This is a genomic window from Xanthomonas vasicola (assembly GCF_000772705.2).
GTDB classification, from domain to species: Bacteria; Pseudomonadota; Gammaproteobacteria; order Xanthomonadales; family Xanthomonadaceae; genus Xanthomonas; species Xanthomonas vasicola.
Window position 1 is genome coordinate 168,786 of sequence record NZ_JSBW02000002.1, and the last position, 57,671, is coordinate 226,456.

Here is a 57,671-nt window from a genome sequence, read left to right on the forward strand (position 1 = left end):
CACACCATTGCCGATGGTCTCACTGCCATCGTGGGTGAGCTGCAGCGCGTTGCCACTGGCCAACTCGATTACCCACACGTTGCGTTCGCGCACGAAGCTGACGAACCCGCCCTTGGGCGAGAGTTTGGCGTCGGTGGCAAATCCTTCGCCGTGCGTGAGCCTGCGCACCGCTGCCGCGCCGGTCTTGCGCAGGTCGTACAAATACAACTCCCCGCCGAGCGGGAACAGCAGCGCGTGCGCATCCGGTGCCCACTGATAATCGACGATGCCGGTGAGCGCGGCGATGCGTTGGCGTTCGCGACGGGCTTTTTCGACATCGCTCAGGACTTCGGTGCCGGGCAGCACGATTTTTGAATCGACCAGCAGGCGGGTCTGGCCGCTGGCGATATCGTATTCCCACAGGTCCAGCTGATTGCGATCGCTGTCCTTGCCGCGTAGGAAGGTCACGCGCGAGCCGTCCGGGGCCACCTTGGGCTTCATCAGCGTGGGGCCGGCAAGCGGCAACGGGCCGGTGATGGCCTCCAGGGTGAGTTTTTCGGCGTGGGCCATGGGAGCGGTGCTGAGCATGAGGGCAAGGGCGGCGAATAGTGCGCGCATCGATGATCCTGTTTGACGACTGCGCACAGGATGCGGCGGTGGTGTGGATTTGAGAAGCGCAGCGATGCCGATGTTGGACGCTTGGGCGCGCGTGCGTGGGGATGCATGGCGCTGGAGTTGCGCGTGCATCGGGATATGTCGGTGCGTGGTCGATAACAACCGCGCGTCGCGTGCGTGAGCAGCTATGTGTTCGCTGTCAGTGTCCGCCACACCGTACCGTCACCCCCGTTTCGCGCCCCAGCCCGCGTTTGCGACGCGGGCGCGCCAGGGCACGCGCGCCAGTGGCGCGCAAAGACGTGCCTTCTTGCCCAGCGGGAGAGGGGCTTTAGGCGCCATGTTGAGCTGTTCTCCCCGGTGTAAAGGGACTTCAGCGCCCGTGTTGAGCGGCCATGCCCGCTCTGCTGTTGCGACTACGCTTCAGCGCTTGCCGAACAGGTGTTTGCGCTCCTCCTCGCTGAGCGGCTTGCCGGCATTGGGATTGACCTTGTCCTTGAGTGCGTAGGCGCGCTGGGTGGCCGGGCGGGCGGCGATGGCGTCGTGCCAGCGCTTCAGATGGGGGAATTCGGCGTAGTCCGGCTTGAGATCGCCATACACTTCGATCCACGGATAGCTGGCCATATCGGCGATGCCGTAATCGTTGCCGGCCAGGAAGGCGCGGTCGGCCAGGCGCTTGTCGAGCACGCCATGCAGGCGGCGCACCTCGTTGTTGTAGCGCTCGATCGCGTAGGGAATCTTTTCCGGTGCATAGACGTTGAAGTGGCCCATCTGGCCGCTCATCGGGCCCAGCCCGCCCATCTGCCAGAACAACCATTCCAGCGCAGCGATGCGGCCGCGCGCATCGCGCGGCAGGAAGCGGCCGGTCTTTTCGGCCAGATACAGCAGAATTGCGCCGGATTCGAACACGCTCTGCGCGCCACCGCCGTCCACCGGTGCATGGTCAACGATGGCCGGCATCTTGTTGTTGGGCGAAATCTGCAGGAACGCCGGTGCGAATTGTTCGCCCTTGCCGATGTCGACTGGTTTGACCGTGTATGTCAGCCCGACCTCTTCCAGGAACAGGGTGACTTTGTGGCCATTGGGCGTGGGCCAGTAGTACAAATCGATCATCGGGCGCTCCAGTTCAAAGGTAGGGTCGTACCAACAGACACACCACAGCGAGCAGTCTTCACGATGCCAGCATCCGGGCAGGCAATGCACCTCGCCGCTGCCGAATCCGCTTGCCATTGCGCATTCAACCGCCCGCGTTTGCTGTGTCCGTGGCATCGCATGGATATACGTTGCTATCGAAGCTTGATGGTACGGCCAAGCGATTACACGCGGATATGCTGAAAAACCGAACGCAGTGGAACGCGATGTGACGCGATCAGGTCGCGGTCGATGCTGCAGTGCAAGTTGACTTTGTTAAGCCTGCAGTAACAAATGCGCGATTGTTCGTTTGACCTTTGCCTGTCCCGCTCGGGGGCCGGCCTTATCTTTTGTTTGGGGAAGAAATTACCGTGAGAGAGACTCGCACCCTGCCGCGTACGCGGCGCTTGACTTCTGCCCTGCTGTTCGCATTGTCGACTCCGCTGGCCGCGCAGACCGCGCCGGCGCCGCAGTCCGCATCCACCGTTCCGGGTTCCAGTCAGGCCGACCCCGCCACCCTCGATACCGTCCAGGTCAGCGGTATCCGCGGCAGCCTTACTTCGTCGATGAACGTCAAACGCGATGCCCAAGGCATCGTTGACGGCATCGTGGCCGAAGACATTGGCAAGTTCCCCGATACCAATCTGGCCGAGTCGTTGCAGCGCATCAGCGGCGTGTCGATCGACCGCTCGCTGGGCGAGGGTTCGCGCGTCACCGTGCGCGGCGTCGGCCCGGACTTCAATCTGGTGCTGTTGAACGGCCGGCAGATGCCGGGCGCCAGCATCGAGGAATCCAACGCCTCCAACTCGCGTGCGTTCGACTTCGCCAACCTGGCGTCCGAGTCGATCTCCGGCATCGAGGTGTTCAAGACCAGCCGTGCCAGCACGCCCACCGGCGGTATCGGCGCGACCATCAACATCAAGACTGCCCGGCCGCTGGATAACCCAGGCATGCATGCCAATGTCGGCCTGAAGGGTGTGCACGATGCGTCCAACGAGAACCTGCCGGGCCGCTTGCAAGGCGATTCGCTGACGCCGGAAATCTCAGGTATTTTCAGCAACACCTCGGCCGATGGACGCTTTGGCGTGTCGCTGAGCGGCAGCTACCAGGAACGCGACTTCGGCTACAGCCAAGTTGGCGTGCCCAATGGTTGGCGCGCGTTCCGTGGCGACTCCACTGCCTACGGCACCATTCCGCAGCCGGGTGCGCCGGGTTCGGAAAACATCGTCAACCGCCCCGGTCCGAACGATATCTATTCGGTGCCGCAGAACCTCAACTACCGCGTGGTCGGCGTCGAACGCCAGCGCACCAACGGCCAGCTGGTGCTGCAGTACAAGCCGCTGGACAACATCACCACCACGCTGGATTACACCTATTCGGAAAACAAGATTCAGCAACAGCGCAACGAAATGTCGGTGTGGTTCAACTATGGCCCCTCTGCCAGCTCCTGGACCAAGGGACCGGTCTCCGGTCCGATGACCTATTCGGAAATCGTCAATCCGCCCACCAGCGATCTGGCCACCGCCGGCTCCAACGCGGCCACGCGTAACCAGAACAAGTCGCTCGGTTTCAATGTGGATTGGGCGGTGAACGATCAGTTCAAGCTCAACTTCGACATCCATCGTTCCACCGCCGAAGCCGGCGCGGACAGCCCGTACGGGTCGAGCAACTCGCTGGGTGTGTCCGGCTTCTACCGCGGCACCTCGGTGGTGGATTTCAGCAAGGATTTCCCGGTGTTGCAGCAGCAGCTGGGCTTCGGACTGAACGGTCTGGACCCGTCGCGCACGCTGGTCACCGGCTCGGCATTCCGCAACAGCTACATGAAGTCGGAAATCGATCAAGCGCAGGTCAATGGCGACTTCACCTTCGAAAACTATTCGCAGTTGAAGTTCGGCATTGGCAGCACCGAGGTCAAGAACCGCTCGGCGTTCTCCAACGTGCAGCGCGACACCTGGGGCGGCAACGGCACCGCGGCCGATTATCCGGACGACTTGTGGATTCCCAGCTCGTTTGCGCAGTACTTCGATGCGATCGACGGCAGCGGCAATCCGCAGCAGTTCAACCAGCTGTACCTGTTCGACTTCGAGCGCGTGCGCCAGGCTGCTGCGCAAGCGGCTGGCGATGAGTCGCTGTACCGCATCTCGCCGGTGTTCACCACCGACCGCCGCGTGACCGAAAAGTCCAAGAACGCCTACCTGCAGTGGAACAACAGCTGGGACGATCTGCGCGTGCCGATCAGCCTGGCGGCAGGCGTGCGTTACGAAGAAACCAAGGTGGACGCACAGGCGCTGGTGCCGGTGGCAGTGGGCATCGACTGGGTTGCCAACAACGAATTGCCGATCCGTCTGGCCAACTCGGCGTTTGCCGGCGGCAGCGGCAAGTACGAATACTGGTTGCCCAGCCTGGATCTGAGCTTCAAGCTCACCGAAGATCTGGTGCTGCGCGGCAGCTACGGCGAAACCATCGGCCGCCCGGGCTGGGGCGATATCCAGGGCGGGCAGACGCTCAACCAGATCGGCCGCATCGAAGGCGGCACCGGCCAGGAAGGCAACCCGGGCCTGAAGCCGCTGCTCTCGCACAACATCGACTTCTCGCTGGAGTGGTACTACAGCGAGGCCAGCTACGCCTCGGTGGGTTTCTTCCGCAAGAACATCGACAACTACATCGGCGTCACCACGCGTAACGATACGTCGCTGGGCTTGAACACCCCGATCGGTGGCACGTACTGGAATGAAGCGTTGGGCAACGGCTGCGCCTCGGCCGACCTGACCTGTATCCGCAACTACATCTTCCGCAACCGCGGCGGTGCGCCGGGCGTGGTGCGCGGCGCTGACGATGCCAACGGCAACGCCACCGGTGTGATCAGTGGTCAGCCGGGCGACCCGGTGGCCAACTTCGCCATCACCGCGCCGGCCAACCAGCGCTCGGCATCGTTGGACGGCTGGGAATTCAACGTGCAGCACATGTTCGGCGCCAGCGGCTTCGGCGTATCGGCCAACTACACCAAGGTCGACTCCGGGTTGACCTACAACAACTACGTGATCGGCGAGCAGTTCGCGCTGGAAGGCTTGAGCGATTCGGCCAACTTCGTCGGCTTCTACGACAAGGACCAGTGGCAGGTGCGTGCGGCCTACAACTGGCGCGACCAATTCCTGGCTGCGCGTTTCGATGGCAGCGGCCAGCCCAATCCGGTCTACACCGAAGCCTATGGTCAGCTGGACTTGAGCATCGGTTACCAGTGGACCGAGAACCTGTCGCTGAGCCTGGAGGCGATCAACCTCACCAACGAAATCCAGCGTCAGCATGGTCGGCAGAAGAACGAGATTATCTATGCCACCCAGACCGGTCCACGCTACATGCTGGGCCTGCGTTACAAGTTCTGGTGATCCACGCTTAGGCGATGCAGGAATCGGGAATGACGGCATCGCTGCAGTCACCAATACGTCCCCGGCAGCCTGGCTGCCGGGGACGTACACGGCCGTTGCACCCGGCCCGACGATGTGAATGCGTCCAGGGCTTGCCGTGCAGTGGCGATTCGTTGAAGCATAGGCCACGCGCCCCGCGTGCAGTGCCAATCCCCCATGACCAATGCTGTGTTGTTGAACAATCTCGATCACCGCGATTTACGCGTGATCACCGCGCACGGCGCCGCCTACGGCGATGACGTGATGTCGGCTGCGACCTTTCCACAAGAATTTCGCCAGTTGCAGGCGCAATACCCCATCGTGTTCCATCGCAGCGGCGAGCGCAGTTTTCGGCCGCTGGTGTTACTGGGATTACGCCTGGGCGAAAACCTGTTTCTGCATGGCGCGCGTTGGGATGCGCCCTATATTCCGCTGTCGATTCAGCGACAGCCGTTCCTGATCGGCGAACAACCCGACGGGCCGATGGTGCACGTGGACCTGGACAGCCCACGCGTCAGCAGCACCGAGGGCGAATTGCTGTTTCGCGAACACGGCGGCACCACCGAATTTCTCGACCACATCAGCCAGGTGCTGCGCACGCTGCACGATGGCCTGGTGGCCAGCACGGCATTCGTCGAACGTGCGCTGCGTTACGACCTGCTCGAACCATTTGTGTTCGAAGCCGCCTTGAACAACGGCCTGGAATGCCGCCTGGCCGGGCTCTATGTCGTGCACGAAGAACGCCTGCGCGCACTCGATGACGCGGCGCTGCTCGATCTGCACCGGCATGGCGATCTGGAACCGCTGTACATGGCGATGGCCTCGATCGCGCAATTTCGCCATCTGCTTGAACGCATGAATCGCCGCCATGCTGGCTGAGCCGCGCGCCATCGAAGAGCGCCATGGCCTGGACCCGCAACAGCTGGACCCGGCCATCCTTCGCTCCACCACGCCGCTGGTGCTGCGCGGGCTGGTGCGCGACTGGCCGCTGGCGCAGGCCGGTGCGACTTCTGCGCAGGCTGCTGCAAACTATCTGCGTGGTTTCGACCGTGGCGAGGCGGTGGTCGCGCAGGTTGGGCCACCGGAGATTGGCGGGCGTTTCTTCTACAACGCGGACATGAGCGGCTTCAACTTCCGCCCTGAGCGCGTGCCCTTGGGTGTGGTGTTGGACACCTTGTTGCGCGACCTCGATAACGCGCAGCCACCGGCCATCTATGTCGGCTCCACCACGCTGGACACCTACCTACCCGACCTGCGCGCGCACAACCCGATCGCGCTGCCGCAGAGCGAGCCGCTGGCCAGCATCTGGATCGGCAACCGCACCCGCATCGCCGCGCATCAGGATCTGCCCGACAACCTGGCCTGCGTGGTCGCCGGACGGCGCCGCTTTACGTTGTTTCCACCCGAGCAGTTGGCCAATCTCTATATCGGCCCGCTGGATCTGACCCCGGCCGGGCAACCGGTCAGCCTGGTGGATGTCACGGCGCCGGATCTGCAGCGCTTTCCGCGCTATGCGCAGGCGCTGGAACATGCGCTGGTCGCCGAACTGCAACCGGGCGATGCGTTGTTCATTCCCAGCATGTGGTGGCATCACATCGAAGCACTGGAAAGCTTCAACGTGCTGGTCAATTTCTGGTGGCGGCAGAGCCCGGCCTACATGGATTCGCCGATGAACGCGCTGATGCTGGCGCTGCTGACCATCCGCGACTTGCCGGCAGAACAACGCGCCACCTGGCAAGAAGTGTTTCGTCACTATGTCTTCGAGGCCGACGACAGCACCGCCGCGCATCTGCCCGATGCCGCACGCGGCGTGTTGGCCACGATGGACGACGCCAACGCGCGCAGCCTGCGCGCGCGGCTGCTGCAACGCTTGAATCGCTGAGGACCTCGCCATGCCCCACACCATGCCTTCCGATCCGCAACAGCGCCCGGTGCGCCGCATCGTCATCGCCGGTGGCGGCACGGCCGGCTGGATGGCCGCTGCGGCCATGTCGAAGTTGCTGGGCCGGCACCTGCAGATCACCTTGGTGGAGTCGGACGAGATCGGCACGGTGGGCGTGGGCGAAGCCACCATTCCCAGCCTGGTCACCTTCCACCGTTTGCTGGAGATCGACGAGGCCGCCTTCATGGCCGCCACCCAGGCCACCATCAAGCTCGGTATCGCCTTCGAACACTGGCGCGATGTGGACCGGCATTACATTCACTCCTTCGGTCATGCCGGCACCGATCACTGGAGCGCCGGGTTTCAGCATTTCTGGTTGAAGGGGCAGCAGCGCGGTGTGGCGCGCGACTTCGGCGACTATTGCCTGGAACTGCGTGCGGCGCAGGAAGGCCGCTTTGCGCACCTGCCCAATGGCGGCATGAATTACGCCTATCACCTGGACGCCGGGCTGTACGCGCGCTTCCTGCGCCGCTTCAGCGAAGGCTTCGGCGTCACGCGCATCGAAGGCCGCATCGGCCAGGTGGAAACCAATGCGGAAAGCGGCTTCCTGACCGCGCTAACGCTACAGGACGGCACGCGGGTGGAAGGCGACCTGTTCCTGGATTGCACCGGCTTTGCCGGCCTGCTGATCGGCAAGACGCTGGGCGTGGGCAGCGACGATTGGTCGCGCTGGTTGTTCGCCGACAGCGCGCTGGCAGTGCAGACCGAATCGGTGGGCCCGCCCGTGACCTACACCCGCTCGCGCGCCGATCAGGCCGGCTGGATGTGGCGCATTCCGCTGCAGCACCGGGTGGGCAACGGCATCGTGTATTCCAGCCGCCACATGGACCAGGACAGCGCCCGCGTAGTGCTGGAACGCAACCTCACCGGGCGCGCGCTCACCGCGCCGCGGCCGCTGCGCTTCACGCCCAACCAGCGCCACCGCGTGTGGGAGAAGAACTGCGTGGCGCTGGGCCTGGCCAGCGGCTTTCTGGAGCCGCTGGAATCGACCAACATCCATCTGATCCAGCGCGGCATCATCCGCCTGCTGCAGACCTTTCCACAGGTCATCAATGCTGTCGACATCGCCGAGTACAACCGTCAGGCGGCCGACGAAATCACCCACATCCGCGATTTCGTGATCCTGCATTACCACGCCACCGATCGCCGCGACACGCCCTTCTGGCGCGACTGCGCGGCAATGGATATCCCCGATTCGCTGCGCCATAGGGTGGAGTTGTTCCGCCAGAGCGGTCGTGTATTCCATCAGGCCAATGAACTGTTTGCCGAGAATTCGTGGGTGCAGGTGTTGCTGGGCCAGGGCATCGTCCCGCAACAGCATCACCCGGTGGCCGACCTGATGGGCGATGCGGAGCTGAGCCGTTTCCTGGAAACCATCCGCACCCGGGTGGAGGGAGCGCTGGTGCGGTTGCCCGCGCACGCGGACTTCCTGCAACGCTACTGCCCTGCCCCGCCGCCGCCCGAACCGGCCGCACGCGTGCCGGCCCCGACGGTCATGGCGACCCCTGCGGGATAAATTTCGACGATCTGCTGCGCAAGCTTGGCTTAGACCGGCCCGGCAATGCTAGATTGCGGCATTGCCGTCCATTGCGGGAACAATGGCCGGCGCTCGCCGCAGCAACGTTATCTTTCGCATTCGGGGTAAGGGAGACGCATGTTGGATCTGACACAGGGCCGTATGGCACGCCGGATCGCGCCGGTCATTTTGTTGGTTGGCCTGGCCGCCTGCTCCAAGCAGGAAGACAAGGCCGCCACCACCGCGCCAGCCACTGGCAGCACGCCGGCAGCACCGGCGGCCGCACCGACACCTGCCACAGCGGTCTCGCCGCAAGTGCAGTCGATGGGCGCCGACCAGCTGCGCGCATCGGCCACCAAGGCACTGCAGGACAACCGCATGTACGCCCCGGCCGGCGACAACGCGCTGGAGTACTACCTGGCCTTGCGTGAGAAGCAGCCGCAGGACGCCACCGTCAACAGCGCGCTGACCGACCTGCTGCCCTATACGCTGATCGCCGCCGAACAGAGTATCAGCCGCGAAGAATTCCCCGAAGCGCAGCGTTTGATTGCGTTGATCGAAAAGGTCGACCCCAAGGCACCGGCATTGCCGCGCCTGAAGAGCGGCCTGGAAACCGGCATGAAGACCGCCGCCAACCGCTCCGAGCAGGATGCCGAGCAGGCCAAGAAGCAGGTCGAGGACAAGGCCAAGCAAGCCGCCGACCAGAAGCGTCTGGCCGAGCAGCAGACCCGCGAAGCCGCTGCTGCCCAGCAGATTGCCGCGCAACAGGAAGCGGCCCGCCAGCAGACCGCCGAGGCCGAACGCCAGGCCGCTGCACGCCGTCAGGCCGAAACGCCCGCGCCGGCACCAACGCGTCCGGCTCCGGCGCCTGCGGCCGCCGCGGCACCGGCCGCGCAGTCGCTGCGCCCGATCAGCACCCCGGCACCGCGCTACCCAGCCGAAGCATTGCGTGCCGGCACCTCCGGCGAAGTGCTGGTGGAACTCACGGTCGGCACCGACGGCTCGATCACTGCCTCGCGCGTGCTGCGCGCCAACCCACCGCGCGTGTTCGATCGCGAAGCGCTCAACGCAGTCAAGCGCTGGCGTTTTGAGCCGGTCGCCGCACCGGTGACCACGCGGCGCACGCTGTCGTTCAATCCGGGCGGTTGAGTGAGTGGCTGGGTGGCTGGGTGGTTTGCTGACGGCTGACTGAGTGAGTGTGTTAGTCGCTGGTCGTTGATTGACGATCGTTATTGATGCACTGCACTCCCGGCAAATGCCGGGCGCCAAATAAAAAGCCCGCAGCGATGCGGGCTTTTTGTTGGTTAGTCATCCGTACCCTCATCTGCCCTTGGGGCACCTTCTCCCCCATGAAGGAGGACAATGTCCCCAGGGGAGAAGGGATGCTAAATGCCAGGAAAGGCACTGCAAGCCCCTCTCCCTTGGAGAGGGGTTGCGGTGCGGGTACGGTTTCGCCGGGCACTTACAGCGAACAGCCAATTGCTAAAGAACATCAGCCCGAAATCGCCAGACGCTCCTGATGATAACGGCGCACTGCCGCATACCACAGCAATGCCGCCACACCGAAACCGGCCAGCAGATACACCGCCCAGGTCTGCACGTTGATGGTCTCGTGGCGGATCACCTTCAACAGCATCTGGTTCTGTGCCAGAAACGGCACCGCAAAATGCCATAGCTGCGTCTTCAGCGGATACGCCATCAACGCATAGCCCGGCAGCATCGGCAGCAGCAGCAACCAGGTCATATGCGCCTGCGCTTCCTTCATGCTTTTGGCGGCGGCGGCCAGATAGGTCAGCAGCGAGGTGCCGACGAACAGCATCGGCACCAGGATGAAGAGCATCTGCAGCATCGGCAAGAAACCGACATTGAGCTGGCGCCCAAGGTTGGACGTGGACAGCTGCGCACTCAGCTTGAACGCCAGCAAGGTGAGCAACAACGACACCATGCCGATCACGCAGGCCGCAGCAATCTTGCCGCTGACAATGGCGCTGCGTGGTGCGGGCGTGGCCAGCAACGGCTCCAGCGATTGGCGTTCGCGCTCGCCGGCGGTGGCATCCAGAATCAACGACGCGCCACCCAGAAACGAGGTGATCACCAGCAACACCGGAAGCAGCATCGCCATCATCTGGCCGCGTTTGGCTTCGGCAGTGGCCAGGTCTTGCGCGGCAACTTCCAGGGGCCTGGAAACCTGCGCATCGATGCCGCGTGCCAGCAAACGCAAGGCGCCGACCTGCTGGCTGTAGCCGGTGAGCGCGGCCTGCAAGCGCATGCCTGGCACATCGGCCTCGCGGCGCGTGCTGTCCTTGATGATCTCCACCAGCGCCGGCCGACCTTCGCGCCAGTCATCGGCGTAGGTGTCGCTGATGCGCAGTGCCACATCCACATCCTGGTTGCGAATCGCCGCCGTCAGATCGGCTGGCGCATCTACTGCATTGAGCCCTTGCGCGGCGAGAAAACGCACCAGATTCGGCGCGTTGCTGCGACCGAGGGTGGGAATGTCGAGCGGCTTGTCGATCTGCGTACGCACGCGGCTTTCGCTTAAGGCACCCATGCCCAGAATCAGAATCGGGTAGAGCAACGGCGATAACAGCAATGCCAATGCCAGGGTGCGGCGGTCGCGCGAGATGTCACGCAATTCCTTGCGCAGCACGGTCCATAGCGTGGAGAACAACGATGTGCTCATGCGTGCAATCCCTCGTCCGAGCCGATCGCCTTGACGAAGGCGTCTTCCAGATTGTTTTCACCAGTGGCAGCGCGCAGTTCGTCAGCGCTCCCGGATGCCACCACCGTGCCCTTTGCGATGATGACGATGCGATCGCACAGCGCTGCCACCTCCTGCATGATGTGGCTGGAGAAAATCACGCAGCGCCCTTCCGCACGCAGCTGCTGCAAGAAGCCACGCATGGCACGGGTGGTCATTACATCCAAGCCGTTGGTGGGCTCGTCCAGAATCACATTGCGTGGGTCGTGTACCAATGCGCGCGCAATCGCGGTCTTGGTGCGCTGACCCTGGCTGAAACCTTCGGTCTGGCGGTCCAGAATGTCGTCCATGTCCAAGGCCTTCGACAGCAGCGTTGTGCGCTGCGCGATCTGTGCGCGCGACATGCCATGCAACTCACCGAAGTAGGCGATGTTCTCGCGTGCGGTCAAACGCTTGTAGACGCCGCGTGCGTCCGGCAACACGCCGAGTGCGCGGCGCACAGTCACCGGGGCGCGGGCGACATCCACACCATCGATGGTGACCCTGCCCTGGTCGGGTGACATCAGCGTGTAGAGCATGCGCAAGGTGGTGGTTTTGCCGGCACCGTTGGGGCCGAGCAGGCCGGTGATCTGGCCATCGGCAGCGCTGAAACTGACCCCGTCGACGGCTTTCACCAGCCCGGCCTTGGTCTTGAACGACTTATGCAAAGTATCGACGACGATCATGCGAGCGCCTCCGTGGCGTGGTCGATGCGGCTCATGGTTCCCATCCGTTGAACGAGGTGAACGCGGGCACGGTGTTGAGGTTGGCAACGCAGGTGGTATCCAGCGCCTTGGCATCGGCGGTCTGCATGAACTGGCTCAGCACCTTGGGCATGCAGCCCAGCCGGAACACCCCATGCCCCTGCCCGGGCGCAATCACGTGCCGGCCGTTGGGCAGTCCCTGCAGTACCCGCTCGGCGTAGCGTGGCGGCGTGACCGGATCGAGCTGGCCGGAGAGCAGCAACACCGGCAGCGTCGATCGGAACGGCGCGCTCGCAGCGGCCGGTGCCGGTTTGGAGGGCCACACCTTGCACGGTGCAAAGAACATCTCGGCCACCTCGTTGCCCAGCAGCGTGGCGTCCTTCTGGTCGGGTGCGTGATAACGCCCGGCGTCTTCGCTGCACAACACCGACCATTGCATCAAACGATTCATCTGATCGGACATGCCAGAAGCGCTCATCTGCGCCAAGGCCATCAACGAGGCATACCGACCTGCGGCCGCTTCATCGAGCACCAGAGGCAACAGCGATGCGGTTTCTGGCGCATACGAGAAACCGAACGCCAGGCCCGCCACGGTGTCGGCAGTGACCTGCTCGTGGCGCAAGGCACCCGTGCGCGGATCGCGGTATTCCACCGCCACCGGTGCCTGCCGCAGCCGCTCGACCACCTGGCGCAACTGCGTGGCGGTATCGACCGGAAAGCGCTTGGCGCAGGCAGGCTGCTGGCGGCATTGCGCAGACTGCAGCGCAATCGCATCTTCGAAGGTATGCGCGAACTCGCCGCCGATCACCAGATCGTTCGGCGCCACGCCATCGATCACCACGGTGCGCGTGTGCTGCGGATAACGTGCGGCATAGTGCTGCGCCACACGCGTGCCGTACGAGGCACCGATCAGATTCAGCGACTGCACGCCCAGTGCCGCGCGTACCGCATCCAGATCGCCAATGGCTTCGCTGGTGGTGTAGTAACGCGGGTCGGCGTCGTTGCGCAAACCGTCGGCGCATCGGGCTGCATACGCAGTCAATTGCTCGGCGGTGGCTTCGCTGCTGTTGTCCAGCGCCAGCGGCTTGCCGGCCGCGTCACGACACTCCAGCGGATGCGAGCCACCGGTGCCGCGCTGATCGACCAGAAAGATGTCGCGCTGCTTGCGGACTTCATGCAGGCCCATGTCCACGATCGCCGCGACTTCGGTGGCCGATTGCCCCGGCCCACCAGCAATGAAGAACACCGGGTCGGGCGCGCTGCCGCCACCGGCTTCGCTTTCCAGCCAGGCAATCTTCAACGCGATGCTGCGCCCGCTCGGCGCGGCCGGATTTTCCGGCACGCGCAGCGTTGCGCATTGCGCTTCGATGTTGCCTGCAGCACCACCAGCACTCAGCGTGCACGGCGTGAACAGCAGCGTGCCGTAACGATTGCCTGCTGCGCTGCCGGGTGGGTTGCTTGCAGCAGGCTGCTGCGCAGTCGTACCCGGCGCTGTCGCGGTGGATTTTCCTGCAACGTCGTTTGCTGCGGCGGGCGCTGCGGCGCGCTGGCATCCTGCAGCCAACATCGCGATCAGCACGGCCGCCACTACTGTGGATTGCTTGACCATCGTCATCCTATCTCCTGGTATCCCTGTCCCCTGACGTTGCAAACGGCCACACGTGACCGCGGCAACGAGAGCGTGTTATGTACTTTGAGGTGAGTGCGAAGCGTCCTGTGGCGCGTCGAGACAAGGCGTGCGCTTTGCCGAGGCTGGCCGCCTGGGCAAAGCGCGCAACGCAGTATCGGCGCGCCACAGGGCACTTCCCGAAGGGTTGGCCGCCAGCGGCACGGAGCGCCGCGCAGCACCCGCTCCGCGCCGCTGGCGATCAACGCATCTCATCTCAAAATACATAACACGCTCTAATGCCCGTCTTCGTAAAGAAAAACGTGCTCGATCGATTCCCCAAACAAACGTGCGATACGAAACGCCAATGGCAGGCTGGGATCGTATTTGCCGGTTTCCAGCGCATTGATCGTCTGCCGCGACACGCCCAGCCGTTCGCCTAACTCGCCTTGCGACCAGCCACTGGCCTCGCGCAATTCGCGCACGCGGCTATTCATTCAAAACGACGCGCGTGGATGCTTTTGGTAATGCCGTAGATGGCGCACAACAACGGAAATACCCATAGCATCGCCGCGCTCGCCGGAACATCGATCAGCTCGGCTGCCTGCAAGAATCTGGCGGTCATATACGCACCGCTGACCAGGCCGGCGGCAATGGCGATGGCTTCCAGTTCGATACGTCGGTCCATCTCGTCCGAATCGCGCACGTAACGCGCCACCGCACGAATCACCAGCACGACCAGCACCGCCGGCAGCAAGGCGATCAGCACACGCGCCCAGTTCGGGCCGACATGCCCAAGCAGATAGCGCCAGAACAGCATCACCACCACGTACAACGGCATCGGTACGCCGAATTCGCGGTGATACCGCTGCGCCAACGCTGGGCGGGTGCTGTCGCGCAGATTGCCGCGCGCCAGCCACATCGGCACCGAAAACAGCATGCACGACCCACCAATGCCGGCGCTGAGCCAGGCGATGTAATCGTCCATCGGCAGCACCTGCCGCAGACCCAGCAGCCCGATACCGAGGAAGAACACTCCCACGCAGAACACCCAACAGCGTCTTGCGCTTGCAATTCGTCATTTGCACGGCCTCGGAGAAGCGACTGCCTGCGCTGCACGAGCCCTGCGCATACACCTGGCGGCTGTTCGCACAGTGCGTTGCGGTGTGCGGGCATGCCTGCATTCCATTTGCCTATGCTGCTGCCGCATCACATTCGCCTGTCAAGTACGCTTGACAGGCAAGATGCGCTTACTCGAACCTTCTGTCAAGCACCCTTTACACATTCGAGCCGGCGCATGGGCGTCGTCTGCGTTGCTGGCGGATGTTGTGCGATGCATGCAGTCAGACACGCGCGGTTTTTGCGTCGTCGGCGCGCCACTACATGCATGCGGTCCAAGGCGGCGTTCCCAACGGTATCGCGCAACTTCTGCAGTGGTGACGCATGCGAAGTGGCTTGTGATGCACATTGCCGCACGCCGTTGCCTGCGTGAGATGGCATCTGCATGCCGCACCAGCGCAGACCACGCCCGCTTTGCGATACGCGCAGTCGCTTCGTTGACCGCTCTATTTCAGATAAGTCTTGAGGATGGCGGTGATGTCGTCCACTGCCAGCTCGCGCTCGCCCAGTGCGTCCGGCGCGGCAACGTGGTGCTTCAGATGCTCGCTGAGCAGCTCGACCATCAAGCCCTGCGCCGCGCCGCGAAAGGCGGCTACCTGGGTCAGTAACGCGGTGCATTCCACGTCCTGCGCCAGGGCTTTTTCCAGCCCTTCCACCTGCCCGCGCATCCTGCGCACGCGCGCAAGCAACTTGGATTTGTCCTGATTGAGATGCGCCACCTATACCCCCCTGGGGTATTTAAGATACCCTGTGGGGGTACCTTAGCCAGAGCCACACCCGATGTCGACAACGCACGCCGCGCCGCATTGCGCGCAGTCGCACACCTTCGCCAGCGCCAATCCGCTTGCCGAGCGCAGTACCCGCAAGGCGGTCATCCTGACCGTGCTCATGATGATGGTGGAGATCGTGGGCGGCTGGATGCTCAATTCCATGGCCCTGCTCGCCGACGGCTGGCATATGAGCTCGCACGCGTTGGCGCTGGGGCTGGCGTTGTTCGCTTATCGCTTTGCGCGGCAGCATGCCGGGGATGTGCGCTTCACCTTCGGCACCTGGAAGGTCGAAGTGCTGGGCGGCTACACCAGCGCGATCCTGTTGTTGGGCGTGGCCGGGCTGATGGCCTTCCAATCGGTGGAACGCTTGTTCACGCCCGAGCCCATCCAATATCGGGAAGCCACCGTCATTGCGGTGATCGGCCTGCTGGTCAATCTGATCTGCGCGTGGTGGCTGCGCGACTCGCATGGGCATGCTCACTCCCACGGGCACGACAGTCACGGCCATGCGCACCCACACGATGGTCATGGTCATCACGATGCGCACAGCGATCTCAATCTGCGCGCGGCGTATCTGCACGTGGTGGCCGATGCCGCGACCTCGGTGCTCGCCATCGTGGCGCTGGTTGCCGGCATGCACTGGGGCGTGACCTGGCTGGACCCCATCATGGGCATCGTCGGCGCGGTGCTGGTCACCGTCTGGGCCTGGGGGCTGCTGCGCCGCACCGGCAGCGTGCTGCTGGATGCGGAGATGGACGCGCCGGTGGTGGCAGAGGTGAAGCAGGTCATCGCCGAGCTTGGGCATGCGATCGACATTGCCGACCTGCATGTCTGGCGCGTCGGCAGCGAGCGGTATGCCTGCGTCGTCAGCCTGGTCACTGCAGCCGACATCGATGCGGAGCTGGTGCGCCGCGCACTGCAGATTCACGAAGAACTGGTGCATGTCACGGTGGAGCTGCAGCGGCCTGCGCTACTGAACGCTGCGGCCTGAGCACCGCAGCAACGCCGGGCCGCGCTGCAGGCCACAGCGTACCTGCGGGCGCAGGCGGCTTGCACGCGCAGGCTGCAGGCCGCCTCAGACCTTAGGCGGCGTGGAGCTGACGTACTTCTCGCGGCGGATCTGCGCACTCGGCAGCCCGGCCGCTTTCAGCGCTTCCAGGCAGGTGTCCACCATGTCGGGGTTGCCGCACAGATAGGCGATATCGTGCGCAGCATCGGGCGCGAACTCGGCCAGGTGCTGCTGCACGTAGCCGTGCCGTACATCGGCGTGCGGCTGCTCGGGCAGTTCGCGCGAGAAGCACGGCACGTAGCGGAACTGCGGATGCGCATCGGCAAACGCGCGGAAATCGTCGCCGTACAGCAGCTCGGCCGGGGTGCGTGCGCCCTGCAGCAACACCACCTGCACGCCGCGGGTGGCGATGGCTTTGGCCAGCAGCGGCAGCATCGAGCGATACGGGGTCACCCCGGTGCCGGTGGCGATCAGCACATAGCGCTGGTTGTGGTCGCCTGGCTGCAGGCAGAAGCGCCCGTAGGGCCCGCTGGCCTGCAACTGGTCGCCAATCTCCAGGCCTTCGAACAAGGCCGTGGCCGAGCCGCCGGGTACGAAACTCACCGCAATATCCACCGCCTCGCCCGGTCCCAGCGCGTGGTCGTGGATGGTCGCCAGCGAATAGCTGCGCTTGGTCGGCGTGCCATCGGCGTAGTCGAAATGGATCTGGATGAACTGGCCGGGCTGGAAATCCAGCGGCTGCCCGTCGTCACGGACGAACTGACAGTGGGCCACGGTGGGCGCAAGCATGCGCCGGTCAACAAGCTTGAGGGGGAATTGAACGGGCACGAACGTATATAGGACAGTCTGTGACGGGGGCAACCCCCAACGGGCTTCTATAATAACGGCTGCAACTTGCTGCGCCGTCACCCTGGCGCGAAGGACCCGGCTTGAATTCCCCATCTCCCAGTGCGCCCGCCCTGCGCGTGTGCGATCTGCGCAAGACCTACGACAACGGCACCCAGGCGCTCAAGGGCGTGTCGCTGGACGTGGCGCCCGGCGATTTCTTCGCCCTACTCGGCCCTAACGGGGCCGGCAAATCCACCCTGATCGGCATCATCAGCTCGCTGGTGAACCTGTCCGGCGGGCAGGTGGAAGTGTTCGGTACCGACCTGGTCCGCCACCGCAGCGATGCGATGCGCCTGATCGGCCTGGTGCCGCAGGAAATCAACTTCAACCTGTTCGAAAAGCCGTTCGACATCCTGGTCAACTACGCCGGCTTCTACGGCATGCCGCGCAGCCAGGCCGAAGCGCTGGCGAAGGTGGAACTGCGCCGCGCGCACCTGTGCGAAAAAGCACAGGTGATGAGCCGCACGCTCTCCGGCGGCATGAAGCGCGGGCTGATGATCGCCCGCGCCATGATGACCCAGCCGCGCCTGCTGATCCTGGACGAGCCCACCGCCGGTGTGGATATCGAAATCCGCCGCGACATGTGGCGTGTGCTCAAGGACATCAACGCCGCCGGCACCACGATTATCTTGACCACGCATTACCTGGAAGAAGCCGAGCACCTGTGCCGCAACCTGGCCATCATCAACCGCGGCCAGATCGTCACCCAGGGGCCGATGCGCGAACTGCTGGCCAAGCTCGACGTGGAAGGCTTCCTGTTCGATATCGACGGTGAGCTGCCCGCGCAGTTGCCGGTGATCGAAGGCACCACGCTCACCGCCATCGACGGCCACACGCTGGATCTGGACATGCCGCGCGCGATGGACCTCAACTGCGTGTTCGCCGCCCTGGGCGATGCCGGCATCCGCGTGCGCTCGATGCGCACCAAGAGCAACCGGCTGGAAGAATTGTTCGTTCGTCTGACCGGGCCTGGCGAGACTGTCGCCGCCCCGGCTCCTGCCACAGCGGCGCCTGTGCGCCCGGCAGGCCACCCATGAGTTCTTCGGAGCCGTCGATGTCCGCCACGCCCGCAACACCCCGCCAACGCAACTGGATTGCGCTGTGCACCATCGTGCGCCGCGAAGTGCAGCGCATCCTGCGCATCTGGGGCCAGACCCTGGTGCCGCCGGCCATCACCATGACGCTCTACTTTTTGATCTTCGGCGGGCTGATCGGCTCGCGCGTCGGCGACATGGGCGGCTATAGCTACATGCAGTTCATCGTGCCGGGCCTGGTGATGATGAGCGTGATCCAGAACAGCTACGCCAACATTTCCTCCAGCTTCTTCGGCGCCAAGTTCGGCCGCCATGTGGAAGAGCTGCTGGTCAGCCCGATGCCCAATTGGGTGATCTTGTGGGGCTATGTGTCCGGCGCGGTGTTGCGCGGGGTGCTGGTCGGCGCAATCGTGTTGATCATCGCGATGTTCTTCACCCCGGTGCGTATCCCGCACCCGATCGTGACACTGACCACGGTGCTGCTGGGCGCGATCATCTTTTCGCTGGCCGGCTTCGTCAACGCGGTCTACGCCAAAAAGTTCGACGACGTGGCGATCGTGCCCACCTTCATCCTGACCCCGCTGTCCTACCTGGGCGGCGTGTTCTATTCGGTAAAACTGCTGCCCGGCTGGGCCGAAGCCGCCACCCAGGCCAACCCGATCTTCTACATGGTTAATGCGTTCCGCTATGGCCTGCTCGGCAGCTCGGATGTGCCGATCTGGGTGGCCTACGCATTGATGCTGGGCTTTGTCGCCGTGCTCAGCGCGGTCGCGCTGTGGCTGCTGCGGCGGGGCGTGGGATTGCGGAGCTGATATGGATCACAAGTATGTGACGCAGAGCGTGGAGGGCTATTCGCATGCGCTTCTCGCGAGCGCGGCTCGCTCTTTCCTTGAAAGAAGCGAAGATGCTGCAGAGGAACAGCCTAACCATTTCGCGCTAGGCGCCATGATGATGTGCTGCTTCGCTTTGGAGGCTTATTTCAACCAACTCGGGCAGACGCTACATGAGCGTCAAATGATTCTCCACCTCCAAGACATCCGAGATTTTGAGCGCAAGGTACCTGATCAAAAGTTCCTGGAATTGATTGATGCGTTAGATCTCACGTTAGAAAGCATCTCGCTTAAGACGGTGAATCAATTCTTCAAGTTCCGCAACAGAGTCGCGCATGCAAAGCCTTATTCGCGCGAAGACGAGAGCACCACATGGAAAGGAGCTCGGCCGCTCATTCCCAGCACAGATCCGCCTTGGGCTAAGCAGGCAAGACCGATAGAAGCACGTCGGTTTTTTGAGGACATGGAGGAAGTCATAAGCCGCATGAATCAAGCTAGCCTGCAAAAGATAGGTCAGGATTTCCCACTGAATGTCTTTGGCGGTGGTAGTCAGGTCTACTGCCCATAAACAAAAAGGCCCCGGCGAGTCCGCCAGAGCCTGATGCCGACCGAGAATCCCCGATCCGGCTGAAATCATAGCGCACGTCTGTGCGTTCGAATTAAGTTGAAAGGAATTTTTCATGCGTATCTTGATCCTCGGCGCCGGCGGCACCGGTGGCTATTTCGGCGGACGTCTGGCGCAGGCCGGCGTCGACGTCACCTTCCTGGTGCGCGAAGCGCGTGCGGCGCAGTTGCAGGCCGACGGCTTGCGCATCCGCAGCCCGTTGGGCGATGCCGATCTGCAGGTGGCGCATGTCACCGCGCAGGACCTGTCGGCGTTGGTGGCGCAGCAGCCGTTCGATCTGGTGATCCTCAGCTGCAAGGCCTACGACCTGGACAGCGCGATCGAAGCGATTGCGCCAGCGGTGGGCGAGCACACCACGGTGTTGCCCATCCTCAACGGGCTGCGCCATTACCCGGCACTGGACGAGCGCTTCGGCGCGACACGGGTGCTGGGCGGGCTGTGCTTCATCAGCGCGACCAAGGGCGAGCACGGCGAGATTCTGCACCTGGGCAAGCCGGCGGCGATGACCTTTGGCGAGCGCGATGGCAGTGCCGCGTCCGCGCGGGTGCAGGCGTTTGCTGCGGCCTGCGCGCAGGCCGGCATCGATCATGTGGCCAGCGAGCAGATCGCGCTGGAACAATGGATCAAGTACAGCTTTCTCACCGCGCTGGCCGCGGCCACGTGCCTAATGCGTGCGCCGGTCGGCGCGATCGTGGTCACCGACGACGGCCGTGCCTTGATCAACGGCCTGTACAACGAATGCCTATGGGCTGCGGATGCGGCCGGGCACTCGATTCCCGAGCCTGCACGCGCCAAAGCGTTGCAAACGCTGCTACAGGTGGATTCGCCGCTCAAGGCCTCGATGCTGCGCGACCTGGAAGCCGGCCAGGACGTAGAAGCGGCGCAGATCGTCGGCGACATGCTGGCGCGCGTACGCGAGACCGGGCGCAACGCCCCGCTGATGATGGCGGCCAATGTGCACCTGCAGACGTATCAGGTGCTGCGGCATAGTTGATGCTGTTTGGAGAGTTGCCATGCTCGGCGTGCACCAGTCGGCGCGGTGCCTCGCTTACCTCCCACAGCACGCCGCTGGCACACATGGTCAAAAGCGAGCAGATGCATCAGCCCTCACACCATCCGATGCTGAGGAGCAGTCAACTGCTCCCGCTGCTGTTCATGCTGCTGAGACTGCTGTAGCCGCTGCTCTCACTGAGTGACTGCAGCTGTGCCAATGACTGCGCGACCGGTTGTGCGATCGCATCGTTCGTCTTCATATGCGCCATCCTGTGCGCAGGGTCGTTCAACGCCCCTTCGACAACAAACACATTCTCGCCCTGCCGCGCAGACTTGGTTTCCTCGCTCAGCACAACGTAATCGATCCGCGACAGCCCGTTCTCCTTCGCAAGATACGCACTACTTGCTGCAAGGCGGGCGCTGTTGTCGTCGTAATCACGACCCAGGCCTTGTTCGAGACAGAGAATGGCTTCTTCTGCTTGGCGGTGTAGTGGATCCTGCGATGGCGTACTTGCTGCGATTGCAGTGACATCAGCTGATGTATGTCTGATTTCCAAGCTGGGCCTCACCGATCACCTTATGCCACCACTGCTGATCGGGCTTGGGATTGATGTGTTCCTTGTTCAACTCACTTTTTGGCATGGGTGCAGGAATACTTCTGACATCGTCTACATTTTCCGCCGGCCTGAGCGCGCCCTCAAATACTTTGTCGACCCCTTTCTTAGTCATGCGATGCAGGCCCGCGTGATTGAGTGCATCCCACGTAAAGTCGATACAGCTATTATCCGCCCCGTTGTAGTGCATATTGAATCCGCTTTTTGCAGGATTCGCACCAAAATCTGCCAGCTTTTCGTACTGCTCCTTGCTGACCTCCATCGCACGTGAGTAGTAGGGATCCTTGTAGGTGTCAACGTCATTAAAAGAAACTCTCCCTGGCCCGCTGGCTGCGCCATGCTTGACCGGCGAGAACCCATAACTTTTAACGGTCGCCCCATCGTCAATCGAATAGTACATATGACCACCGAAAGACGTTCCTCCAGCCATCAATGGCGTACCTGCGGCAGCAACGTAGACGGTGACTGCATAGCGCTTTTCATGATCATCCACGCTTATTCCCCTTACTTTCCCTTGTAGGCGTAGGCGACAATAAGTTGCGCATTCGCCGCAATCAACGCCTCGGAATTGCGGTCAAAGCGTAGCGTGAGCCGATATCGGCCTGGCCGAACAGCATTATTGTATCCAAACGCCAACTCTCTAGACGCAGCATGTTCCACGGATAGAGCGGCGTCGCGCATCGTCGTCCCGTCCGCATCAAAGGCGAACAGACCAGGCGCAATGCCATCAGCAGATAAGGGAATGGACGCCTGCTGCCCTACCCCCACACGTTGACTACGCTGCAATCCCACGAGAATTGCACCAGATGGTTCAATCCGTTCTAGGTGAAGCTCGGCCGAAACACCAGCGCTAATTAGCCTGTCGGCAGTTTCGGAAACTGCAGTTGGATCGACGCCGGTCACCCGCACACCGATGAATATGGGCGGAGTAGGGTCATCCGGAAGTGCAGGCACATCGAATTCCAGGTCAACGGGCACACGGTGATTTGGAGTCAAGCTCCGCACCAGTGGGATGGCGGTTCTCATCTCTATCTGCTCCTTTGCAGTGGGCATAGTGGCAGGCGGCAATGGCGCGCTGCATCCGGCGATCAGGCAGGCGATCAATGCCGTGGATGCAAAGCGCTTTCGTTGGTTTGCACGGGGCACGGTACTTATCCAGTGAGTGGTTATACAGCAGCCGGGATTTTGCTAGTTTATAAGCGACACCGTGTCATGATAGTAGTCTGTCGCAGTCAAATTTAAATAGACATACCAAGCAGCAGATTTTTCGTGGCGCCTTTGGCCGTGAGCATCAGCCTTCCGGCCGTCGGGTGTTGTAAAAGCCACGCAGATATAGGGGGCATTCGACTGACTCCGCTAGCCACAGCGCTTTACCGCCGCCTTCGCACCGCCACGACGCCAAGCACACGATGCTCTGCATCCCTCTATCGCCGTCATCATCATGAAACTGCTCAGCCACCTGTTCCGTGCCGGTCACTTCGTGATTCTGGCGTTTTTCGTGCTGTGCGCGGCGGGCCTGGTGACGATGGCCGGGCTGGAGTTGTGGCACGGCTTCACACCCGGCGGCGACATGGTGGTGCGCGACCGTTTCAACGTGGTGCTGGAAGCGGTGGGCCTGCTCACGGTGGCGCTGGTGACGCTGGAACTGGGCCAGACCATTTTCGAAGAAGATATCCTGCGCGACGTCAAAGTCAGCGGGTCCACACGCGTGCGGCGTTACCTGTCGCGCTTTTTCGTGGTGATCGTAATTGCGCTGGCGATCGAGACGCTGGTGTCGATCTTCGAACTGATGCATGCCGACCCGGCCAAGCTGCCGTATGCCGCAGCCGTTGGCTCCTGCGCGGCGCTGTTGCTGATCGCCTGGGGCGTGTTCGTCAAACTCAATCGCAGCGCCGAAGAGCTGGAACCGGAGGCGATGGAAGAAACCAAGCGCGAAGACCGTGAGGTGCAGGAGTAAGCGCGGTCATAGCGGCTAAGTCCACGTAGTAAGCGGTCGTCAGGCCGGAGTGGACGGCGCGCAGGAACCGCGTGCACGTGATACATGCTGCACCGAGCGCCGGCCGCGCCCACATGGCGGCTGCGCAGTCGTTTTATTCGCTGCTCTCAGTGGGCTGTCGGTAACGGCGGTACTGCGGTCGGCTTGCCATCGGCGCCGAGCGCAATCATCACGAAATGCCCGCGCGTACACAGCTCTCGCGCGCCGCTGAGCAGGTCTTCGGCGATCAGTTCCACTTCCACCTTGATCGAGCTGCGCCCCACCGACACCACGCGGGCGATGGTTTCCACCATCTGGCCCTGGCGGATCGGCAATTTGAAGTCGACTTGATCCGAACGCGCGGTCACCACGGCGCGCCGCGCGTAGCGCGAAGCCGCCAGAAACGCCGCCTTGTCCATCCACGCCAGCGCCTGGCCGCCGAACAGCGTGCCCATGTGATTGGTATGGTTGGGGAACACGATCTCGGCCATGCGGGCTTCGGTCGGTGGATTTGCGCGACTGTCGGGCATCAAAGTGTCTCCAATGAACCTGAGCGCAGGCCTTGCATGTTGCCGGTGCGTGCTTGCCTGCGTTTGCGAATGACGCGCCGTGCAACCGCAGAAGCAGCTGCAACCAGTTAGAGGCTAGTCTTCACCGCTGCTTCCACCTGCGCCGGTGACTGGAATCCGGGCAAACGCACAACTTCCGCACCGTCCTTGAACAAGGCCAGGGTCGGTGTCTGCCGCAAGCCCAGGCCACGGAAGAACTCCTCGCCCACCACTTCCAGCTTGACCTTGAGAAGTGCGACGCCTGCGGCGTCCTCGCTCGCAGCGAACTTGGTCAGCGACATGTCGAGCATCTTGCAGCCCGGGCAATTGTCCTTGTAGTAATCGACGAGCAAGCGCGGATGCGCGGCCAGGGCGGCAGCGTAGTCGTCAGGCGTGGAGGCGTGGAGAGTTTGCATGGGGGGATGTCTCTGTACAGGCAAGAATGTGGTCGGTCCAGCGTTGAATCTTAGTGGCGTCGCGTTCGCCGTGGGGCATTTGTTCGATCTCCAGCCGCGGGTAGCGCGTACCGAAGAATGCTGCGATGCGCCGGGCCGCACCGCAGTAGTTCTCCTCGCCCCACTGCGTCTCGCCGGTGCCGAACACCGCAAGGCGTTCCGGCTTACCGACCGCGGCAACGAGCTGTTCGATGAAGCGTTTCATTTCCGGCGGCGTACGCCCGGCGTTGATGCTCCAGCTGCCGAGGATATAGAGATCGTGCTCTGCGCCATCGGGACATGCCTGCGCTAGCGTCTGGATATCGGCATCGATCCAGGTGACCACATGCCCCAGTTCCTCGCAGCGCGCACGGATCGCGCGCGCGACATCGCGCGTGTTGCCGCTGAGCGAGGTGTGGGCGAGGAGGATGCGCATGGGGTCAACTCAAAATAAACGTCGATGTACATCAGTCCGATGTTGGCATAGGACAAGACTTTGAGCCCTGGAATATGGAAACCGCCTTTGCTCTCATCTCCGGACCGCAGAACTCATGCATATCTAGCATTTCAATCAATGCATCAACCTGCGCCTCACTTCGGCTTTGCAACGCCAGAAGCTTCTCAATCTGCTCTTTAGAAAGGTATTTGCCAATATATGCGTAAGGATTAGCATCCTTTGGAGCGTGTGTGAGGAGCATGTTCCAAAGTAATTTTTTTCGAATTCCGCGAAGGACCCGCTTATAATAAAGGTAAGGCTGATATGTCTCAGCATACCGAGAGAGAACCTCGCCCCAATGCCAAGAGTAAAACCTGTGGACGCACTTTCGATACTGAGAAAAAATATGGCGAACATCAACCGGGTCGGAAGATTTTGCTATGTACTCTTTAGCACCGGTATTCCAACCAGTCCATCTAAAAAGCTCTTTCTGCGTTATGAAAAATCGGACTTCACGTGCTCTAGTCTCAAAATCATGGATGATGTTCCAGTTAGCTTCCGCAACTCTCCAGTGCGTGTTGTAGTTCCGAAATCCCTGAAGAAATGCATGAAGACCGCTAGGGAACACTTCCCCCTTTTTATCGAGGTAGCCATTAACCGGATACTTTTCTTGGAAAGAACGCGCGTGATCAACCAGAGTCATTAGAGAGGAAGTGCAATTGAAAATGCACTTTTTCACCTCTCTCGTGTGGTTATCAGCTTGACTGGAGTTAACTTGTCGCCAAAAAGCGGCATCCCTACTGCGATCCGCAAAAACGCTTATCTCATCGAATAGTTCCGTCGCGGACTGCTGAAAGATCCATATTGTGTCTTGTAGATCACTCAGCGAGCGCCACAATTGACCACCTGCGGTTTCATCAATAACTTCTGGCGTTCTTACGAAATTTTTAAAGTAAGCCTCCTCGATCACTTCGCGAGACCAAGGCTGCGACTCGTTCTCAAGTAGGCTTAACTCTGTTGATAGCATGACCTGTCGTCCCTGCTGTGCGTGTGCACAGATTTATCGGTTACAAATCATCAAACCCGTTATCCGAATTGGTCTTCTTGTAAGACGCATTCCGCATCTCGAAGAAATCGGTCTTGGTCTCGGTGAAGTTGTCGGCGTAGGCCTTGATCCACGGCATCACGTTGTCGTTGGCGCCTTCGTACAGTTTCTCGATGCCGAGCATGCCGGCCATCTTGTTGGCGCGGTACTTCACGTAGCGGATCATCTCGTCCACGTCGATGCCGTCGATGCCGTCCAGCACTTCGGCAGTCCACACCGTTTCCAGGTCGATCGCGTGTTCAAAGGCCTTGTGCACGTAGTCGGTGAGCTGGTCGCCCTGCAGCGCCTGGTTCTCGCCGATGATGGCGCGAATCAGTTCGCTGATGAACTTCGAATGCGCCAGTTCGTCGCGGTTGATGAAGCTGATGATCTTGCCGGTGCCGGTCATGCGGTTCTGGCGGACCAGGTTGTAGAAATACGCAAAGCCGGAATAAAAGTTGATGCCTTCCAGGATCGAGGACTGGATCAACGCGCGGATCAGCGTTTCGGCCGTCTTGTCGCGCATGAAGTCTTCGTAGGCGCCCATGATCGGCGCATTGCGCTTGATGATGGTCGGGTGCGTGCGCGCGATTTCGAACACGCGGTTCTGGTCGGCCAGACCGGTGATCGAGGCCAGCACGTAGCTGTAGCTCTCGTTATGAATCACTTCCTGCTGGCCGATGATGGCGGCATTGGCATGCGCGGCCGGGTCGGTGATGTATTCGGCGACGTTGTAGATGAAACGCGTCTGCGGCGAATCCAGCGTGGCCAGCAAACCGATGATCGAATCGTAGGCATTCTTTTCGCGCGCCGACAGCTCGTTGTACTGGCGCGCGTCGCCCTTCATGTCCACCTCGTCGGGGATCCAGAAGTTGGTCGACAGTTCCTTGTAGGCCCGATAGAAAGACGGGTACGGAATGTCGTTCCAATTAAGGATGCCCGAGGTCTGACCATTGATGATGCTGGTCGAACGGTTCGGGTGACGCGGCTCAAGAATTTTGATGCGTTCAAGCGGTGTTGCGGACATGGTTTCTACTCGTGTTTCAGGCGTCGCACACGCGTACAGCAGGGACGACGGCAACAATCGTTCTGGAGGAAAGCCCCCTGAGTCAGGGGGCGCGCCGAAGGCGCAGGGTGTGGATGCTGGTGAAGCAGGGTCCACGGTTCGCAACGCGAACCGTGGAAGCGAAGCGCGAATGCGCTTAGCTACTGCACCACTCACACTCACTGATGTCGATGTCGTTGGAACGCACGTAGTACGTGGTCTTCAACCCTTCGCGCCAGGCCGTCATGTGCAGGTCCAGCAGCGTGCTCGCACGGATGGTGCTGGGCACGTAGAAGTTGAAGCTGATCGACTGGTCCACGTGACGCTGACGACGGGCGTTCTGGCGCACGCTGGCGAACTGGTCGACCTTGTAGGCGCCCTTTTCGTAGTACGGCCAGGTTTCCAGCGACAGGCCAGGCGCGGCAACCGGACGCCGGAAGTCCTTCTTTTCTTCGTAGTAGAACGCGCTGTAGATCGGGTCGATTGAGGCGGTGGAACCGGCAATCTGCGCGGTGCTCATGTTCGGTGCAACCGCCAGCATCCACGCATTGCGCACGCCATTGACCGCCACCTGGGCCGACAGTTCCAGCCATTGCGGGCTGTTGTAGTCGCGTGCACGGAAGTACTCCCCGTTGTGCCAGTCGCTGCCGCGGAACACGCTGTAGGTGCCCTTTTCCTTGGCCAGCTCCATGCTCGCCTGGATGGTCAGGTAGTTGATGCGCTCATACAGCTCATCGCTGTAATCCTCGGCTTCCTTGGCATTCCAGTGGATGGCCTTCTGCGCGAGCAGATGATGCCAACCGAAGGTGCCAAGACCAATCGCGCGGTATTTCTGGTTGGTGATGGTGGCCTGCGGTACCGGCAACTGGTTCAGATCGATCACGTTGTCGAGCATGCGCACCTGGATCGGGATCAACCGTTCCAGCACGTCGGCGCCCAGCAGATCGGCCTGGTCGGCCTGCACTGTGATCGCGCGGCCCAGGTTGATCGAAGACAGGTTGCACACGACGAAGTCGCCCGCCTTCTTGGTGGTGACGATCTGATTGCCGCTGATGATCTCCTGCATCATCCGCGTCGGGCTCATGTTCTGCAGGATCTCGGTGCACAGGTTGGACGAATAGACCATGCCCTCGTGCTTGTTCGGGTTCTTGCGATTGACTTCATCGCGATAGAACATGAACGGATTGCCGGTTTCCAACTGGCTGACCATGATGCGCTTGAAGATTTCGATCGCCTTGACCGTCTTGCGCGTGATGCGCTCGTCGGCGACGACTTCTTCGTACTTGCGGCGGAAGCTGCTGTTGGCGTCGCCCTTCTTCTCGTCGTAGAAATCCTGCAGATACCAGCCCTTGATCCGCTTCACTTCGTGCGGGTCGAACAGGTACCAGTCGCCGCGACGCTCGACCGCTTCCATGAACAGGTCGGGGATGCACACCGAGGTGAACACGTCGTGCGCGCGCAGACGCTGGTCGCCGTTATTCAGGCGCAGGTCCAGGAACGCTTCGATGTCGCGGTGGAAGATGTCCAGATAGACCGCGATGGCGCCCTTGCGCTGGCCCAGCTGGTCCACCGACACGGCGGTGTTGTTGAGCTGCTTGATCCACGGCACCACGCCGCCGGACGAGTTGGACACACCACGGATCGCCGAGCCCGACGAACGCACATAGCCCAGGTAGGCGCCCACGCCGCCGCCGTGCTTGGACACGCGCGCCACGTCGGTGTTGGAGTCGTAGATACCCTGCAGGCTGTCGTCGACGGTGTCGATGAAGCAGCTGGACAGCTGGCCGCCGACCTTGCCGGCATTGGCCAGCGTCGGCGTTGCCACCGTCATGTAGAGGTTGGACAGCGCCCAATAAGCCTCGCCGACCAGCTGCATGCGGCGCTCGCGGCTGCCCTTGCCGGTGCCGATCTCGTCCTGCATCAGGTACAGCGCAATCGTCAGCCAGCGCTCCTGCGGCAGTTCGAACACGCCACGCGAGCTATCGGTGGCCAGGTAACGCGTGGCCAGCAGGTACAGGCCGTTATAGGCGAACAGCTTGTCGCGCTCGGGCTCGATCATCTTGCCGGCTTCGATCAGTTCGTCCTTGGAATAGCGGCGCAGGATGTCGTTGGAATAGACATTGCGGTCGGCCAGGCTTTCCTGCAGGCCGACGAACGAGCCGTACTTCTGGCTGGCGTCGTAGAAACGGTTGCGGCTGGCGCGCTTGTACAGGCGGCGCAGGTACAGACGCGCAGCGAAGTGTTCCCACTCCGGGGTGGTCAGATCGACGCGGGCTTCGGCCTCGCGGATCAGGTGGTCGACCAGGTCGTCGGCGTTGACGCTGTCCTTGCGCTCGACAAAGCCGAACACCGAGCGCTTGTAGTCAGCCACGTCCAGCTGCGGGAACTCGGCATGGATCTGGTCGATGGCGCGATTCAGGCGCTCCGGCTCGAACGGAATCTTGCGATTGCCCGCTTCTTTCGTAATCCAGGTAGAGACGTTTTGTTCTTCGATGGTCTGTGCGTGCATTGCAATGGCTTGGCGGGGCGGCGGCACGATGTCCGACGGGTCGATCAATTCCGGCGCGCAGGCGGGCGCGGCAACGCTGGTGGGTGTTGCGGTACCGGCGGCGATCGCGGCAAGGGTGTCGTTGGTGGTCATGCGTCCTCCATGCGTAGGCACACGAACCTGCCGGAGAGCAGGCGACAGCCGAGCGGCGTCCAGACGGCATTGGCGACACGCCACGCACAGCGCGCAGGCCATCGCCCGCGGCGGCATCATCCACCAATGTCCCTGAACTCCCACGGCCGCCATCACGCGGTGTGCTGTCGCATGATGGTGTTTTGGTGGCAACGCGCTGCCGTCATCGGGCCGGAAGCGACCGCGGCAATGCCGGGGCGCGTACAGGTCGCTGAGATGGGAGCCGCAGGCGACATTGCGCTTGCGCGTCGCCTTCGTCTAAACGGTGCCACTTGGTGGCGGTCACCACCGAACCCCAAGATAGTGGGGTACCCCCGGGGGGTCAACACCAAATATGCCAAAATTGCGGTGAGCCTTGCAGGACAACGGGCTGCGCTGACGAGCGGTCGCTTCGCGCAGCGGAAGGACGCATACGACTGCGCAGGTCAAGTCAGGAGGGTCCTGATCCGCGAACCGCATTCACCCGCCGTCGACACCAAGCATGCTAGCGATCGCGCTTTTTAAGCTGCCGCCCGCCTTATCCGGTGTCGCCGGCCTTGCAGCAGAGGCACCACCTTGCCGGTGACCTCTCAGATCTCGGTCGGCCCGAGATGGTGGCGCTTGCGGTAGCGGATCGACGACCACACCGAGGCGGCGATGAAGGCCACGCCGATCAGGCCGGTCAGCACTTCCGGCACGTGGTAGACGGTGCCCACCAGCATGATGATCGCCAGCACGCCGATGGCGTAGTGGGCGCCATGCTCCAGGAACACGAACTCGTCCAGGGTGCCCTTGTGCACCAGGTAGACTGTCATCGAGCGCACGAACATTGCGCCGATCGCCAGGCCCAGCATGATGATCACCACGTCGCGGGTGATGGCGAATGCGCCGATCACACCGTCGAACGAGAACGAGGCGTCCAGCACTTCCAGATACAAAAAGGCCGCAATGCCCGAACGCTTGGCCGGGCCCATGCCACCGTCTTCGCTCTCTTCGGCTTCGAACAGCGCATCCACGCTGCCGACCAGCAGATACAGCAGGATGCCGCCCAAACCAGCGAACAGCACGCTCTGGAAGATGCCATCGGGCAGGAACAGTTTGGTACCCAGCAGCACCGAAACCGCCACGATCACCGACATCGCATCGGCCTTGCCGAGCTTGCCGACCAGCCGCTCCACCGGGCCGAGCCAATGCAGCTTGCGCTCCTGGTCGAACAGGAAATTTAGGAACACCAGCAGCAGGAACATGCCACCGAAGGCGGCGATGGACGGGTAGTTGTCGGTCAGCACCTGGCTGTAGCGTTCCGGCTCCTTCAGCGCCATCTGCATCACCGGCGCCAGGCCCATGCCGGTGGCCACCGACACGATCACGATCGGGAACACCAGGCGCATGCCGAATACGGCAATCAGGATGCCCACCGTCAGGAACAATTTTTGCCAGAACGCGTTCATGTGCTTGAGCACGCCGGCGTTGACCACCGCGTTGTCGAACGACAACGACACTTCCAGCACGCTCAGCACCAGGCACAGCCACAGCGCCTGCCACAGCCCCATTGAGGTGGTGTGTCCCCACCAGGCGGCCACGCTCAGGCAGACGGCGGCAACCAACAACGACATTCTGAACTCGCGAAACATTGACACTCCCAGGCGGGCCGAGACGACAGCCGGAGCAACGGGCAAGGCGAAGCCTGGCAGATCCGGCGTGCGGTGGAGGATGGGGGACCGCGGCGTGACACAACGTCAGGCCGGGCGCGGCTCGCCCATTATAGGGAGTGTCACTGCCATCAGGGTCGCATCGTCCGGATCCGGGCGCACGCCGAAGCCCAGGCTCTGGCACATCGCCAGCATGGTGCGGTTCTCGCGCAGCACCTGGCCTTCGATCTGCTTCAGGCCCAGCCAGCACGCGTACTCGATCATGATGCGCATCAGCTGCCAGCCGATGCCGTGGCCCTTGAGGTCGGAGCGGATCAGGATGCCGTACTCGCCGCGCTCGTAATCGGCGTCGGCGTGCAGGCGCACCGCGCCGAGCATGTCGCCGGTCTTGGGGTCGATGGCCACCAGCGCGATGGAGCGGGCGTAGTCGAGCTGGGTCAGCCGGGCGATGAATTCATGGCTGAAATGTTTCACCGACTGGAAGAAGCGCAGCCGCAGGTCTTCATCGGTGACACGGGCGAAGAACGCGCGGAACAGGGCGTCGTCTTCCGGGCGCACCGGGCGCACCAGCGCGTGGGCGCCATCGCCCAGGCCGATCTGGCGCTCCCATTCTTTGGGGTACGGGAAGATCGCAAAGCGCGGATGGCCGCGGCCCTTGTGCAGCTTGCGCGCCGGCGCCACAGCCACGCGCGCATCGAGCGCGATCACGCCATCGCGGTCGGCCAGCAGCGGGTTGATGTCCAGCTCGGTGATTTCCGGGATGTCGGCGGCCAGCTGCGCCAGCTTGACCAACACCAGCGCCACTGCACGCTCGTCGGCGGCCGGCACGTCCCGGTAGGCCTTGAGGATGCGCGACACGCGGGTGCGGCCGATCAGCTCATGGGCCAGACGCAGGTCCAGCGGCGGCAGCGCCAGCTCGCGGTCGTTGATGACTTCCACCGCGGTACCGCCGCGCCCGAACACGATCGCCGGGCCGAACACCGGGTCGTCGGCAATGCCGGCGATCAGTTCGCGTGCCTTCGGCCGCAGCACGGTGGGCTGCACGATCATCCCTTCGATCACTGCATTGGGATGCGCAGCGCGCGCACGCGCCAGGATGCCGGTGGCCGCTTCGCGCACCGCCGCCACGCTGGAGAGGTTCAACCGCACGCCATCCACATCGGACTTGTGCGCAATCTCGCTGGACAACACTTTCAAGGTCACCGTGCGGCCGACCGCCAGTAGCGGGTCGGCCAGCAATGCGGCCTCGTTGGCGGTGGCGGCCACCTGCAGCGGCACGATCGGGATGCCGTAGGCGGCCAGCAGGCGATTGGTCGCGACCGGGTCCAGCCAGCGCCGGCCGGCCGCCAGGGCCTCTTCCACCAGCGCCCGCGCGATGCCGGCATCTACCACAAAGTCTTCCGGCAGGCTGGGCGGGGTCTCCATCAGCGCTGCCTGCGCCTCGCGGTAGCGCACCAGGTGGGTGAAGCCGCGGACCGCGTCCGATTCGGTGGCATAGGTGGGCACGCGCGCGGCGTTGAGCGCGGCAATCGCCGCATCGTCCTGGCCCAGCCACACTGCAAACACCGGCTTGTCGCGCTGGTAGCGGTCGCGCTGGTCCAGTGCGCGGGTCAACGCCTTGGCCGCATCGGCCGAGGAGGTGAACGCGGTGGGCACGTTGACCACCAGCAGCGCGTCGTTTTCCGGGTCGTCCAACAAGGCTTCGATCGCCGCGGCATAGCGCGCGCCGTCGGCGTCGACAATGATGTCGACCGGATTGCTGCGCGACCAGCCTTCGGGCAGCGACTGATCGAGTTTTTCCAGCGTCTTGGCCGACAACTCGGCCAGGGTGCCGCCGCGCAGCACCAACTGATCTACCGCCAACTGCCCCACCCCGCCGCCGTTGCTCAGGATGGCTAAGCGCCGGCCGGGGAAACTGCCGAGCCGGCCCAGAGTTTCGGCGGCGGCGAACAGTTCGTCCAGCGCGCCGACGCGCAAGAGGCCGGCACGCGCGAACGCGGCGCCATACACCGCATCCGAGCCGGCCAAGGCCTGCGCGTGGGTGCCGGCATTGGGATTGATGCGGTACTGCCGGCCGGATTTGACCACCACCACCGGTTTGGCACGCGCGGCGGCACGTGCGGCCGACATGAACTTGCGCGCATCGCCAATGCGTTCGACGTACAGCAGAATTGCGCGGGTGCGGTAGTCGGTGGCGAAGTAATCGAGCAGATCGCCGAAATCCACATCCAGCGTATCGCCCAGCGACACCACCGCCGAAAACCCGACCGAGCGTGCCACGCCCCACTCCACCAGCGCGGCAGCAATGGCGCTGGACTCGGAAATCAACGCCAGATCGCCGGCCTGCGGGCAATGCGCGGCGATGCTGGCATTGAGCCGCGCATGCGGGGCGATCACGCCCAGGCAGTGCGGGCCGAGGATGCGCATGCCTTTGGCACGCGCAGCGGCCTCCATGCGTGCGGCCGGCGAGCCGGGGCCACTGCCCAAACCGGCGGTCAGAATGATCGCTGCGGCCACACCGCGCCGCGCGGCGATCGATACGATGCGCGGCACGATGCGCGCCGGCGCGGTGATGACGACCAGGTCGGGCACCCACGGCAGATCGGTCAGCCGCGCCACCGTGCGCACGCCATCGATCTCGTTATAGCGCGGGCTCACCCAGCCGATCTGCCCCGGAAACCCGGCCGCGCGCAGGTTGCGCACCACCGCCCGCCCGGCCGAGCGATCACGCGGGCTGCCGCCCACCACCGCCACGGTGCTAGGACGAAAGACCTGCTGCAGGTGGTACGTACTCATCGGACCGGGGACGCGAATGCCATCGCGCTACGGTACACGCACTGGCATGCGAAGGTGCGTACAAGCATCCGCGCTGGGCCATGCTCTTGCCGGCAACGGCATGCCGTCATCCCGCTACGGCCAGGCAAGCGCTTCCGCTGCACCATGTCACGCAATCGCATCGCTGCCTGCCGGCCCTGGTCTCCCCCGAATCAACCGACCTGGCTTCGATCCGGACATGCAGCCCCGTCGCGAGAGAGTCGGCTGAACTGCCTGCAAGGGCCATTGCCACGGTGCCTTGGGCTGCGGGATAGGCCCAGAACTGCCAGAGCAAGCCGCTTACGTGACCCCCGTTGCCCAACACCCCCAGGGCTACTAGCGCTCTACGTAGTTGCCGCTTTTGTCAGTTTCAGGCGTATCTCGACCCTGCTTCGTGATTCCGTAAAGGCCACATACCCCTGTAATAACCCTCTCATTGCCTTGGCCATGTGCTTCCCAGGCGGCCTTTACAGAGCGAGGGGCATCTGACCAGGAGACGAAGTAGCCATTCCGGTCGATTGTCGAGAACGGAATTTGAGTCCATTGCTGGCAATCGATCAGGTTCTTCACGTAAGCCCAGTTGCCGTATGTGTTGGCTATGGAAATTCGTTCCCAAACGTCGATATGGGGCGGCTTTCCTTGCACAGATGGCTGATGAATTTGGATCTGATCAGACACGCCATGCCAGGCCAAATCGTTCATCAGCTGGATTCCAATGGGATTCTGCTCGCTTAGGGGCACAGCCAGAGTGGTGCTGAAGAGCGGGACCCCCCATATGGCAAGGCTCGTCAGAATCTGGGCTTTGGTGGCCATCGTTCTTCCTTGGTCTGTTACTCATTTTGCCCCCTATATGACTGGCTACTGCAACCAAGTGCAGGACATGGAGCCGCAGTCCGCCGTTTGGGGCGGTTCGGCCCGGCCGAACTGCGGCGCTGCGATGACCCACCATCCGATGCACCCCCAAGCGACACAGCGCATTGCCTCGCATGGCCAGTACCTTGCCCGGAAGGAAAACGGACTCTACAACAACGTGCCGCTCAAGATCAGCGCAGCGATGCTGAAATAGATCACCAGGCCGGTGACGTCCACCAAGGTCGCAACAAATGGCGCCGAGGCACTGGCGGGGTCGAAGCCGAAGCGTTGCAGCACAAATGGCAGCATCGAGCCGGAGAGCGAACCGAAGGTGACGATGCCGATCAGCGCGGCGCCGATGGTCAACGCCACCATCTGCCAATGCGGGCCGTAGTTGTACAGGCCGGCGGTCTGCCAGATGGTGATGCGCACGATCGCCAACACGCCCAGGATCGCGCCCAGGGTCAGGCCGGTAGGCAGTTCGCGCAGGGCCACTTTCCACCAGTCGCCCAGGCGGATTTCGCGCAGCGCCAGCGAGCGGATCAGCAGAGAGGTGGCCTGCGAACCGGAGTTGCCGCCCGAGCTCATGATCAGCGGGATGAACAAGGTCAACACCACCGCCTTGGAAAGCTCGTCCTCGAAGTGCTGCATCGCGCTGGCGGTGAGCATTTCGCCCAGAAACAGCACGCTCAACCAGCCGGCGCGCTTCTTGATCATCTGGCCGAAGCCAATCTGCATGTACGGCTTGTCCAGCGCTTCCATGCCGCCGAACTTGTGCACGTCCTCGGTGGATTCGGCGATCAATGCATCCAGCACGTCGTCCACGGTGACGATGCCAAGCACGTGGCCGCGCGCATCCACCACCGGAATGGCGAGCAGGTCGTGGCGACGGATCAGCCGCGCCACTTCTTCCTGATCCAGTGCCGGGTCCACGGTGACCGGCGGATTGACCTGCGCCACGTCCAGGATTGGTGCTTCTGGCGCGCCGGTGATCAGCCGGCGCATGGTCACCACCTGCTGCAGCACACGCGTATGCGGGTCGAGCAGATAGATCGCGTAAACCGTCTCGCGGCTGCGCTCCACTTCGCGGATGTGCTGCAGCGTGCGGCCTACCGTCCAGTCGGACGGCACGGCGACAAACTCGGTGGTCATCAGCGCGCCAGCCGTATTGGGCGGGTAGCGCATCAATGCCTGGATCGACAGCCGCGCCTCGGCGCTGAGCAGCCACAGCAGCGGCTGGCGCTGCTCGGCATCCAGACCGTGGAAGATGTCGGTGGCGCGGTCGTCGGCCATCTGCCCCAGCAGCGACGCAGCCTGCTCGGCCGGAAGCAAGGCCACCAGCGTGCTGGCATCGCGCAATTCTGGCTGCTCAAGCACCTTCACCGCACGTGGCGGCGGCAACGCGGCCAGCACCTGTGCCGCTTCGTCGCGGTCGAGGGTGTTGAGATATTCCACCGCATCGGCCGTGTTGAGCTCGGCCAGGGGTGCGGTCAGTGCTTCGACGCCTTCGGCGAGGCGCAGGGTTTCGTCGTACATGGTGGTTCGCCTGGTGACGACCGTCGTCGATGACAGCCAGCGAACCTCAAGCCTCAGGCGCGCGCCAGCTGGGTCATCGACCCGGGTCTAGGGTGACTGTCGCTGGACATGGGTAAGGACTCCAAAGGTGCGTCCCGGCCGGTGATCCGGGCGGTGGCGCGGCGCAGTCTGCGCGCATGAGTCGGCTTGGTCAATGCCCTGTGCGCAGGTCGCTTAAGTGGGCTTCCCGAAGCCGGGCGTCGCAGGTATGCATCGAGCGTGCACGCCAGCGGGATTTGGGTCAACAAGCCAGCGGCGCGGCGGGGATCGTGCCTGCGCACGGGTTGTCGCGCGCCATCAGAGGCAGGCCGACGAAGAACCCAGGGCGCCGCGGCACCGCCATGCCAGGCCAGCGTGTTAGGAGAGGCGGATGCACCGTTACCGCGACGCCCATGCCGCGGCTGACGCGCCGAGACGGAGCCGAGCCACCGGCCGTCACTGCGCTACGCTGGAAGTCAGGGGTCATTCCTACAGCCCGCTTCGCGCAACATCCCGTGCGTTACATCTGTGCATCGCCATCCACACACGCAAACGCGTTGTCGCATCGCATGCCATCGCAACCGGCATTCACCGTCGCATAGATGGCACGTGCGTGCGCGCAGGCCAGTGAGCCTGCGCGGCATAATGCGCACCTCAACGGAGAGTACGCATGCATAGCGGTGGTCTGGAACTGGCGTTGGTGCTGATGCTGGCCGCCATCGTGGCGGTGCCGGTGTTCAAGCGCTTTGGCCTGGGTGCGGTGCTGGCCTATCTGGTCGCCGGCGTGGTGCTTGGCCCGGACGGCGTGGGCGTGGTGCAGGATGCCGAACGCATCAGCGGTGCGGCCGAGATCGGTGTGGTGATGCTGCTGTTCGTGATCGGGCTGGAACTGTCGCCGGCACGCCTGAAGGTGATGCGCCATTCGGTGTTCGGCGCCGGTGCCACCCAGGTGCTGGTGACCGCAGTGATCCTGGGCGGCTTGCTGATGGCAGCTCAACTGGGCTGGAAGAGCGCGTTGATCGTCGGCGTGGCGCTGGCGCTCTCCTCCACAGCGGTGGGCCTGCAATTGCTGGCCGAGCGCAAGGCGCTCAACAGCGACTACGGGCGGCTGGCATTCGCCATCTTGTTGTTCCAGGATTTGATTGCAATCCCATTGCTGGCGGCCATCCCGCTACTTGGTGGCAGCAAGAATGACGCGCTCGAATGGCAGGACGTGGCCAAGGCCATCGCAGCACTTGCGTTGGTGATCGTGTGCGGGCGTTTTGTGTTGCGTCATCTGTTCAACGTGGTGGCGCGCACGCGCATGCCAGAAGTGTTTACCGCAAGCGCATTGCTGGTGGTGCTGGGCACCGCCTGGATCATGCAGGAAGCCGGATTGAGCGCCAGCCTGGGCGCCTTCATCGCCGGCGTGTTGCTGGCCGATTCGGAATTTCGCCACGAACTGGAATCGCAGATCGAACCGTTCGAAGGCTTGCTGCTGGGGCTGTTCTTCATCTCGGTGGGCATGGGCATCGACCTTAACCGCGTGGTCGCCGAGCCGTGGTTGATCGCGGCGGGCGTGGCGATCTTGCTGGTGGTGAAGTTCTCGCTGCTGGTCGGTATCGGCAGCGTGGCCAAACTGCCGCTGCGCAGCAGCCTGATGCTGGGCAGCGTGCTGTGGCTGGGCGGCGAATTCGCGTTCGTGGTGTTCAACGAGGCCGACCGCGTCGGCTTGCTGGAGCCGGCCAATCACGACCGGCTGGTCGCCATCGTCGGCGTGTCGATGGCGCTGACGCCGCTATTGCTGCTCGGCATGCAACGCATCCTCAACGGGCCGCTGCGCGTGCGCGCACCCAAAACCGATCGGCCGTTCGACACCATCGATGCGCAGACGCCCAAGGTGCTGGTGGCCGGCATGGGCCGCTTCGGCCAGGTGGTCGCGCGCCTGCTCACCGCGCGGCATGTGCCGTTCGTCGCGCTGGAACACAATCCCGACACGGTGGAAGACTTGCGCCGCTTCGGCAGCCAGCTGTATTACGGCGACCCCACCCGCCCCGAGCTACTGCGTGCCGCCGGTGCCGACCGCATCAAGGTGTTCGTGATCGCGGTGGACGACCCGGAAACCAACATCAAGACGGTGCGGCTGATCCGTCGCCTCTATCCGCAAGCCACCGTACTGGCGCGCGCACGCAATCGCCAACACGCCTGGAAACTGATGGATCTGGGCGCCGAACCGTTCCGCGAAGTGTTCGCCTCCAGCCTAGAGCTGAGCGAACGCGTACTGACCTCACTCGGCCTGGGTGAAGCACTCGCACACGAGCACGTCAAACGCTTCCGCCAGCATGACGAAGACCTGCTGCGCCGCCAGCATCTGGTCTACGATGACGAAGCCAAAGTGATCCAGACCTCACGCGACGCACGCGCCGACCTGATGAACCTATTCGAAGCCGACGTCAAGGCGGATGTGGATGGCGAGGCTGCACCCGCCACGCTCGATCAATGAGCTTTGGGTAGGAGCGCGCTTGCGCGCGACGAGGGGTTATCGGTAACGCCTCGTCGCGCGCAAGCGCACTCCTACAGGGATTTTCTGCACATACAGCCGCCGCACGATCGCAGCGGCTGCACGTTGATCGCATCACTCAGCTGCGCGGTGTGCGCACTGCGGTCTTGCTGGCCGACTTCTTCGCTGCGCTCTTGCCAGCCGCAGCTTTGCTCACGGTCCTTGCAGCTGCTTTTGCGACCTTCTTCGTCGCGCGCCTGGTGACGGATGTCTTTGCCACCTTGCCGGGCGAACCGGCTGCACCTTGAGTGGATTTTGCAGCATGTGCGGCGGCACGTTTGGGTGTTGCCTTACTCGCTTTCTTCGCGATCTTCTTGGCGGCTTTCTTCACCGGCGTAGCAGCACCAGCGCGCGCTTCTGGCGGGCGGCGCGGTGGTGGCTTGCGCCCGGGAGTGAGTGTGCGCCAGGCGTGGCCGCCGTTCATTGCCAGCAAGGCATCGGCAGCCGAGGGGCCGGCGCTGCCGGCGGCGTAATTGGGGAAGTCGCTTGGCGGTTGTTTCCACGCATCCAGGATCGGTTGCACGATGCGCCATGCGCCTTCCACCATGGCCGCGTCCTGGAACAGGCCGGCTTCGCCGTTCATGCAGTCCTGCAGCAGGCGCTCGTAGCCCACGGTGTATTCCTTGGGGAACCAGTCGCGGTAACGGAAGTCCATCCGCACCGGTGCCAGTGCCACCTGCGCGCCGGGGCGTTTGACGTCGAACTGCAGCGAAATGCCTTCGTCCGGTTGAATATGCAGCACCAGCCAGTCGGGGCCGTAGCCGCCTACTTCGGTGCTGCGGAACGGCGCCAGCGGTGCCGGTTTGAAGCGGATCGCGATCTCGGTGGTGCGCTCGCGCAGGCGTTTGCCAGTGCGCAGGTAGAACGGCACGCCGGCCCAGCGCCAGGTGTCCACCTGCAGTTTCATCGCTACATAGGTTTCGGTTTCCGAATCTTCCGGCACGGTGTCTTCTTCGCGATAGCCCGGTACCGCGCTGCGACTGACTGCACCAGAGGCGTACTGGCCACGCACCACGTCCTCGGGTTTGATCGGGCGTACCGCTTCGATGACTTCGGCGCGACGGCGATGCATCGCTTCAGTCGTAAACGCCGCTGGTGGTTCCATCGCAATCATCGCCAGCAACTGGAATAGATGGTTTGGCACCATGTCGCGCAAGCAGCCGGTGGGATCGTAGAAACGTCCGCGCCCTTCCACGCCGATGGTTTCGGCCGCGGTGATCTGCACATGGTCGATGCGGTCGCGATTCCACACCGGCTCGAACAAGCCGTTGGCGAAGCGGAACGCAAGAATGTTCTGCACGGTTTCCTTGCCCAGGAAATGATCGATGCGGAACACCTGATCTTCGTGCAGCACTTTGCCCACAGTGGCATTGAGATGCTTGGCGCTGGGCAGATCGTGACCGAAAGGTTTTTCCACGATCACCCGACGCCAGCCTTCGCCCTCGCGCTGCTTGACCAAGCCGGCTTCGCCCAGATTGAGCAACACCGGCTCGAAGAAACGTGCAGCAGTGGCCAGATAGAACAACACATTGCCCTGGGTGCCATAGCGCTTGTGCAACTTGTCCAGCACACCGTCCAGCGCCTGGTAGGCGCCCAGGTCGGTGAAGTCGCCGCGCAGATAATGCATGCGCTCGCGCAGCCAGTCCCAGGTGTCGGTATCGAATTGGTCGGTCTGGAATTCGGCATCGCGGCTGCTGAGCAGCTGCGTCATCGACTGCCCCATAGTGGTCCGCCACGCGCGCTCGCTGATGTCGCCATGGTCCATGCCGACGATGGCGAATTGCTCGCCAAACGCGCCGGCGCGGCGCAGGTTGTACAGCGCCGGCATCACCAGGCGCTTGGTCAAATCGCCGCGTGCGCCCAACACCACGATGATGCACGGCGGGGTGGTTGCTTGCTCACTCATGGATGCGTTTCCTTTTCGCCCATGCGTCCATGCAGGCGCAGTGCTGCATTGACCAGGGCCACGTGGGAATACCCTTGCGGGAAGTTGCCGAGCATGCGTTTGCTGCGCGGGTCGTATTCTTCAGCGAGCAGGCCGACGTCGTTGCAGAGCCCGAGCAAACGTTCGAGCAGCGCACGCGCCTGGTCGGTGCGGCCGATCAATGCATAGTTTTCCACCAGCCAGAAACTGCAGGCCAGAAAGGTGCCTTCGCCGGCCGGCAAGCCGTCGGCGCTGTCGTCGGCGCGATAGCGCTCGACCAGTCCATCGATAGTCAGATCACGTGCGATCGCATCGGCGGTGGCCGCAATACGCGGATCGTCCGGCGGCAGGAAGCCCACGATGGGAATCAGCAGCAGCGAGGCATCCAGCCGATCCGAGCCATAGCTCTGTACGAAGTGGCCGTCCGGGTGCACGCCTTTTTCCAGCACTTCGGCGCGGATTTCTTCGGCAAGCCGGCCCCAGTGCGCGCGTTTTTCAGCATCTGCATTGGTGATGCCATCACGTGCGCCGCAGTCGAATGCCAGCCATGCCATCACTTTGGAATGCACGAAGTGACGGCGCTCGTCGCGGATTTCCCAAATGCCTTCATCGGGCTCGCGCCATAGCGATTCCAGCGTATCCAGTATTTTTTCCAGCAGCGACGCAGACGAACCATCGTCGTCCGATGGCGGGCCCACGCCTTTTTCGCGCGCGTAATGAAAGGCGCCGATCAACTCACCGTAGACATCGAGTTGAAACTGATCCACCGCGCCGTTACCGATGCGCACCGGGCCGGAGTTTTCATAGCCGGGCAACCAGGACGCTTCCCATTCCTGCAAGCGGCGTTCGCCGGCGATGCCGTACAGCGCCTGCAATTGATCCGGCGAACCGGCAATGGTGCGTTGGACCCAATCGCGAAAGGCCGCCGCTTCGTCGCGATACCCAGCCTGCAACAACGCAATCAGGGTAAACACCGAATCGCGCAGCCAGCAGTAGCGGTAATCCCAATTACGCGTGCCACCCAGATGCTCCGGCAACGAGGCAGTGGGCGCAGCGACAATGCCGCCGGTGGGCAGATAACTCAGCCCCTTCAGCACCACCAGCGAGCGGCGCACCTGCTCGGTCCATGGCCCCACATCGGTGCAGCGGCGCGCCCAGCCATGCCAGAACGCGGCGGTGCGTTGCAGCGCCTGTTCGGCATCGATCAGGGGCGGTGTCTCCAGATGCGAAGCGCCATGACTCAGCAGAAACCAGGTGCTTTCGCCTTCGCGCAAGGTGAAGTCGGTTTCGGTGCCCATGTCTTGGCCGCGCAGTGTCTGCGGCGAACGCAATGTCAGTTGATCGGGGCCGGCGATGGCGCGGATGCCATCGACGATGCGCGTGACCCACGGCACCGTGCGGCCGTAGTTGAAGCGGAAGGTCAGGCGCATGTGCATCGGCACGCTGCCCTGCAGGCAGCGCACGATACGCACCAGATGTTGATGGATTTCGCCGTTTTCGCTGGCCACCATAAAGTCGACCAGCTCCACCGTGCCGGTGTCGGTGATCATGCGCGTGCACAGCACCAGGCTGTCGTCTTCGTAGGCGCGCTCGCTGCGGAAGTCGGCAGCCGGCGACAATGCCCATTGCCCGTGTTGTTCCTCGCCCAGCAACGAGGCGAAGACCGCATCGGAATCGAAGCGTGGCAGACACAGCCAGTCGATGGTGCCGCGGTGATCGACCAGGGCCGCGCTGTGGCAGTTGCCCAGCATGGCGTGATCCTCGATACGCACGCTCATTGGTTGGGCGTTTCCTTCCGGCGAAAGAACGCGCAGTTTTGCATGCGCCGTGTCGGGATCAGGTTACGGCTGCGCGGGCAAACGCAGCAGTGGTGGCACCGTGTGTTCCAGGCGGCGTATCAGTGCCGGGTCCATGTACGCGTAGTCGTCGGGAATCTGCAGACAGATCACCCGGCAATGGCGCAGGTGCGCAGCGAAGCGTTTGCGCAGCAGTTGCAGGTGGCGACGTTCCATCACCAGCACCACCTGCGCTTCCTGCAGCAACTCCGGGGTGACCTGCACTTCGGCATCTGCGGCCAACCCGGCCGATTGCGCCTGCACGCCGGGCCAGTCGGCGAACACGCGCTCGGCGGTGGGGCTGCGCAGGCGGTTGCGGCTGCACACGAACAACAGCCGCAGCAGTTGCCCGCCGCGCTGGCTCAGCGGCCTTCGCGCAGGAAGCGCGCCATCGAGGAGACGCCTGGCAGCGCGGGTTCGAACTGGCCAGCCACATCAATGAAACCGCGCATGATGGCGATCTCACGCGGGGTGCGGTTGAGCGCGTCGCGGCGGTCGGCATCGGCGCCGGCCCGCAACAGACGCTGCACCAGCAGCGGCAGGCCGTGCAATGCGGCCAGATGCAGCGGGCCGAAACCGCGTTGGTCGGCCACGTCCAGCGACACCTCTTCGTCAAGCAGGCGTTCGACCCCGGCCAGCACCACCTGCTCGTCGCAGGCGGTGCCTGGTTCGGCACGTGCGCCCAGCAACAGCAGCAAGGGGCTGACCCGGCCACCGGCCAGGTGTTCCGGGTCGGCGCCGGCCAGCAGCAAGGTGTCCAGCAAGGCGAGCAGACGGTTCTTGTCGCGCGCGGTGAAGCCGTACAACGCAGCGCAATGCAACGGCGCCAGCTCCTGATTGTCGGTGGCGTGCACGTCGGCCGCGGCGGTGAGCAGGCGCGCCACGATGTCCGGCAGGCCCAGCGCGCAGGCCAGCATCAGCACGGTCACGCCACCCGGCAGGCGGTGTTCGATCTGCGCGCCGGCCTGCAGCAAGGCGGCCACGATCTCGGTCTGGCGCATGCTCACCGCCGCCGACAACGGCGTGGCGCCGCTGTTGGCGGCACGCTGCGGATCGGCGCCGCGGTTGAGCAGATGCGCGACCACGCCAAGGTGCCCGCCACCGGCCGCACGCAGCAGCGCGGTGCAGCCTTGCGCGTCGACGGCGTCAACCGGCAGGCCGAGGTCGATCAGGCGGCGCACCGCATCGGTGTCGCCGGTCATTGCGGCGGCCGGCACATCTGCTTCGCGCAGCGTGCGGCGCGGCAGCGACCAGATGCGCCAATCCAGCCAGTCGGCCAGATCGCGGCGGCCGATCGACAGCGCCACGCCCAACGGGGTTTGCCCATCGGCAGCGCGCGCTTCCGGCGAGGCGCCCTGCTTGACCAGCAGTTTCAGCGAGGCGTCGCGGCCGAGTGCGGTCGCCAGATGCAGCGCGGTCATGCCGTGGCTGTCGCGCGCTTCGCGGTCCACGCCATGTTCCAGCAACCACTGCTGCAGGCGCAGCCAACCCAGCCGCACCGCCAGCGACAACGGCGGATCGCCGGCGGCCGAGGGCGCGAACGGGTCGGCGCCGCGTTCGAGCAGTTCCAGCGCTAACTGTTCCAGCCCGCGCGATGCGGCGTCATGCTGCACGCAGGCACTCAGCAAGCGGGTCAGACCACCGGCACCGGCCGGCGAGACGCCATGCCGCAGCAACGCCTGCAGGGCCGGCACCGCCTCCACGCCGCGCGAGAGCAGCGCGAACATCGGTACATCGCCGCAGGCGTCGCGCACGTCGGCATCGGCGCCGTGACGCAGCAGCCAGTCGACCGCCTCGGCATTCAAGGCCAGATGCGCATCGTGCAACAGGCCGCCAAGTTCTTCCGGCGCGCACAGCCGCGCCAGCGCAACCAGGCCGTCGCGCTGCCCGAACTGCAGGCCTTCGCGCAGCAGCACCAGCGGCGGACGATCGGGCAGCACGGCAACGCCGGGCGTGTCGCCATGCCCGTCGCTGACCGCAGCCGGCAACGGGTAAGCGGGATCAAGCAACTGCACGATCGCCCAACGTCCGGCTTCGGCAGCTACATCCACCGCGCGACGGCCGTGCGCATCGACGCTATCGGCAGGCACCTGCAGATCCAGCAAGCGGCGGATCAGCGCTGGCGACACGTTGTCGGCGGCGCAGGCCAGCATCACCGCGTTGCGGCCGTCGCCATCAATGGCCAGCACATCGGCCTTGCGCGCGACCAGGCGCTCGAGCACCGCGCTGCGCGCCTGCCGCGCCGCATCCAGCCACGGCGTGCGGCCAAGCAGATCACGGGCTTCCAGATTGGCTCCCGCCGACAACAGCGCCTCGACGATGTCGCCGTGGCCGGCCAGTGCGGCTTCGTGCAAGGCGCTGCGGCGCTGGCGGTCGCGCGCATCCACGCGCGCCTTGTGCTTGAGCAGCAGCTGCACGCCGGCCGGGTCGTCTTCTTCGGTGCCGGCCGCGGCCAGGAGCACCGGGGCGCCGCCCTCCGGTTCGGAATGCGCGCCGCGCTCCAGCAAGAACTTGGCCAGCCGCCAGTTGCCAACCTGGCACGCCATCGCCAGCGGCGAGTGGCCTTCATTGTTGAGCGCGTCCAGCTCGGCAGCGGCATCGCGCAACAGCGCGGCCACGCCCGGGTCGGAACTGCGCACGGCGTGATGCAGTGGGGTGTTGCCGTCGTTGTCGGTAGAGCGCGGGTCGGCGCCGTTGGCCAGCAAGGTCATCACCGCGTCCGGGCGGCCGTGCCAGCTGTCGCGGGTGGCGGCGAGCAACGGGGTCATGCCGCGATGCGGTTGGTTGACGTCGACGCGGCGCACGATCAACTCGCGCAGCAGGCGCAGGTCCGGCAACACCGCGGCCAGCGCCGGCAGGCTGCGTTGATCGCGCCATTCCGGTAACGGCAGCGCCTGCGGGTCGGCACCGGCCTCAAGCAATTGCAGCGCGCGGTCCACCCGTCCACTGCGCGCGGCTTCGAACAGTTCGGGCACCAGCTGATGCTGGGCCACTGGCTCCAGCGGGCGCGGCGCGGCTGCCGCTTCGGAGAAGAAATCGGCCGCCTGGCGTGCCGGCGGCGCATCGCAGCGCACCGGCGCAGCAGTGCGTTGCAGCAACAGATGGGCCGCTGGCAGCAGCACAGCGGCGGCAACCGCCAACCCCCAGCGCAGGCCGCCGGACAACCAGCCCGGCCAGGTCAGCACCACGGCCAGCGTGCACATCGCCAACACCAGCGCGGCCGCCAGCAAACCGCGCCAGGCATGCAATTCCTGCGTGGCCAGCGCCTGCCAGCGTGGCGCCAGCGCACCGCCGTCGCGTTCCACCTCGCCCCACAACGGCCAAGTCCGCCACAAACCGAGCAACGCGGCGCTGACTGCCACGCTCAACGCCAGCGCGGCAGCCAGGCTACCGCTGTCGCGCAGGGCCGTCAGCGGCCAACTGATCAGTGCGGCCAGCGCCAGCAGGCCCACACCCCAGATCGCCAGCAACGGTGGCAGCGCCTGCGCGACGGCGCGCGGTTGGCTCGGCACTGCGCGCGTGCCACGTGCCCAGGACACCGCCAGCGCCAAGGCCGGCTGCGCCAGCCACAGGCTCAGCGCCGCAACCACGCCGCCAACGCCACCGAGCAAGCACAGCGCCACGCCGGCCGCGCCGGCCAGCGCTGCGGCGCGCGTCCGTGCGCCCCGCACAGGCTCAGTCATAGTCGCACTCGCCTGCGAGCACGATGGTTCTGGGCAGTTGCAGATAGAACCCGTGCTTGCCCAGCGCCTCGCGCACCGTCGCCACATCGGCCTGCGCCAGGCGGCGTTCGAGCGTCAACGCCACATCCAGCACGAATGAAAACGGCGCCAGCTGCGCATGCACGTCGGCAGGAAGACCGGAGAAGTCGTCACGCGTGGCGAGATAGACGAAGGTGTCCTGCTTGCGTTGGCTTTTATAGACGTATGCGTGCATGCGCGCGTGGTCGCGCTCGAAAGAGAGGTGTGTCGCGTCGATTGTGTCGCAATTGCAGCGATGGCGAAAGCGCGGCCTGCGCGAAAATCCCAGCCGTGTCAGCGACATGACTGTCACATTCAGTTGCGCCATCCACGGGGCGGGCGCATGCCATCGATATACTGAGCGCACTTTTTGCCAGCCAGACCATCGTGAGCCAAGCGCAGCATTCGTCCCAGATGGCCCCGGTTGCCATCACCGCGTTCACTTCCACCACCGCGCTCGGCGCTGGGCTTGCTGCCCAGGCCGCTGCGCTGACCGCCCGCCGTAGCGGCCTGCGTCGCAACGATTTCGGGCCGCAACCGCTGCTGCCCTGCTGGGTCGGCCGCGTCGATGGCGTGGAAGAAGTGGTCCTGCCCGAGGCCCTGCAAGCGTGGGATTCCCGCAACAACCGCCTGGCCTGGCTGGCCCTGCAGCAGGACGGCATGGCGCAGGCCGTGCAGGCCGCCGCACAGCGCTACGGCGCCGAGCGCGTGGCGGTGATCATCGGCACCTCGACCTTCAGCATTGGCGCCACCGAAGAGGCGTATACGCGGCTGGTTCAGGACGCGGACGGTGTGCGCTTTCCCGAGGATCTGGATCGCCCGGTCGTGCACACCCCGCATTCGCTGGGCGACTTCGTGCAGCACGCCACCGGCTTGCGTGGCCCGTGCGTCACCGTGGCCACGGCCTGTTCTTCCAGCGCCAAGGTGTTCGCCCAGGCGGCGCGGCTGATGGATGCCGGGGTCATCGACGCGGCGCTGGTCGGCGGCGTGGACACCCTGTGCGGCTGTGTGCTGTTCGGCTTTAACTCGCTGCAGGTGGTGGCCCCGGAGATGTGCCAGCCCTTCGATGCGCGCCGGATCGGCCTGAACCTGGGCGAGGCCGGCGGCTTTGCGCTGCTCGAACGCCCGGCCGCCGCACCGGATGCGGCGCTGTGGCTGTACGGCTATGGCGAATCCAGCGACGCGCACCATATGTCGGCGCCGCATCCGCAAGGCCTGGGCGCGCAGCTGGCAATGCGCGGTGCGCTCGAACGGGGCGGTCTGGATCCGGCTGCAGTGGGCTATCTGAATCTGCACGGTACTGCCACGCCGGCCAACGACAGCGTGGAAGCCGCTGCCGTGGCAGCGATCTTCCCGGATACCTTGCACGCCAGTTCGACCAAGGCCTGGACCGGCCACACATTGGGCGCGGCCGGCATCGTCGAATCGGTGATCGCCCTGCTCGCGCTGCGCGACGACGTACTGCCCGGCACGCTCAACAGCGAGGTTCCCGACCCGGCCTGCGGCCCGCAGATCCGCTTCGATAACGCCCATGCCCGGATCGACTACGCCATGAATAATTCTTTTGGCTTTGGCGGCAACAACTGTTCGCTGCTGTTCGGGCGGGCCCGTTGATGCTGACCGCGACCATCGAAGGCATCGGCTTCTGGACCCAGGGGCTACCCAACTGGGAGGCCGCCTGCGCATTCGCGCGCGGAGGTGAGCTGCAGGAAACCACCGCCCGCCCGGCGCCGCAATTGCTGGCGGCCAACGAACGCCGCCGTGCGCCGGACACCGTGGCCGTATCCCTGGAAGCCGCGCTGGCTGCCTGCACCGCCGCCGGCCGCGACCCGGCCAGCCTGCCGTCGATCTTTACCTCCACCTTCGGCGATTTGGCCATCTCCGATTACATGTGCACCACCCTGGCCAGCGATCCGTTGGCGATCTCACCGACCAAGTTCCACAACTCGGTGCATAACGCCGCGGCCGGCTACTGGACCATCGGCGCCGGCGCGATGACCCCGGCCACCGCGATCAGCGCCAGCCGCGGCAGCTTCGCGCAAGGCCTGCTGGAGGCGCTGGCACAACGCGCTGCCGGTGCGGTAGCCGTGCTGCTGGCCAGCTACGACGCTCGCTCGGTTGGGCCGTTGGGTCGGGTCGCGCCCAGCCAGGGCCTGCTCGGTAGCGGGCTGGTGCTGGGCACGCCCGGCCAGGCCGGCAAGCCGCAGCTACGCGCGCAGCTGGAAGACGGCACACCCTCGCCCGGCGATGGCGCGCTGGCACGCCACGTCGCCCACAATGCGATGGCACCGATGCTGCCGTTGTTCGACCTGCTGGCCGGCGGTGGCGACAGCGTGGCGCTGTATGCCAGCCCGGGCCGGGTACTGCGCGTGGAGATCCAGCGATGAGCCGGCAACCGCTGAGCCGCGACGATACTGCCATTCTGGTGCCAGCCTTGAACGAGGCGCTGCGCATCCGCGAAGTGGTCACCGACGCGCTGACCTATTGCTCGCACGTCATCGTGATCGACGATGGCTCCGACGATGGCACCGCCGAGTGCATCGCCGGCATGCCGGTCACGCTGATCCGTCACCCGCAGCGCATGGGCAAGGGCGCCGCACTGCGCAGTGGTTTTGCCGAAGCACAGCGGCTTGGCATGCGCGCGGTGATGACCATGGACGGCGACGGCCAGCACAAGGCCGCCGATTTCCCGCGCCTGTTAGCCGCCGCCAACCGCCACCCGGGCTGCGTGATCATCGGTGCGCGCATGCGCAAGCGCGCCACCCAGCCCACCATCCGCCGCATCGGCAACGACTTCGGCGACTGGGGCATTGCCTGGGCCTGCGGCTTCCGCCTGGTCGACAGCCAAAGCGGCCAGCGGCTATATCCGGCTTCGGTGTTCACCCTGCCGAATGTGCCCGGCGAAGGCTTCGTGTTCGAAGCGCAGCTGCTGATTTCCGCCGCACGCCAGGCCGGCGCGCGCGTGGTCGCAGTACCGATCGAAACCCGCTATGCCGGCACCTCGCCGGGCACATTTCGCAAGAGCCATTTTCGGCTGGTGCGCGATCTGTGGAATATCACCTCGCACGTGGTCGCACAGGTCTGGGCGTACGGCCATGTGTGGCGCGAATACCGCCGCGTGCGCGCCAACCCGGTGATCGTTGACGATGCCGACGGCGAATTTGCTACTGTGCCCGAGGTCACCAAGAGCAACCAGTCCCCATGAATGTACCGCGCGCCGATGTCGTGATCACCGGGGGTGGCCTGGCCGGCCTGAGCTTGGCGTTGCAGTTGAAGCAACGCGACCCCGCACTGGCAATCACCGTGCTGGAACGGCGCGCCCACCCGGTGCGCGAAGCCGCGTTCAAGGTTGGCGAATCCACGGTTGAAATCGGCGCGCATTATTTTGCCGACGTGCTTGGTCTGCGCGAGCATCTGGAAACGGAGCAGATTCGCAAGTTCGGGTTCCGCTTTTTCTTCTCCGACCAGCGCAGCGATATCGACCGTTGCACCGAACTGGGCGTAAGCAAGATCCTGCCCACGCCGTCCTGGCAGATTGATCGCGGCCGTTTCGAAAATTTTCTCGGCGAACGCGCGCGTGCGCAGGGCATCGCCTTTGTCGACAGTTGCAGTGTCAAGGGCGTTGACCTGTCCGACAACGACACAGACCACGCAGTGCGCTTCGAACGCGATGGCACGCCCGGCACGCTGAGCGCACGCTGGGTGGTGGACGCCAGCGGCCGCGCCGGCCTGCTCAAGCGCAAGCTCGGCCTGGCGCAGGACAACGATCACAACGCCAATGCGGTGTGGTGGCGGGTGGAGGGCCTGATCGACCCCAATGTCTGGTCGCAGAACAGCAGCTGGCTGCAGCGCTGCACGCCGCCGGACCGCTGGCGTTCGACCAATCACATGTGCGGGCCGGGCTACTGGTTCTGGCTGATTCCGCTGTCTTCGGGTGCGCATTCGCTGGGCATCGTCTGCGATGCAGACATGCATCCGCTGGAAGGCATGAACACCCACGAGAAGGCGATGACCTGGCTGCGTACGCATCAGCCGCAGGTGGCCGCCACGCTCGACCAAGCCGATTACCGGCTGCAGGACTTTCTGTTCCTGCGCAACTTCTCGTATGGCTGCAAGCAGGTGTTCTCGCCGCAGCGCTGGGCACTGACCGGCGAAGCGGGCGTGTTCCTGGATCCATTCTATTCGCCTGGCAGCGACTTCATCGCGATCTCCAACACCTATATCTGCGAATTGATCGGCCGCGACCGCGCCGGCAAATCGCTCAGCCCGTACGTGGAGTTGTACGAGCAGCTGTATTTCTCGTTCTACGAAAACACCTTGACCCTGTATCAGGACCAGTACGCGCTGTTCGGCGATGAGCAGGTGATGCCGGTCAAGGTGATCTGGGATTACACCTACTACTGGTCATTGCTGGCACCGCTGTTCTGCAGCGGGCGCATCGCCAATCTCAGTTTGCTCTCGCGCATGAAGAACGACTTTCTGTTCGCGCGCGACATGAATCTGGCAATGCAGCGGGTGCTGCACGACTGGGGCGAGCACAATCGCGCCCAGGCCATGCCGCCAGCCGACGGCCGCCTGCTCGACCAGTACTTGATCGACTGGTTCAACGCCCTCAATGGCGCCTTGCGCGACACGCTCGACGACGAAGCCTTTGCCGCCCGACTGCACAACAATATCGCCCGCATGGCGGTATTGGCGCGGGAGATCCTGCACAAGGCGCAACAACGCCATCCGCTTCTGTCCGATCATGGACTGGACGCCCTGACCGCCAACGCCGTCGGCGACCCGGTGCTCACCGCACCATGGTATGCCGACGCGGCCTGAGGCACCCACGGCGCGGTGACGCAGGCGCCGTATTACGCACTTTGAAGACGAGAAGAGTATGAAACACCCGGGGGAGCGATTCGCTTGGGGGCGCAGCCAATGCGCAGACGGTGGTGCAGTACGTGCGGGAGCCGGTGCTGACGAACGCCAGCGACCTGGTGCCAGCGTGCCGACGCCTGGCGGAGACCCACTACCTCGCGCAGGGAGCCAGCATCTATAACTGGACCGCTTCCTATCACGACCGTGGCGACGGCCCGTACGTCGATGGCCGCCTGCGCGCCAATGGCAATACCGTGTCGGTGCGTTGCAGCGCTGCCCATAGTGCGTATGAGCGCGAACTGGTGATGCAGATTGATGAAACCGGCGGTTGACGCGCTTCGGTCAACTTCAACCCTGCAGGCGTGAACGAAATGCCGCAGCCGCCTGCCGGGCGTAGCCCTCGATCGGCCACTGCGGGTAATCGGGCAACCTGAGCACTGATATGGCCGATAGCTCCGGCCACAATCCGTCAACGTCGGTTCGGCCCAGCTAGCCAACGCATCCCCGCCGACGTCAGCATCCGTTGTTTGCGTACCGACGAGTAGCGCGCTGCGATTCGCTCGCGGTCGATCCTTCAGGACGCGAGCCATGGACAGCAATGCCGTAGACGCGCCCGGTTCGCGGCAAGCACTTCGCTCCCAACGTCATCCTTTCGCAGCGTTCAGTCAGCCATCACGGTGTGGCAGCCCGACCTGGCCTGACACTCCGTCACGCGCGCTATCTGTCGCCCTCCACGGCGATAGCCCCCTCAGCGCGCCGGGCACCGATTACGGTCGCCTTTCCCTCGCCTGGCGCGCCCGCAGAGTGATGCGTACAGGTATGCGCCGCAATCGCTTCCAACGCACCGTCGGATTGGAGAAAACGTGAAGAAGGCCTACCTGTTGACGTTGCCGGCCGCGCTGGCGTGCCTGGCCGTGCCGCTCTACCTGCCGGCGCAAGACACGTCCGGCAAGGGCGCGGCAGTTCCGGCGAAAATGTCGCAAAGCTGCGACGCGCTGGCGGCCAAGCTTGCCTATGCCGATACCACCTTCAGCACGGTCACCACGGTCGACGCCGGCCGTTTGCACAGCGGCGCACGCGCGATCGGCGAACACTGCCAAATCGTCGGCAAAATGCACCAACGCACCAGTCCAGTGGATCAGCAGACCTATGCGATCAACTTCGAGATGCGCTTGCCCAAGGCCTGGAATGGGCGCTTCTTCTACCAGGCCAATGACGGCCTGGACGGCAGCGTGGTCACCGCGACTGGCGACATCGGGGGCGGGGGCGAGCAGAACAGCGCACTGGGCATGGGTTTTGCGGTGATCAGTTCCGACGCCGGCCATGACGGCGATCAGAATCCCTTGTTCGGCCTGGATCCCCAGGCGCGCCTGGACTATGGCTATCGCGCGGTGCAGGTGCTGACGGCGATGGCCAAGCAGGTCATCGCCGTCGCGTACGGCAAGGGACCCGATACCAGCTACTTCGGCGGATGTTCCAATGGCGGCCGCCACGCGATGGTGGCCGCCGCGCGCGATGCCGCCAACTATGACGGCATTCTGGCCGGCGACCCCGGCTTTCATCTCCCCAAGGCCGCACTGGCCGCGATGGCGACGGCGCAGCAATTGGCCGCGCTCAGCGACGGCCACGATGTCGCCAGCGGCCTGACGGCCGTCGAACGCCGCCTGGTGGGCGATGCCATCCTCGCGCGGTGCGATGCCCTGGATGGTGCGAAGGACAGCATGGTGCAGGATGTGGCGGCCTGTCAGAGCAATTTCGATCTGGGCCGCGATGTACCGACCTGCGGCAGCGCCGGCCGTACCGGCAGTTGCCTGACCGCAGCGCAAAAACAAGCCGTCGGCGCCATCTATGCCGGCGCGCGTGATGGTGCCGACGGGGCGTTGTACGCCAGCTTTCCCTACGACCCGGGCGTGTCCAGCGGCGATTGGGCCAACTGGCGGCAGTCGGCATCGCTGACCCTGGTGCCGGCATCGGTGGCGTTCGAGTTCATGAGCCCGCCCGCCGATCGCAGCGCCGAGAAGGATCTGGCCGGCTATGCGCTTGGCTTCAATTTCGCCCGCGACGCGGCGAAGATCTTTGCGACCTCCGGTGTCTACACCACCTCCGCATGGGACTACATGACGCCGCCGCACGAGACCGATCTATCGGCGCTGAAAGCACGCGGCGGCAAGCTGCTGATCTACCACGGCACCGGCGATGCGATCTTTTCCTTCGACGATACCGCGGCCTGGTATACGAAGCTGACGATCGCCAACGATGGCAAGGCCAGCGATTTCGCCCGACTGTTCCCGGTGCCAGGCATGAGTCATTGCGCCGGCGGGCCGGCAACCGATCAATTCGACGCGTTGACGCCTTTGATCGCGTGGGTGGAACACGGCCAGGCACCCGCAGCGATCACCGCCGCTGCGCGTAGCGACAACGGCGAGGTGCCCAGCCAATGGGGCAAGGGACGCACGCGGCCATTGTGTCCGTATCCGCAGGTGGCGCGCTACGTCGGTGGCAATGTCGACAGCGCTGCCAGCTTCAGTTGCCGCTGAGCATGGGCGGCGTGGTGCTCAGCCCATGCCGCCATTGACGCCGATGACTTGGCCATTGATGTAGCCGGCTGCTTCCGAGCACAGGAAGGCGACCAGCGCGGCCACTTCATCGGGTTTGCCGACGCGGCCGGCCGGCACCAATTGCTTGATCACCTCCGGCGCGAAACTGTCGCCGACCATCTCGCTTTCGATCACCCCCGGCGCGACGACATTCACCGCAATGCCGCGGCTGGCCATTTCGCGCGATAGCGACTTGCTGGCACCGTGCAACGCCGCCTTGGCGGCGGCGTAATTGGTCTGGCCGCGATTACCTAAAACGGCAGCAACCGACGACACGCTGACGATACGGCCCCAACGCGTGCGCGCCATCGGCAGCAGCAACGGCTGGGTGACGTGGAAGAAACCGTGCAGCGACACATCAATGACGCGGTGCCACTGCTCCACATTCATGCCCGCCATCGGCGCATCATCATGGATGCCGGCGTTGTTGACCACGATCTGGATCGGGCCGGCGTCCAGCAAGCTCTCCAGCGCCGCCGAACTTGCCTGCGCGTCAGCCACATCGAAGGCCACTGCCTGTGCGCTACCGCCATCGGCCACGATCGCCGCAACCACCGCTTCCGCACGGGCCAGATTGCGATTGGCATGCACGATCACATGCCGGCCCTGCGCAGCCAGATGACGGCAGATCGCACCACCAAGATCGCCGCTACCGCCGGTGACAAGTGCGCGGCGTTTTGGAATGGATGTGCTCATGGAAGTCCAGATGAAGCCGCGGAAACGGCGGCGGAAAGAGCCTCATCCTAACCACTTGCGGCAAGCGCAGGAATAGATCGCCGGTATTGAGCGCCCACATTCGGTAGGAGCGCGCTGGCGCGCGATGAGGCTTTAGCGGTAACGCTTCATCGCGCGCCAGCGCGCTCCTACAGGGTCTTCGCAGCGCCCAGCATCACCGCGGCACGCCCCTCGGCAAGCAATTGCTCGCCATGGGTCAGGCGAAAACTGTATTGCTGGCTGTCCTCGCCCTGCATCAGCAGCTGTGCTTCGCAGTCGATCGCCCCCGGCAGGGTTTCCAGATAGCTAACGTGCAACTCCACGCCACGCAGCGCCACCAGCATGCCCGTGCGTACCGGTTTGCCGGATGCGCGTACCGGCTTGCCGGATGCGCGTCCCAGCAAACCGCCATGCACGGCCATGGCCTGTGCGCCGTATTCGCATAGATGCAGCGCACGCAGGCGCCCGTTGGACCGTAACGGATGCGCATCGCTGCGATGCGCGTGGCTGCGCAGCACGATGCGCTGCTCATCCCACTCGATGACTTCTTCCCACAGGCACATGCTGCCCTGGTGCGGAATCAGCGTGGCAATCGCGTCACGTCCCTGCATGCGGCTCTCCGTTTGCGGTGCGTTCCAGCGCCGGTTCGCGCGATACCAGCAAGGCCAGAATGAAATTGAACAACACGCCCAGCGCCACCGTGCTACCGATGGCACGCAAGACCGGAATGCTGGACGCGGCCAACAACGCGAACACCAGCAGTGTCATCAGGCTGCAGACAATCAACGCATGCAGCGTGCGTAGCTGGTCGGCGTGATCGTCGCCGGCGTGATCGAAGAACAGCGCGTAATCCAGACCCAGGCCGGCGGCCAGAATCAACGCGATCAGATGGAACAGATTGAGCTCCACGCCGGTGCCGCGCAGGATCGCCAGAATCAGCACCGTGGTCAGCGCCATCGGCAGCAGCACGCGCACGATACGGCGCGGGCTACGCAGTGCGATCGCCACGGTCACTGCCAGCAACAAGGCGGCCAATACCAGCGCGCCAAGCACCCGTCCACGGTAAGCGGCCACCAGCGATTCGGAAGCGTCTTTCAGATCCAGCAATTGCGCGCCACTGCCTTGCACGGCCGCCGCCAGAATGGCCGGATCGCGCAAACCGGTCAACGACACCAGCGCGGTGCTGCGATCGCCACGGCTCAGCAGCAAGCCACCAACCGAGGTCGCCAGCGGTGAGCCGGTCAGATCCTTCGGCAGCAGCGGCGCGGCGCGCTTGGCGGCGTCCAGATCCTGCAGGAACGGCGCAAACGCATCGCTGCGGAACGGCGTGGTGGCGACGGCAGCCTCGGTCAACGCACGCGCCTGCGCGGCATCAGGCAACGCCGCCTGCCGCGCATGCTGGGTCTTGGCGCTGGGCAGGTAGCGTGCCGCCATGTCGTAACCGAGCAACGCACCATCGCGCACCAATGCATCCAGGCGCGGGCGCAATTGCTCGCTGGCCTGCAACGCCGCCTCATCGTTCGCTGCCGGCAGCGCCAGCACGTAACGCACATCTGGCGCGCCCAGTTCCTGACGCAGATGCATGTCCTGCGCCAATGCCTTGGGCGGCACCGGGGTCAGCTTCGACAGATCGTTCTGCCAGAACTGCCCCGGCGCAAACACGATCACGGCAATGCTGACCACGGCCATCACCGCCAGGCTGATGCATGGCCGCGGCAAGCGGGCGACGCCCCGCCACAGCACGGCCAGCAGGCGCGAATCGGCATAGTCGCGCGGGGCCGGATCGATCAAGGCCGGCAGCATCCAGCGTGTGGTGACCGCGGCAGTAGCAAGGCCAGCGATGGTGAACACCGCCAACTGCCGCAAGCCATCCACGCCGGAAAACAGGAAGGTCACATAAGCAATGCAGGTGGACACCACGCCGGTGGCCAACGTCGGCCACAGATGCCGCGCGTTTTCGCGTGGATCCAGACCGGGGCGCTGATGACTGAACAGGTGGATCGGATAATCCTGCACCACGCCGATCAGCGTAAACCCGAACGCCACAGTGATGCCATGCACGCCATCGAACAGCAGTGCGACAGCGCCCAAACCGGCCAAACCGGCACTGGCCAACGGCAACACACCGAGCACCGGAATCCTCCAGCTGCGGTAGGCCACCAGCAGCAACAGCACCAGGCCCACCGTATCCAGCGTGCCGATCCACTGCGCCTCGCCTTGGGTGCGCGCGGTGATTTCCACGGCGAATGCGCCCGGCCCGGTCAGCGTCAGGCGCGTGGACGTGCCCTTGCTGACCTTCGCGAAAGCCGCTTGCACGGCGTCGTAAGCCAGCTGCTGGCCGGTGGGGTCGAAGCCGGCCGCGCGTGTCTGCACGATCAACAGCGCCGAAGTGCCGGCACGATCGAACCACACGTCATTGCGCGTCTGCGGCATCGCTGCCGGCTGCAGGGTTTCGGCCAGGTGCAGGACTTCCATCGTGGGGTCGCGCGGCAGCAATGGCTCGACCATGGCCGCCGCCGGCGAGCCCAGATCCTGCACACGCGCCTGCAACGCGGTTTCCAGCGTCGGCGCGTCGAGCGGGGTCTTGTCGAAGCTGTCGCTGAGCAGATAGCGATACGGCAGCAAGCGGTTGGGGATCGCCTCCAACCCGGCGTTGCCACCGTTGCCGACCAGTTCGAACAGCTCCGGCTGTGCAGCCAGCGCTTTCTGCAGTTGCTGCGACTGCTCGGCCAAGGTGACGGGGTCGCCATTGGACAACGCCATCAGCAGCAGCCGCGATCCTGGGCCTTCGCCGAGTTCTTCGATCAATAGTTTTTGCGCCGGCGTGCGCGGGGCGGGCATGAATTTGCGCAGATCGCCGGTGACCTTGAGCGTCTCGCTCAACCAAAAT

Annotated in this window: 46 protein-coding genes and 2 pseudogenes (2 of these 48 cut by a window edge); 19 read left to right on the forward strand and 29 right to left on the reverse strand. The window is 64.0% G+C overall.

Annotated features, from left to right (window positions below; genetic code table 11):
- On the reverse strand, window positions 1-597 hold the 5' portion of the coding sequence (locus NX05_RS00910; protein WP_039437232.1) for a S9 family peptidase. It extends 1,641 nt beyond the left edge of the window; the window shows 597 of its 2,238 coding nt (coding positions 1-597); the start codon lies at window positions 595-597; its stop codon lies beyond the left edge, outside the window.
- A 417-nt stretch (window positions 598-1,014) separates the two neighbouring features.
- A complete protein-coding gene (locus tag NX05_RS00915) occupies window positions 1,015-1,704 on the reverse strand; it encodes a glutathione binding-like protein (protein ID WP_039437584.1) in 690 nt (229 codons plus the stop codon).
- Window positions 1,705-2,093: 389 nt separating this feature from the next.
- On the opposite strand from NX05_RS00915, the gene NX05_RS00920 reads away from it, so the two are divergent.
- From NX05_RS00920 to NX05_RS00940, 5 genes are all read left to right on the forward strand, one after another.
- Window positions 2,094-5,108, forward strand: a complete 3,015-nt coding sequence (locus NX05_RS00920; RefSeq protein ID WP_039437589.1) for a TonB-dependent receptor — start codon at window positions 2,094-2,096, stop codon at window positions 5,106-5,108.
- Between the two features lie 195 nt (window positions 5,109-5,303).
- A complete protein-coding gene (locus tag NX05_RS00925) occupies window positions 5,304-6,005 on the forward strand; it encodes a SapC family protein (protein ID WP_039437233.1) in 702 nt (233 codons plus the stop codon).
- On the forward strand, window positions 5,995-7,008 hold the full coding sequence (locus NX05_RS00930) for a cupin-like domain-containing protein (protein ID WP_010369891.1): 1,014 nt from the start codon (window positions 5,995-5,997) through the stop codon (window positions 7,006-7,008). The genes NX05_RS00925 and NX05_RS00930 overlap by 11 nt, the downstream gene beginning before the upstream one ends.
- 10 nt (window positions 7,009-7,018) lie before the next feature.
- Window positions 7,019-8,584, forward strand: coding sequence for a tryptophan halogenase family protein (locus NX05_RS00935; protein WP_039437236.1), 1,566 nt, complete (start codon window positions 7,019-7,021; stop codon window positions 8,582-8,584).
- A 138-nt stretch (window positions 8,585-8,722) separates the two neighbouring features.
- The gene (locus NX05_RS00940) at window positions 8,723-9,733 is read left to right on the forward strand and encodes an energy transducer TonB (RefSeq protein ID WP_017112282.1); all 1,011 of its coding nucleotides are present in this window, start codon (window positions 8,723-8,725) and stop codon (window positions 9,731-9,733) included.
- Window positions 9,734-10,076: 343 nt separating this feature from the next.
- Here the strand turns inward: NX05_RS00940 and NX05_RS00945 are convergent, their stop codons facing one another.
- The 6 genes and pseudogenes from NX05_RS00945 to NX05_RS00970 form a co-directional block, all read right to left on the reverse strand.
- Window positions 10,077-11,267, reverse strand: a complete 1,191-nt coding sequence (locus tag NX05_RS00945) for an ABC transporter permease (protein WP_010379180.1) — start codon at window positions 11,265-11,267, stop codon at window positions 10,077-10,079.
- A complete protein-coding gene (locus NX05_RS00950; protein WP_039437238.1) occupies window positions 11,264-12,010 on the reverse strand; it encodes an ABC transporter ATP-binding protein in 747 nt (248 codons plus the stop codon). The genes NX05_RS00945 and NX05_RS00950 overlap by 4 nt, the downstream gene beginning before the upstream one ends.
- 31 nt (window positions 12,011-12,041) lie before the next feature.
- Complete coding sequence (locus NX05_RS00955) at window positions 12,042-13,643, reverse strand: alpha/beta hydrolase (RefSeq protein WP_039437240.1); 1,602 nt, start codon at window positions 13,641-13,643, stop codon at window positions 12,042-12,044.
- Between the two features lie 287 nt (window positions 13,644-13,930).
- A complete protein-coding gene (locus NX05_RS00960; RefSeq protein ID WP_010369869.1) occupies window positions 13,931-14,131 on the reverse strand; it encodes a helix-turn-helix transcriptional regulator in 201 nt (66 codons plus the stop codon).
- Window positions 14,128-14,716: pseudogene (locus tag NX05_RS00965) on the reverse strand (hypothetical protein). The gene NX05_RS00960 and the pseudogene NX05_RS00965 overlap by 4 nt, the downstream one beginning before the upstream one ends.
- A gap of 483 nt (window positions 14,717-15,199) precedes the next feature.
- Entirely contained in the window at window positions 15,200-15,472 is a 273-nt protein-coding gene (locus tag NX05_RS00970; protein ID WP_010369866.1) for a metal/formaldehyde-sensitive transcriptional repressor, read from the reverse strand.
- Window positions 15,473-15,533: 61 nt separating this feature from the next.
- Here NX05_RS00970 and dmeF point away from each other — a divergent pair, with 61 nt between their 5' ends.
- Window positions 15,534-16,514 (forward strand): CDF family Co(II)/Ni(II) efflux transporter DmeF, encoded by a 981-nt coding sequence (gene dmeF / locus NX05_RS00975; protein WP_039437246.1) that lies wholly within the window; start codon window positions 15,534-15,536, stop codon window positions 16,512-16,514.
- Window positions 16,515-16,598: 84 nt separating this feature from the next.
- Here the strand turns inward: dmeF and NX05_RS00980 are convergent, their stop codons facing one another.
- Window positions 16,599-17,321, reverse strand: a complete 723-nt coding sequence (locus tag NX05_RS00980) for a ferredoxin--NADP reductase (protein ID WP_039437249.1) — start codon at window positions 17,319-17,321, stop codon at window positions 16,599-16,601.
- A 140-nt stretch (window positions 17,322-17,461) separates the two neighbouring features.
- Between NX05_RS00980 and NX05_RS00985 the strand changes: the two genes are divergently transcribed.
- From NX05_RS00985 to panE, 4 genes are all read left to right on the forward strand, one after another.
- Window positions 17,462-18,457, forward strand: a complete 996-nt coding sequence (locus tag NX05_RS00985) for an ABC transporter ATP-binding protein (protein WP_039437251.1) — start codon at window positions 17,462-17,464, stop codon at window positions 18,455-18,457.
- Window positions 18,454-19,266, forward strand: a complete 813-nt coding sequence (locus NX05_RS00990) for an ABC transporter permease (RefSeq protein ID WP_172645773.1) — start codon at window positions 18,454-18,456, stop codon at window positions 19,264-19,266. Before NX05_RS00985 ends, NX05_RS00990 begins: the two co-directional genes overlap by 4 nt.
- A 1-nt stretch (window position 19,267) precedes the next feature.
- A complete protein-coding gene (locus NX05_RS00995; protein WP_039437258.1) occupies window positions 19,268-19,852 on the forward strand; it encodes a hypothetical protein in 585 nt (194 codons plus the stop codon).
- A 112-nt stretch (window positions 19,853-19,964) separates the two neighbouring features.
- Entirely contained in the window at window positions 19,965-20,903 is a 939-nt protein-coding gene (gene panE, locus NX05_RS01000) for a 2-dehydropantoate 2-reductase (protein ID WP_039437261.1), read from the forward strand.
- Between the two features lie 113 nt (window positions 20,904-21,016).
- On the opposite strand, the pseudogene NX05_RS25195 reads toward panE, so the two are convergent.
- Window positions 21,017-21,916 (reverse strand): annotated as a pseudogene (locus NX05_RS25195) (XVIPCD domain-containing protein).
- Between the two features lie 104 nt (window positions 21,917-22,020).
- Window positions 22,021-22,569 (reverse strand): hypothetical protein, encoded by a 549-nt coding sequence (locus NX05_RS01010; protein ID WP_039437264.1) that lies wholly within the window; start codon window positions 22,567-22,569, stop codon window positions 22,021-22,023.
- Between the two features lie 388 nt (window positions 22,570-22,957).
- Between NX05_RS01010 and NX05_RS01015 the strand changes: the two genes are divergently transcribed.
- The gene (locus NX05_RS01015; RefSeq protein WP_039437267.1) at window positions 22,958-23,473 is read left to right on the forward strand and encodes a hypothetical protein; all 516 of its coding nucleotides are present in this window, start codon (window positions 22,958-22,960) and stop codon (window positions 23,471-23,473) included.
- Between the two features lie 146 nt (window positions 23,474-23,619).
- On the opposite strand, the gene NX05_RS01020 is transcribed toward NX05_RS01015, so the two are convergent.
- From NX05_RS01020 to NX05_RS01065, 9 genes are all read right to left on the reverse strand, one after another.
- The gene (locus tag NX05_RS01020) at window positions 23,620-24,021 is read right to left on the reverse strand and encodes an acyl-CoA thioesterase (protein WP_039437271.1); all 402 of its coding nucleotides are present in this window, start codon (window positions 24,019-24,021) and stop codon (window positions 23,620-23,622) included.
- 107 nt (window positions 24,022-24,128) lie between these two features.
- A complete protein-coding gene (locus NX05_RS01025; RefSeq protein WP_039437274.1) occupies window positions 24,129-24,455 on the reverse strand; it encodes a thioredoxin family protein in 327 nt (108 codons plus the stop codon).
- Window positions 24,427-24,909, reverse strand: coding sequence for a flavodoxin (locus tag NX05_RS01030; RefSeq protein WP_010369834.1), 483 nt, complete (start codon window positions 24,907-24,909; stop codon window positions 24,427-24,429). Before NX05_RS01030 ends, NX05_RS01025 begins: the two co-directional genes overlap by 29 nt.
- 31 nt (window positions 24,910-24,940) lie before the next feature.
- A complete protein-coding gene (locus tag NX05_RS23440; protein WP_146092214.1) occupies window positions 24,941-25,936 on the reverse strand; it encodes a hypothetical protein in 996 nt (331 codons plus the stop codon).
- 40 nt (window positions 25,937-25,976) lie between these two features.
- Window positions 25,977-27,020: a ribonucleotide-diphosphate reductase subunit beta gene (locus NX05_RS01040; RefSeq protein ID WP_039437279.1), complete on the reverse strand. Its 1,044-nt coding sequence runs from the start codon at window positions 27,018-27,020 to the stop codon at window positions 25,977-25,979.
- A gap of 175 nt (window positions 27,021-27,195) precedes the next feature.
- Window positions 27,196-29,679 carry a ribonucleoside-diphosphate reductase subunit alpha gene (locus NX05_RS01045; protein ID WP_010369823.1) on the reverse strand — a complete coding sequence of 828 codons (2,484 nt, stop codon included), beginning with the start codon at window positions 29,677-29,679 and terminating at the stop codon, window positions 27,196-27,198.
- A 608-nt stretch (window positions 29,680-30,287) separates the two neighbouring features.
- Entirely contained in the window at window positions 30,288-31,331 is a 1,044-nt protein-coding gene (locus NX05_RS01055) for a DUF475 domain-containing protein (RefSeq protein ID WP_017112277.1), read from the reverse strand.
- Between the two features lie 105 nt (window positions 31,332-31,436).
- Window positions 31,437-34,145 carry a bifunctional acetate--CoA ligase family protein/GNAT family N-acetyltransferase gene (locus NX05_RS01060; protein ID WP_039437282.1) on the reverse strand — a complete coding sequence of 903 codons (2,709 nt, stop codon included), beginning with the start codon at window positions 34,143-34,145 and terminating at the stop codon, window positions 31,437-31,439.
- A gap of 354 nt (window positions 34,146-34,499) precedes the next feature.
- Window positions 34,500-34,976 (reverse strand): hypothetical protein, encoded by a 477-nt coding sequence (locus NX05_RS01065; protein WP_039437285.1) that lies wholly within the window; start codon window positions 34,974-34,976, stop codon window positions 34,500-34,502.
- Between NX05_RS01065 and NX05_RS23445 the strand changes: the two genes are divergently transcribed.
- Entirely contained in the window at window positions 34,969-35,229 is a 261-nt protein-coding gene (locus tag NX05_RS23445) for a hypothetical protein (protein WP_124943929.1), read from the forward strand. The two genes, NX05_RS01065 and NX05_RS23445, sit on opposite strands and share 8 nt — an antisense overlap.
- Here the strand turns inward: NX05_RS23445 and mgtE are convergent.
- Window positions 35,184-36,551, reverse strand: a complete 1,368-nt coding sequence (gene mgtE / locus NX05_RS01070) for a magnesium transporter (RefSeq protein WP_010369813.1) — start codon at window positions 36,549-36,551, stop codon at window positions 35,184-35,186. The two genes, NX05_RS23445 and mgtE, sit on opposite strands and share 46 nt — an antisense overlap.
- A gap of 688 nt (window positions 36,552-37,239) precedes the next feature.
- Here mgtE and NX05_RS01075 point away from each other — a divergent pair.
- Entirely contained in the window at window positions 37,240-39,051 is a 1,812-nt protein-coding gene (locus tag NX05_RS01075; protein ID WP_010369808.1) for a monovalent cation:proton antiporter-2 (CPA2) family protein, read from the forward strand.
- Window positions 39,052-39,187: 136 nt separating this feature from the next.
- Here the strand turns inward: NX05_RS01075 and zwf are convergent, their stop codons facing one another.
- The 5 genes from zwf to NX05_RS01100 form a co-directional block, all read right to left on the reverse strand.
- Complete coding sequence (zwf, locus tag NX05_RS01080; protein WP_039437288.1) at window positions 39,188-41,014, reverse strand: glucose-6-phosphate dehydrogenase; 1,827 nt, start codon at window positions 41,012-41,014, stop codon at window positions 39,188-39,190.
- Window positions 41,011-42,810 (reverse strand): glycoside hydrolase family 15 protein, encoded by a 1,800-nt coding sequence (locus NX05_RS01085; RefSeq protein WP_039437291.1) that lies wholly within the window; start codon window positions 42,808-42,810, stop codon window positions 41,011-41,013. The genes zwf and NX05_RS01085 overlap by 4 nt, the downstream gene beginning before the upstream one ends.
- 63 nt (window positions 42,811-42,873) lie before the next feature.
- On the reverse strand, window positions 42,874-43,203 hold the full coding sequence (locus tag NX05_RS01090) for a low molecular weight protein tyrosine phosphatase family protein (protein WP_080764605.1): 330 nt from the start codon (window positions 43,201-43,203) through the stop codon (window positions 42,874-42,876).
- A gap of 26 nt (window positions 43,204-43,229) precedes the next feature.
- The gene (locus NX05_RS01095; RefSeq protein ID WP_039437295.1) at window positions 43,230-46,550 is read right to left on the reverse strand and encodes an ankyrin repeat domain-containing protein; all 3,321 of its coding nucleotides are present in this window, start codon (window positions 46,548-46,550) and stop codon (window positions 43,230-43,232) included.
- Entirely contained in the window at window positions 46,543-46,803 is a 261-nt protein-coding gene (locus NX05_RS01100) for a YcgL domain-containing protein (RefSeq protein WP_039437592.1), read from the reverse strand. Before NX05_RS01100 ends, NX05_RS01095 begins: the two co-directional genes overlap by 8 nt.
- 218 nt (window positions 46,804-47,021) lie before the next feature.
- On the opposite strand from NX05_RS01100, the gene NX05_RS01105 reads away from it, so the two are divergent.
- From NX05_RS01105 to NX05_RS01130, 6 genes are all read left to right on the forward strand, one after another.
- Window positions 47,022-48,221, forward strand: coding sequence for a beta-ketoacyl-[acyl-carrier-protein] synthase family protein (locus NX05_RS01105; RefSeq protein WP_039437297.1), 1,200 nt, complete (start codon window positions 47,022-47,024; stop codon window positions 48,219-48,221).
- The gene (locus NX05_RS01110; RefSeq protein ID WP_039437300.1) at window positions 48,221-48,994 is read left to right on the forward strand and encodes a beta-ketoacyl synthase chain length factor; all 774 of its coding nucleotides are present in this window, start codon (window positions 48,221-48,223) and stop codon (window positions 48,992-48,994) included. The genes NX05_RS01105 and NX05_RS01110 overlap by 1 nt, the downstream gene beginning before the upstream one ends.
- Window positions 48,991-49,812: a glycosyltransferase family 2 protein gene (locus NX05_RS01115; RefSeq protein ID WP_039437302.1), complete on the forward strand. Its 822-nt coding sequence runs from the start codon at window positions 48,991-48,993 to the stop codon at window positions 49,810-49,812. Before NX05_RS01110 ends, NX05_RS01115 begins: the two co-directional genes overlap by 4 nt.
- Complete coding sequence (locus tag NX05_RS01120) at window positions 49,809-51,431, forward strand: NAD(P)/FAD-dependent oxidoreductase (RefSeq protein WP_039437305.1); 1,623 nt, start codon at window positions 49,809-49,811, stop codon at window positions 51,429-51,431. The genes NX05_RS01115 and NX05_RS01120 overlap by 4 nt, the downstream gene beginning before the upstream one ends.
- 110 nt (window positions 51,432-51,541) lie before the next feature.
- Window positions 51,542-51,802: a hypothetical protein gene (locus NX05_RS01125; protein WP_253956506.1), complete on the forward strand. Its 261-nt coding sequence runs from the start codon at window positions 51,542-51,544 to the stop codon at window positions 51,800-51,802.
- A gap of 531 nt (window positions 51,803-52,333) precedes the next feature.
- Window positions 52,334-54,007, forward strand: a complete 1,674-nt coding sequence (locus tag NX05_RS01130; RefSeq protein WP_039437307.1) for a tannase/feruloyl esterase family alpha/beta hydrolase — start codon at window positions 52,334-52,336, stop codon at window positions 54,005-54,007.
- Window positions 54,008-54,025: 18 nt separating this feature from the next.
- Here NX05_RS01130 and fabG read toward each other — a convergent pair whose 3' ends face one another.
- The 3 genes from fabG to NX05_RS01145 form a co-directional block, all read right to left on the reverse strand.
- Complete coding sequence (gene fabG / locus NX05_RS01135) at window positions 54,026-54,763, reverse strand: 3-oxoacyl-ACP reductase FabG (protein ID WP_039437310.1); 738 nt, start codon at window positions 54,761-54,763, stop codon at window positions 54,026-54,028.
- A 167-nt stretch (window positions 54,764-54,930) separates the two neighbouring features.
- Window positions 54,931-55,392, reverse strand: coding sequence for a hotdog family protein (locus tag NX05_RS01140; RefSeq protein ID WP_039437313.1), 462 nt, complete (start codon window positions 55,390-55,392; stop codon window positions 54,931-54,933).
- Window positions 55,379-57,671, reverse strand: the 3' portion of a protein-coding gene (locus tag NX05_RS01145) for an MMPL family transporter (RefSeq protein WP_039437598.1). 74 nt of this gene lie beyond the right edge of the window; 2,293 of the gene's 2,367 nt are visible here — the last part of the coding sequence; the start codon falls outside the window, past its right edge — the gene reads right to left on this strand; it ends in the stop codon at window positions 55,379-55,381. Before NX05_RS01145 ends, NX05_RS01140 begins: the two co-directional genes overlap by 14 nt.

Coding starts and splice junctions, on each gene's coding strand:
- NX05_RS00915 (WP_039437584.1), bottom strand. CDS start 1,704: ATGATCGATTTGTACTACTGGCCCACGCCCAATGGCCACAAAGTCACC.
- NX05_RS00925 (WP_039437233.1), top strand. CDS start 5,304: ATGACCAATGCTGTGTTGTTGAACAATCTCGATCACCGCGATTTACGC.
- NX05_RS00930 (WP_010369891.1), top strand. CDS start 5,995: ATGCTGGCTGAGCCGCGCGCCATCGAAGAGCGCCATGGCCTGGACCCG.
- NX05_RS00935 (WP_039437236.1), top strand. CDS start 7,019: ATGCCCCACACCATGCCTTCCGATCCGCAACAGCGCCCGGTGCGCCGC.
- NX05_RS00940 (WP_017112282.1), top strand. CDS start 8,723: ATGTTGGATCTGACACAGGGCCGTATGGCACGCCGGATCGCGCCGGTC.
- NX05_RS00945 (WP_010379180.1), bottom strand. CDS start 11,267: ATGAGCACATCGTTGTTCTCCACGCTATGGACCGTGCTGCGCAAGGAA.
- NX05_RS00950 (WP_039437238.1), bottom strand. CDS start 12,010: ATGATCGTCGTCGATACTTTGCATAAGTCGTTCAAGACCAAGGCCGGG.
- NX05_RS00955 (WP_039437240.1), bottom strand. CDS start 13,643: ATGACGATGGTCAAGCAATCCACAGTAGTGGCGGCCGTGCTGATCGCG.
- NX05_RS00960 (WP_010369869.1), bottom strand. CDS start 14,131: ATGAATAGCCGCGTGCGCGAATTGCGCGAGGCCAGTGGCTGGTCGCAA.
- dmeF (WP_039437246.1), top strand. CDS start 15,534: ATGTCGACAACGCACGCCGCGCCGCATTGCGCGCAGTCGCACACCTTC.
- NX05_RS00980 (WP_039437249.1), bottom strand. CDS start 17,321: ATGCTTGCGCCCACCGTGGCCCACTGTCAGTTCGTCCGTGACGACGGG.
- NX05_RS00990 (WP_172645773.1), top strand. CDS start 18,454: ATGAGTTCTTCGGAGCCGTCGATGTCCGCCACGCCCGCAACACCCCGC.
- NX05_RS00995 (WP_039437258.1), top strand. CDS start 19,268: ATGGATCACAAGTATGTGACGCAGAGCGTGGAGGGCTATTCGCATGCG.
- panE (WP_039437261.1), top strand. CDS start 19,965: ATGCGTATCTTGATCCTCGGCGCCGGCGGCACCGGTGGCTATTTCGGC.
- NX05_RS01010 (WP_039437264.1), bottom strand. CDS start 22,569: ATGCCCACTGCAAAGGAGCAGATAGAGATGAGAACCGCCATCCCACTG.
- NX05_RS01015 (WP_039437267.1), top strand. CDS start 22,958: ATGAAACTGCTCAGCCACCTGTTCCGTGCCGGTCACTTCGTGATTCTG.
- NX05_RS01020 (WP_039437271.1), bottom strand. CDS start 24,021: ATGCCCGACAGTCGCGCAAATCCACCGACCGAAGCCCGCATGGCCGAG.
- NX05_RS01025 (WP_039437274.1), bottom strand. CDS start 24,455: ATGCAAACTCTCCACGCCTCCACGCCTGACGACTACGCTGCCGCCCTG.
- NX05_RS01030 (WP_010369834.1), bottom strand. CDS start 24,909: ATGCGCATCCTCCTCGCCCACACCTCGCTCAGCGGCAACACGCGCGAT.
- NX05_RS23440 (WP_146092214.1), bottom strand. CDS start 25,936: ATGCTATCAACAGAGTTAAGCCTACTTGAGAACGAGTCGCAGCCTTGG.
- NX05_RS01040 (WP_039437279.1), bottom strand. CDS start 27,020: ATGTCCGCAACACCGCTTGAACGCATCAAAATTCTTGAGCCGCGTCAC.
- NX05_RS01045 (WP_010369823.1), bottom strand. CDS start 29,679: ATGACCACCAACGACACCCTTGCCGCGATCGCCGCCGGTACCGCAACA.
- NX05_RS01055 (WP_017112277.1), bottom strand. CDS start 31,331: ATGTTTCGCGAGTTCAGAATGTCGTTGTTGGTTGCCGCCGTCTGCCTG.
- NX05_RS01060 (WP_039437282.1), bottom strand. CDS start 34,145: ATGAGTACGTACCACCTGCAGCAGGTCTTTCGTCCTAGCACCGTGGCG.
- NX05_RS01065 (WP_039437285.1), bottom strand. CDS start 34,976: ATGGCCACCAAAGCCCAGATTCTGACGAGCCTTGCCATATGGGGGGTC.
- mgtE (WP_010369813.1), bottom strand. CDS start 36,551: ATGTACGACGAAACCCTGCGCCTCGCCGAAGGCGTCGAAGCACTGACC.
- NX05_RS01075 (WP_010369808.1), top strand. CDS start 37,240: ATGCATAGCGGTGGTCTGGAACTGGCGTTGGTGCTGATGCTGGCCGCC.
- zwf (WP_039437288.1), bottom strand. CDS start 41,014: ATGAGTGAGCAAGCAACCACCCCGCCGTGCATCATCGTGGTGTTGGGC.
- NX05_RS01085 (WP_039437291.1), bottom strand. CDS start 42,810: ATGAGCGTGCGTATCGAGGATCACGCCATGCTGGGCAACTGCCACAGC.
- NX05_RS01095 (WP_039437295.1), bottom strand. CDS start 46,550: ATGACTGAGCCTGTGCGGGGCGCACGGACGCGCGCCGCAGCGCTGGCC.
- NX05_RS01100 (WP_039437592.1), bottom strand. CDS start 46,803: ATGCACGCATACGTCTATAAAAGCCAACGCAAGCAGGACACCTTCGTC.
- NX05_RS01105 (WP_039437297.1), top strand. CDS start 47,022: ATGGCCCCGGTTGCCATCACCGCGTTCACTTCCACCACCGCGCTCGGC.
- NX05_RS01110 (WP_039437300.1), top strand. CDS start 48,221: ATGCTGACCGCGACCATCGAAGGCATCGGCTTCTGGACCCAGGGGCTA.
- NX05_RS01115 (WP_039437302.1), top strand. CDS start 48,991: ATGAGCCGGCAACCGCTGAGCCGCGACGATACTGCCATTCTGGTGCCA.
- NX05_RS01120 (WP_039437305.1), top strand. CDS start 49,809: ATGAATGTACCGCGCGCCGATGTCGTGATCACCGGGGGTGGCCTGGCC.
- fabG (WP_039437310.1), bottom strand. CDS start 54,763: ATGAGCACATCCATTCCAAAACGCCGCGCACTTGTCACCGGCGGTAGC.
- NX05_RS01140 (WP_039437313.1), bottom strand. CDS start 55,392: ATGCAGGGACGTGACGCGATTGCCACGCTGATTCCGCACCAGGGCAGC.